General features: G+C 35.9%; 56 protein-coding genes (1 of these 56 running past the window's edge). 26 read left to right on the forward strand and 30 right to left on the reverse strand.

What is annotated here, in order from left to right; translation table 11 throughout:
* Positions 1-105: 105 nt before the first annotated feature.
* From CQ046_RS20945 to CQ046_RS20960, 5 genes are all read right to left on the reverse strand, one after another.
* Complete coding sequence (locus CQ046_RS20945; protein WP_105704135.1) at positions 106-1,707, reverse strand: hypothetical protein; 1,602 nt, start codon at positions 1,705-1,707, stop codon at positions 106-108.
* A 344-nt stretch (positions 1,708-2,051) separates the two neighbouring features.
* Positions 2,052-2,813 carry an IS21-like element helper ATPase IstB gene (gene istB / locus CQ046_RS20950; RefSeq protein ID WP_105704136.1) on the reverse strand — a complete coding sequence of 254 codons (762 nt, stop codon included), beginning with the start codon at positions 2,811-2,813 and terminating at the stop codon, positions 2,052-2,054.
* A 75-nt stretch (positions 2,814-2,888) separates the two neighbouring features.
* Entirely contained in the window at positions 2,889-3,350 is a 462-nt protein-coding gene (locus CQ046_RS23945) for a transposase (RefSeq protein ID WP_228407009.1), read from the reverse strand.
* A 15-nt stretch (positions 3,351-3,365) separates the two neighbouring features.
* Complete coding sequence (gene istA, locus CQ046_RS20955) at positions 3,366-4,439, reverse strand: IS21 family transposase (protein ID WP_228407010.1); 1,074 nt, start codon at positions 4,437-4,439, stop codon at positions 3,366-3,368.
* 127 nt (positions 4,440-4,566) lie between these two features.
* Positions 4,567-4,803 (reverse strand): hypothetical protein, encoded by a 237-nt coding sequence (locus CQ046_RS20960; RefSeq protein WP_228407011.1) that lies wholly within the window; start codon positions 4,801-4,803, stop codon positions 4,567-4,569.
* A gap of 425 nt (positions 4,804-5,228) precedes the next feature.
* Between CQ046_RS20960 and CQ046_RS20965 the strand changes: the two genes are divergently transcribed.
* The 4 genes from CQ046_RS20965 (at position 5,229) to CQ046_RS20980 (ending at position 8,609) form a co-directional block, all read left to right on the forward strand.
* Positions 5,229-6,731, forward strand: coding sequence for a hypothetical protein (locus CQ046_RS20965; protein WP_123906664.1), 1,503 nt, complete (start codon positions 5,229-5,231; stop codon positions 6,729-6,731).
* Between the two features lie 170 nt (positions 6,732-6,901).
* Positions 6,902-7,477 (forward strand): DUF6705 family protein, encoded by a 576-nt coding sequence (locus CQ046_RS20970; RefSeq protein ID WP_123906665.1) that lies wholly within the window; start codon positions 6,902-6,904, stop codon positions 7,475-7,477.
* 125 nt (positions 7,478-7,602) lie between these two features.
* Entirely contained in the window at positions 7,603-8,043 is a 441-nt protein-coding gene (locus CQ046_RS20975; RefSeq protein WP_105704139.1) for a hypothetical protein, read from the forward strand.
* A 107-nt stretch (positions 8,044-8,150) separates the two neighbouring features.
* Complete coding sequence (locus tag CQ046_RS20980) at positions 8,151-8,609, forward strand: hypothetical protein (RefSeq protein ID WP_105704140.1); 459 nt, start codon at positions 8,151-8,153, stop codon at positions 8,607-8,609.
* A 174-nt stretch (positions 8,610-8,783) separates the two neighbouring features.
* On the opposite strand, the gene CQ046_RS20985 is transcribed toward CQ046_RS20980, so the two are convergent.
* On the reverse strand, positions 8,784-9,572 hold the full coding sequence (locus tag CQ046_RS20985) for a PhzF family phenazine biosynthesis protein (protein ID WP_105704141.1): 789 nt from the start codon (positions 9,570-9,572) through the stop codon (positions 8,784-8,786).
* Positions 9,573-9,960: 388 nt separating this feature from the next.
* Between CQ046_RS20985 and CQ046_RS20990 the strand changes: the two genes are divergently transcribed.
* The 5 genes from CQ046_RS20990 to CQ046_RS21005 all read left to right on the forward strand — a co-directional run bounded on the left by CQ046_RS20990 (position 9,961) and on the right by CQ046_RS21005 (position 14,043).
* Entirely contained in the window at positions 9,961-10,983 is a 1,023-nt protein-coding gene (locus CQ046_RS20990) for a terpene synthase family protein (protein WP_105704142.1), read from the forward strand.
* 239 nt (positions 10,984-11,222) lie between these two features.
* A complete protein-coding gene (locus tag CQ046_RS20995) occupies positions 11,223-12,227 on the forward strand; it encodes a terpene synthase family protein (protein WP_105704143.1) in 1,005 nt (334 codons plus the stop codon).
* 25 nt (positions 12,228-12,252) lie between these two features.
* Positions 12,253-12,429, forward strand: coding sequence for a hypothetical protein (locus CQ046_RS23735; protein ID WP_165790569.1), 177 nt, complete (start codon positions 12,253-12,255; stop codon positions 12,427-12,429).
* Positions 12,430-12,582: 153 nt separating this feature from the next.
* Entirely contained in the window at positions 12,583-13,350 is a 768-nt protein-coding gene (locus tag CQ046_RS21000) for a helix-turn-helix transcriptional regulator (protein ID WP_165790570.1), read from the forward strand.
* 33 nt (positions 13,351-13,383) lie between these two features.
* Entirely contained in the window at positions 13,384-14,043 is a 660-nt protein-coding gene (locus tag CQ046_RS21005; RefSeq protein ID WP_105704145.1) for a hypothetical protein, read from the forward strand.
* Between the two features lie 84 nt (positions 14,044-14,127).
* Here the strand turns inward: CQ046_RS21005 and arsB are convergent, their stop codons facing one another.
* The 7 genes from arsB to CQ046_RS21040 form a co-directional block, all read right to left on the reverse strand.
* On the reverse strand, positions 14,128-15,162 hold the full coding sequence (gene arsB / locus CQ046_RS21010; protein ID WP_105704146.1) for an ACR3 family arsenite efflux transporter: 1,035 nt from the start codon (positions 15,160-15,162) through the stop codon (positions 14,128-14,130).
* A 2-nt stretch (positions 15,163-15,164) separates the two neighbouring features.
* A complete protein-coding gene (locus CQ046_RS21015) occupies positions 15,165-15,776 on the reverse strand; it encodes a low molecular weight phosphatase family protein (protein WP_105704147.1) in 612 nt (203 codons plus the stop codon).
* A 19-nt stretch (positions 15,777-15,795) separates the two neighbouring features.
* A complete protein-coding gene (locus tag CQ046_RS21020; RefSeq protein WP_105704148.1) occupies positions 15,796-16,269 on the reverse strand; it encodes a DUF6428 family protein in 474 nt (157 codons plus the stop codon).
* A 65-nt stretch (positions 16,270-16,334) separates the two neighbouring features.
* A complete protein-coding gene (locus CQ046_RS21025) occupies positions 16,335-16,664 on the reverse strand; it encodes an ArsR/SmtB family transcription factor (protein ID WP_047375646.1) in 330 nt (109 codons plus the stop codon).
* Positions 16,665-16,848: 184 nt separating this feature from the next.
* Positions 16,849-17,790, reverse strand: a complete 942-nt coding sequence (locus CQ046_RS21030; protein ID WP_105704149.1) for a 3',5'-cyclic-nucleotide phosphodiesterase — start codon at positions 17,788-17,790, stop codon at positions 16,849-16,851.
* 124 nt (positions 17,791-17,914) lie between these two features.
* Positions 17,915-19,036 carry an agmatine/peptidylarginine deiminase gene (locus CQ046_RS21035; RefSeq protein ID WP_105704150.1) on the reverse strand — a complete coding sequence of 374 codons (1,122 nt, stop codon included), beginning with the start codon at positions 19,034-19,036 and terminating at the stop codon, positions 17,915-17,917.
* Between the two features lie 70 nt (positions 19,037-19,106).
* Complete coding sequence (locus tag CQ046_RS21040; RefSeq protein WP_105704151.1) at positions 19,107-19,931, reverse strand: GyrI-like domain-containing protein; 825 nt, start codon at positions 19,929-19,931, stop codon at positions 19,107-19,109.
* A 160-nt stretch (positions 19,932-20,091) separates the two neighbouring features.
* On the opposite strand from CQ046_RS21040, the gene CQ046_RS21045 reads away from it, so the two are divergent.
* Together CQ046_RS21045 and CQ046_RS21050 are read left to right on the forward strand one after the other, a co-directional pair.
* Positions 20,092-20,307: an FUSC family protein gene (locus CQ046_RS21045; protein ID WP_105704152.1), complete on the forward strand. Its 216-nt coding sequence runs from the start codon at positions 20,092-20,094 to the stop codon at positions 20,305-20,307.
* A 31-nt stretch (positions 20,308-20,338) separates the two neighbouring features.
* On the forward strand, positions 20,339-20,746 hold the full coding sequence (locus CQ046_RS21050) for a YybH family protein (protein WP_105704153.1): 408 nt from the start codon (positions 20,339-20,341) through the stop codon (positions 20,744-20,746).
* A 76-nt stretch (positions 20,747-20,822) separates the two neighbouring features.
* Here CQ046_RS21050 and CQ046_RS21055 read toward each other — a convergent pair whose 3' ends face one another.
* The 6 genes from CQ046_RS21055 to CQ046_RS21080 all read right to left on the reverse strand — a co-directional run bounded on the left by CQ046_RS21055 (position 20,823) and on the right by CQ046_RS21080 (position 28,304).
* Positions 20,823-22,277, reverse strand: a complete 1,455-nt coding sequence (locus CQ046_RS21055; RefSeq protein WP_105704154.1) for a sigma 54-interacting transcriptional regulator — start codon at positions 22,275-22,277, stop codon at positions 20,823-20,825.
* A gap of 67 nt (positions 22,278-22,344) precedes the next feature.
* Positions 22,345-23,484, reverse strand: coding sequence for a vWA domain-containing protein (locus tag CQ046_RS21060; protein WP_105704155.1), 1,140 nt, complete (start codon positions 23,482-23,484; stop codon positions 22,345-22,347).
* 328 nt (positions 23,485-23,812) lie between these two features.
* Complete coding sequence (locus CQ046_RS21065; RefSeq protein WP_105704156.1) at positions 23,813-24,223, reverse strand: DUF2000 domain-containing protein; 411 nt, start codon at positions 24,221-24,223, stop codon at positions 23,813-23,815.
* 3 nt (positions 24,224-24,226) lie between these two features.
* Complete coding sequence (locus CQ046_RS21070) at positions 24,227-25,183, reverse strand: helix-turn-helix domain-containing GNAT family N-acetyltransferase (RefSeq protein ID WP_105704157.1); 957 nt, start codon at positions 25,181-25,183, stop codon at positions 24,227-24,229.
* Positions 25,184-25,331: 148 nt separating this feature from the next.
* On the reverse strand, positions 25,332-27,104 hold the full coding sequence (locus tag CQ046_RS21075) for a flavin monoamine oxidase family protein (protein ID WP_105704158.1): 1,773 nt from the start codon (positions 27,102-27,104) through the stop codon (positions 25,332-25,334).
* A gap of 12 nt (positions 27,105-27,116) precedes the next feature.
* Complete coding sequence (locus CQ046_RS21080) at positions 27,117-28,304, reverse strand: FAD-dependent oxidoreductase (protein WP_105704159.1); 1,188 nt, start codon at positions 28,302-28,304, stop codon at positions 27,117-27,119.
* Between the two features lie 689 nt (positions 28,305-28,993).
* Here CQ046_RS21080 and CQ046_RS21085 point away from each other — a divergent pair.
* The 4 genes from CQ046_RS21085 (at position 28,994) to CQ046_RS21100 (ending at position 33,335) form a co-directional block, all read left to right on the forward strand.
* Positions 28,994-30,727: an ATP-binding protein gene (locus CQ046_RS21085; protein WP_105704160.1), complete on the forward strand. Its 1,734-nt coding sequence runs from the start codon at positions 28,994-28,996 to the stop codon at positions 30,725-30,727.
* On the forward strand, positions 30,705-31,358 hold the full coding sequence (locus CQ046_RS21090) for a response regulator transcription factor (RefSeq protein WP_185126226.1): 654 nt from the start codon (positions 30,705-30,707) through the stop codon (positions 31,356-31,358). The genes CQ046_RS21085 and CQ046_RS21090 overlap by 23 nt, the downstream gene beginning before the upstream one ends.
* Before the next feature lie 473 nt (positions 31,359-31,831).
* The gene (locus CQ046_RS21095; RefSeq protein ID WP_105704161.1) at positions 31,832-32,239 is read left to right on the forward strand and encodes an ACT domain-containing protein; all 408 of its coding nucleotides are present in this window, start codon (positions 31,832-31,834) and stop codon (positions 32,237-32,239) included.
* 148 nt (positions 32,240-32,387) lie between these two features.
* Positions 32,388-33,335, forward strand: coding sequence for an alpha/beta fold hydrolase (locus tag CQ046_RS21100; protein ID WP_105704162.1), 948 nt, complete (start codon positions 32,388-32,390; stop codon positions 33,333-33,335).
* 79 nt (positions 33,336-33,414) lie between these two features.
* Here the strand turns inward: CQ046_RS21100 and CQ046_RS21105 are convergent, their stop codons facing one another.
* Entirely contained in the window at positions 33,415-33,810 is a 396-nt protein-coding gene (locus CQ046_RS21105; protein WP_105704163.1) for a VOC family protein, read from the reverse strand.
* A 97-nt stretch (positions 33,811-33,907) separates the two neighbouring features.
* On the reverse strand, positions 33,908-34,594 hold the full coding sequence (locus CQ046_RS21110) for a Crp/Fnr family transcriptional regulator (protein WP_105704164.1): 687 nt from the start codon (positions 34,592-34,594) through the stop codon (positions 33,908-33,910).
* A gap of 385 nt (positions 34,595-34,979) precedes the next feature.
* Here CQ046_RS21110 and CQ046_RS21115 point away from each other — a divergent pair, with 385 nt between their 5' ends.
* A complete protein-coding gene (locus tag CQ046_RS21115; protein ID WP_105704165.1) occupies positions 34,980-35,705 on the forward strand; it encodes a YoaK family protein in 726 nt (241 codons plus the stop codon).
* 52 nt (positions 35,706-35,757) lie between these two features.
* Here CQ046_RS21115 and CQ046_RS21120 read toward each other — a convergent pair whose 3' ends face one another.
* The 3 genes from CQ046_RS21120 to CQ046_RS21130 all read right to left on the reverse strand — a co-directional run bounded on the left by CQ046_RS21120 (position 35,758) and on the right by CQ046_RS21130 (position 40,164).
* On the reverse strand, positions 35,758-36,573 hold the full coding sequence (locus tag CQ046_RS21120) for a DUF4249 domain-containing protein (protein WP_105704166.1): 816 nt from the start codon (positions 36,571-36,573) through the stop codon (positions 35,758-35,760).
* Between the two features lie 3 nt (positions 36,574-36,576).
* Positions 36,577-38,907, reverse strand: a complete 2,331-nt coding sequence (locus CQ046_RS21125; protein ID WP_105704167.1) for a TonB-dependent receptor — start codon at positions 38,905-38,907, stop codon at positions 36,577-36,579.
* 315 nt (positions 38,908-39,222) lie between these two features.
* Positions 39,223-40,164, reverse strand: a complete 942-nt coding sequence (locus CQ046_RS21130) for a helix-turn-helix transcriptional regulator (protein ID WP_228407012.1) — start codon at positions 40,162-40,164, stop codon at positions 39,223-39,225.
* 240 nt (positions 40,165-40,404) lie between these two features.
* On the opposite strand from CQ046_RS21130, the gene CQ046_RS21135 reads away from it, so the two are divergent.
* The 7 genes from CQ046_RS21135 (at position 40,405) to CQ046_RS21165 (ending at position 48,791) form a co-directional block, all read left to right on the forward strand.
* Complete coding sequence (locus CQ046_RS21135; protein ID WP_105704169.1) at positions 40,405-41,124, forward strand: DUF6796 family protein; 720 nt, start codon at positions 40,405-40,407, stop codon at positions 41,122-41,124.
* 157 nt (positions 41,125-41,281) lie between these two features.
* Positions 41,282-41,884, forward strand: coding sequence for a TlpA family protein disulfide reductase (locus CQ046_RS21140; RefSeq protein WP_105704170.1), 603 nt, complete (start codon positions 41,282-41,284; stop codon positions 41,882-41,884).
* A gap of 37 nt (positions 41,885-41,921) precedes the next feature.
* Positions 41,922-42,485: a Crp/Fnr family transcriptional regulator gene (locus tag CQ046_RS21145; RefSeq protein ID WP_105704171.1), complete on the forward strand. Its 564-nt coding sequence runs from the start codon at positions 41,922-41,924 to the stop codon at positions 42,483-42,485.
* A 95-nt stretch (positions 42,486-42,580) separates the two neighbouring features.
* A complete protein-coding gene (locus tag CQ046_RS21150; protein WP_105704172.1) occupies positions 42,581-42,970 on the forward strand; it encodes a RidA family protein in 390 nt (129 codons plus the stop codon).
* A gap of 583 nt (positions 42,971-43,553) precedes the next feature.
* Positions 43,554-44,174 carry a hypothetical protein gene (locus tag CQ046_RS21155; protein WP_105704173.1) on the forward strand — a complete coding sequence of 207 codons (621 nt, stop codon included), beginning with the start codon at positions 43,554-43,556 and terminating at the stop codon, positions 44,172-44,174.
* A 170-nt stretch (positions 44,175-44,344) separates the two neighbouring features.
* A complete protein-coding gene (locus CQ046_RS21160; protein ID WP_105704174.1) occupies positions 44,345-45,133 on the forward strand; it encodes an SDR family oxidoreductase in 789 nt (262 codons plus the stop codon).
* A gap of 175 nt (positions 45,134-45,308) precedes the next feature.
* Positions 45,309-48,791, forward strand: coding sequence for a DUF2723 domain-containing protein (locus tag CQ046_RS21165; RefSeq protein ID WP_105704175.1), 3,483 nt, complete (start codon positions 45,309-45,311; stop codon positions 48,789-48,791).
* Between the two features lie 274 nt (positions 48,792-49,065).
* Here the strand turns inward: CQ046_RS21165 and CQ046_RS21170 are convergent, their stop codons facing one another.
* The 6 genes from CQ046_RS21170 to CQ046_RS21195 all read right to left on the reverse strand — a co-directional run bounded on the left by CQ046_RS21170 (position 49,066) and on the right by CQ046_RS21195 (position 54,387).
* A complete protein-coding gene (locus tag CQ046_RS21170) occupies positions 49,066-51,309 on the reverse strand; it encodes a nitric-oxide reductase large subunit (RefSeq protein ID WP_105704176.1) in 2,244 nt (747 codons plus the stop codon).
* Positions 51,310-51,322: 13 nt separating this feature from the next.
* Positions 51,323-52,048, reverse strand: a complete 726-nt coding sequence (gene ric, locus CQ046_RS21175) for an iron-sulfur cluster repair di-iron protein (protein ID WP_105704177.1) — start codon at positions 52,046-52,048, stop codon at positions 51,323-51,325.
* A gap of 41 nt (positions 52,049-52,089) precedes the next feature.
* Positions 52,090-52,521, reverse strand: a complete 432-nt coding sequence (locus tag CQ046_RS21180) for a c-type cytochrome (protein ID WP_105704178.1) — start codon at positions 52,519-52,521, stop codon at positions 52,090-52,092.
* An 18-nt stretch (positions 52,522-52,539) separates the two neighbouring features.
* Positions 52,540-52,986 carry a hypothetical protein gene (locus CQ046_RS21185; protein WP_105704179.1) on the reverse strand — a complete coding sequence of 149 codons (447 nt, stop codon included), beginning with the start codon at positions 52,984-52,986 and terminating at the stop codon, positions 52,540-52,542.
* A gap of 54 nt (positions 52,987-53,040) precedes the next feature.
* Positions 53,041-53,472, reverse strand: a complete 432-nt coding sequence (locus tag CQ046_RS21190) for an RrF2 family transcriptional regulator (protein ID WP_105704180.1) — start codon at positions 53,470-53,472, stop codon at positions 53,041-53,043.
* A gap of 102 nt (positions 53,473-53,574) precedes the next feature.
* Positions 53,575-54,387 carry an AraC family transcriptional regulator gene (locus CQ046_RS21195; RefSeq protein ID WP_105704181.1) on the reverse strand — a complete coding sequence of 271 codons (813 nt, stop codon included), beginning with the start codon at positions 54,385-54,387 and terminating at the stop codon, positions 53,575-53,577.
* Between the two features lie 131 nt (positions 54,388-54,518).
* Between CQ046_RS21195 and CQ046_RS21200 the strand changes: the two genes are divergently transcribed.
* The 3 genes in view from CQ046_RS21200 to CQ046_RS21210 are tightly spaced (at most 4 nt apart) and all read left to right on the forward strand, a layout consistent with a single transcriptional unit that may run on beyond the window.
* Positions 54,519-55,841 (forward strand): TolC family protein, encoded by a 1,323-nt coding sequence (locus tag CQ046_RS21200; RefSeq protein WP_105704182.1) that lies wholly within the window; start codon positions 54,519-54,521, stop codon positions 55,839-55,841.
* Between the two features lie 4 nt (positions 55,842-55,845).
* Positions 55,846-56,910: an HlyD family secretion protein gene (locus tag CQ046_RS21205; protein WP_105704183.1), complete on the forward strand. Its 1,065-nt coding sequence runs from the start codon at positions 55,846-55,848 to the stop codon at positions 56,908-56,910.
* Positions 56,903-57,671, forward strand: the 5' portion of a protein-coding gene (locus tag CQ046_RS21210) for a beta-carotene 15,15'-monooxygenase (protein ID WP_105704186.1). It continues 824 nt past the right edge of the window; the window shows 769 of its 1,593 coding nt (coding positions 1-769); it begins with the start codon at positions 56,903-56,905; its stop codon lies beyond the right edge, outside the window. The genes CQ046_RS21205 and CQ046_RS21210 overlap by 8 nt, the downstream gene beginning before the upstream one ends.

Below are 57,671 nucleotides of genomic sequence, written 5' to 3' on the forward strand. Positions count from 1 at the left end.
GCATATGATGGAAATATCATTAAAGCTCTTATTTTTGAAACTTAACAAGCAATTATCTATAATTATTTAACAATACCTTTTTTATAAATCTGTGTATAAATCAAATTATCTAATCCTCCCTTCTTCAATCACCACATAATGCAATTCATATCTCAATTTCTCAATAATCACTGTCATTTGATCAACCTCTTCCTCTTTTAAATTGGTAATATGATGATGAAGAACCATATGGTAATCTAAATAAGGAAAGAATTTAGTCCAGAATTCTTCAAACAGATAATTATATTTTCGCAATTCAGGATTTGCAAACTCGCATAGTTTCCACAAACTGTAATTGGATAAATAGTTTGGCATATAGTAAAGCTTAGCATAAACATATGTCCTGCAAAATGAAAGAAAAAATAGGGTAAAGAAATATGGCAACCCCTGATAAATTTCTCTTCCATCTTCTGCTATTGCAAGGAATTGTTGCGAATACTTCATTGTTGCATCATAGTAATAATCAAGATCTGCATAAGTGGGAGTATGAGGATTTTCCCAATGTGGTTCAGGATAGAAAGGATTAGATTGATAAATCCTGTTTTTGCCCTGAATAATGTCTACAAAGAAGCTTTGATAAAAATGTAGATTCTTCTGAACCCAATACCGATCGTGGCTGATCAGAACAAAATCAAAATTGTTACCTGTGTGACTCTTCAATGATTGCGTTATAGATTTTAATTTATCATTACCAACATTAAGACCAAGCAACAACAAATAGTAGGTTGTATTACTACCGTAAATGGCTTTGTGAAACAGATAGATTTCTTCGACCTCGACAGACTTTACAATTACTTCTACAACAATTTCAAGAACCATATCTTTATCATTTTCCTTAACTGTTTCAATGATTTTTTCCTCTTCAGAATATCCTATTTTTATCATTTTCTTTAGCTGATACAATCGTTTTTCAATCATTCCGGAAAAACTATCCTCAGCGATATTGAACGCTTCGAACATTTCACTTTTAAAAAATAGATCATCTTTCGATGCTTCTCTCGCTTTTCCGATTAAATGAATCAGGTAATATTCGCTTCGGCTTTGAGAAACAAAATGACTCTGTATCTCAGGAATATGTTTGGAGAGGTTTCTTATTCTTTCGTTCAGATTTTCTGAATTGGAACTATTTCCTGTATATAATTCTTCTAAGTATTCCAGATCATACTTAAAAATATTTCCATAAGCTAGCAAGGCACTTACTGATGATTCATCCGTAACAAATCCTCTAACCTGCGTTAATAATAAATCGTGATCGTGAAAAAAGGAATCTTTATACTTCTCGAATTCCTTATTGAATTTTTTGCTTTCTCTTGAAATAAGTAAATGGTTTCCATATCCAGCATTTTGATAAATAATTGCTGATGGTCTACAATACAATTCAACGAAAGGATCTCCGAGAGAGAATTTATTGTGAATTTGTAAAGAGTAAAAAATACATACTTTAACTTTGTATTCTTTAAAAGCTTTTTCAACCCATTTTTTTCGCATTAGCTCCTCAACATCTTTTTTGTGTTCAACAACAATTGTGAGGTGAGCGTACCCTGAATTGTCAGTCTTATTGAAAAACATCTGAATGATAAGATAATGCTGTTTGAAAAGTTGATTGATAGAACTATCTAAAAATTCGTTGCCATTCTGTGTGAACTGAAATTGATTTGAAATTTTCATTTTATTAGATTTTTGAGTTGTGATTTTCGGGATCAAAGTAGAAGTAAATAGCCTCAAGAAACACACGGATTAAGGAGAACCACATCATTAAATCAATATGCTCCTGCAATTCTTTATCTTTCTCAAGTTTCAGAATATTATCGATAGTAAAATCTGGATTTCCAATCTTCTCAAGGAATTTTTGGTAGTATTCTTCGCCAATAACAGAAAGTACACTCAGAAAAAGTTCTTTTAAATAATCATCCTGTAAATTCTGATTAAACTGACCACGTGATTCTGGAATAAATTGACCATAGTAAAATAGGTCAAAAATGTGGTCTAGAAAGTATTGCCAAAATACAAAATTATGGGGTATTAATTTCTTGTTTATTTTCTGTCTTATTTTCCCCTCTCTTTTTTCTCAAAGATTCACCTTTAAGCTCTATTCTTAGAGAGTTATGTACCATTCTGTCAAGGATCGCATCTGCAATGGTCTGCTCTCCTATAACTTCATGCCATGCGCTTACAGGCAGCTGCGAGGCAATAATTGTGGAACGCTTTCCGTGCCTGTCTTCGATGATTTCCATAAAATCTTGACGTTTAAGATTATCCAGAGCTTGTAATCCGAAGTCATCCAGAATAATCAGATCCTGCTTTTCTATACGGTCTATTTCCTTCAGGTATGTTCCGTCTCCTTTGGCCATTTTAAGTTTAGAGAACAGCTTATTGATATTAAAATACATGACTTTATATCCATTCATACAGGCTTTATAACCTATGGCAGAAGCAATAAAACTTTTTCCAACACCTGTGCTTCCTGTTACCAGGATATTCTGTTTCTGCCTTATAAAATCACAGGAAGAGAGTCTGCCTATTGCATTTTTATCAATATTCCTTACAGAACTAGTCGTTATTTCTTCCATGAAAGCTCTGTAGCGGAACTTAGCTGTGGTAATCAATCTTTCTATTTTCCGGTTTTCTTTATCATCGAACTCCGCATCAATAAGATAGGCTATAAGTTCATCATTGGTGTAGGAAGCGCTTCCAGCTTCCAAAGTGGTTGAAAAAGCTCTGTGCATCCCGTAGAACTTCAAAAGTTTCATTTTTTCTAATGTGTCCTGATTCATATTATAATGATTTTAAATTTAGATTTATTGGTTATCTCTTTGGACTTTTATTATGTTTTTTCCGACTATAAATAGTTACTGGTAATACTTTCCGCCCCTGATATTTTTGTGTTTTGGGAGCTTAAGCTCCTCGAAGAAGTGCTCGTCATCCTGAAGGTTATCCAGTCCTTTATCAAGTATACTTTTTATGGGCATAAGACCATATCTTTCATATCCTAAAGCTCTTTTACAGGCATTATCTAATCTTTGATGCCCTACTTTTTTGGCAAGATGAAGGATACCGGCACAGGACTTATAAGACTGCTCAGGATGTTGTTTTTTCTCTAAAACTTTAATGATGTATTCTTCGGTATTCTCTCCTATGCCCTGAGCCCAGCTGATAAAACGATCAGGGTTCCATTCTGTCATATACTGATATGACGAAGGCATATGTTCCTTGAGAGTGGTATATCCATATTTTGAATAGATTCTTTCATGAAAAGCAATCCTACGCTGCCCATAATACACCTCAATTGCGGTTTTACTGTAAATAAGCAATACTTTCTTTCCTATCTAAGCAAAAGGAACACTATAGTAATGTTTATCCTTGCTTAGATATACATGGCTTGTTTTATGAACTGTAGCTTTAGAAAAGCTTTTTAGCTGGTATTCCATAGCAGGAAGAGAAGATAATTCCGGCTGTTCAACTTCTTTGAAAATAGCTCTTCGGGAGCATTTTTCTCTTTTCATCGGAGCATCATTATGAACTTCTAAAAGCTCTCTGATACTTGTATTAAGCTCCTCAAGGCTAAAGAACTGCTGTTTCCTCAATGGAGCAAATATGCGGGTATATACGATACGTACAGCATTTTCCACCAATGCTTTATCCTTTGGATGATAAGTCCGGGTAGGAAGTATTGTTGTACTGTAGTGAAGGGCAAAGTCCTGAAGGCTATCATTAATCTGGGGTTCGTACTTATCACTCTTCTTAACTGCTGATTTAAGATTATCTGGAACAATGGCTGCAGGAACGCCTCCATAATAGTTGAGTGACTTGGTAAGGCTTCCCAGAAAATCTTCTTTACCCTGTGTCCTTGTAGCTTCTACAAAGGTCATACGGCTGGCTCCCAGAATACTGACAAAAACTTCAACCTCTTTTTCTTCTCCTGTTTCTTTATCTATAATATGAAGCTTCTTGCCTGTATAGTCTACAAACATCTTGTCCCCGGCCTTATGGTCCATATGCATTGATGGACTGATCTTACGACTCCATTGCCGATATAAATGGCAGAACTGTGAGTAACAATAGCCGTCAGGGTATTTTTCCTGGTATTCTTCCCAGAGAATATATCGGGTAACGCCTGTCTTTTTTAGCTCTTTGGTAACATAAGGAAAGTAATTTTCCAGTATTTTTTCCTTACCGTCAGGCTCTAAAATGGTAGTCTCAAATAAATCTTCTATCTCTTCAGAACTTAGCTCTGAGAGTTCTTCGTAAGTAAAACGGTGCTCATGGAATAGGCTTATGTATTTCTTGACCGTATTGCGGGATAAGCCCAGCTGCTTACTTATTTTAACCTTACTTAATCCTTGGGTATATAATCGTAATAACTGTTTCAGATGTAACATGTCTATCTTTTTATTTGCCATAACCTGCTTTTTTAGCTAAGTTATTTCTTAGACACATTATTTGAGTTTTTACTATGGTCAGATTCACCAGAATGGGGTGGTCAATTTGAAACAGAATGAACTGCTCACTTTGAACAGATTACTATGGTCAATTTTTCAAGATTCTACAGTCAAGTTGCTTTTTTATACTTCTATGGCTCTCTGCTCTTTTTGTTCTTCCGTTAAGGTCGTTGGGTTGTCGATTCTCGAAGTCCCACTCTTCAGGTTTTATTTTTTCACCTGTAGAATAGATGAAATTCTTATTTTCATTTCCAAAATAAGAACGGAAATAAATTAGTGTTTCCTTTTCGCCGTTGGGTTCTTTAAGTTTGAAGGTAGAATTCATAAGGTGCTAAATTAGGTGCTAATACTTTCATAATTAAACATAAAAACAACTTGTTTTTATTGATACAAATATAGTTAAAATATTGATAAATAGCACATTTATATAAAATTAGGTATGTTAATTTTAATAAGGTTCATTTCCCTCACTCTCCGCAAAAAAAGCCTTGAATCATTTGATTCAAGGCTTTTTTATTGCACATTTTTCTTTATTCCTATTTGGAAACATTCCCCAACCAGAAATATTTTATTTTCCAGATCATACAGGTAAATCCTATTTGTACATATTACTTGTACACACGACAAGTTTTGTCGCCTTGAGAATGTACATTTGTATATCAATAAAAATATGGTTTCCCGTATTAATTGATTTGATGATTTTTATATCTTTATCACCAAGAAAACTAAAACTTAAAATTAACACAAATAATGAAAAACAAATTTATTTCGAGGCTACTTTCCTTGGTAGCCATCATGGTCTTGTTGTATTCCTGTAGGAATGAACTTTCACCAGAGCAAGAGACTTACAGTAACAGCAGTCAATTCAGACCAACATCCAAAACAATTCGTTTAGAACAAAGTAAACACAAATTGGTTCTTACAACTGAATTACAAAAAGCACAAGAGAATCTGACAGAAATCAAAACCAACGCATCGGGCAAATCAGTTGATTATGCAAATGGTGTTTCCATTGACACAGACAATGTAACTTACATTGAAGTTGGACCTAATTTCCACACCTACACATTTAATTTGGTAAGAGAAAATGCACCTGAAAATGCACCTCTAGAAAATTTGGTATTGGCTTCTCTACCTGATGGCAGTTATAAAGAGCTTTTAGTGACTTATAATTTCACTCCGCAGGAAAAACAGGATTTACTTGCAGGAAAAGGAGTGAAAACTAAAGGAAAAGCAGTAGCGATGGAGCTTGCAAAAGGAACCTATGGAGGAGTGGTTTCTAATGGGATGGGAACTGTAGAATCCTGTTCTTATCAAACAGTGGATATGTATTTTTCTTGTTATACAGGAGACCATCATTCAGGTAATGAAAGTGAATGGTGGAAATGCAACTGGGAAAGTGAAGGAGGATATCCAGCCCAGCACATAACTACGGTTGCATTAGTTTGTACAGCAACTACAGCCTTGGGAGATGATGGTTCACCGGGAGGTGGTGAAATGGGACCCACAACAGGTTTAGGAAGTGGTCCAAATGATGGAACTCCGACAATCCCAACTCTTAGTACATTTTTTAAGTATGTAAACAAACTTCCAGCAGATTTGAAAGCTATTATTGATGATACAGCTAATACTGAGTTTTATAACGGCTTAAAAACTTACTATGATGTTAATTTTGGAAGTGATGAAACTAAAAATTTCATAAATTGGGCATTGCAATTTAAAAAAGATAATCCTGATATTACTTGGACACAGTTTCAAAATTGGTTTATTAACCTAGATGGAATGTCAAATTTAGTTTTCAACAATTCAATTAACAGCAGTAATTCTATCGTATTTAATACAAACACTGATTTTAAGACGGCATTGTCAAATAAAAATAATGTATTTACTGAAGAGAGTGTTTTGCAGGAGAATGGCTCTGAAAAAATTGTTTCTGCTAAAGTTAAAAGAACAGGAGTTTGGGGAAGTGGAGAAGAAGTTCGTGTAAAATTAAAGAAAATTAATAATAGGTGGGCTTTTGATAGTGTTACTTCAAGTGAACTTGGACTCACTTTAGGTGTTTGGACTTTTACACAGATTGATTACATTCAAAATACAAACGCAAATGTCCTAACTGTAGAAGTTACAGGATATGAGAATTACAATGTTTTCCTAGAAGGTCTTGGAACAGTTTATAAAGACAAAGTAATGATTCGGATAAAAATTAATACTACAACAGGAAATATTTTTAGTATAGAATTTATAGATTTATAACATTATGGAACAAACAATTAGTGAATTTAGCTTTGGTTTATTTGTATTGCAAATTTTTATACTAGTTTTCATAATATTACTAGGTTATTTTGTATATAAAATTTATAAGAAAATAAAATAATTCTAGGATAAATATGAGAAATAATACCAATGTCCTTAATTATAAAATTATGAGACAATTATTACTATTATTTTTAACAGTTATTACAGTTTTCTGTAAAGCACAGATTTATCCTCTTAATACGAGTCCAAGTGATATTCCTGATAATGCCTACCTAAAAGATACTAATAATGAGCTAGATAAATATGTTGGATTATGGAAGGGGACATGGAATGGTAAAACACTTTTTTTAGAATTGAAAAAAATTAAATCTTATTCTTCTGTTCCTGGAGATACTCATCCATACTATCGCGATGAAATTAGAGGTGAACGAAAAATAATCAACTCGAATGGAGTTGTAGAAATTGATAGAATTTCTAATTTTGGAAATGATGGGGCAGAATTTTGGGGAATGGGGATTAACCTAAAAAATGGTTTACAAAAAACTCTTACTTTCTCACCTAAAAATATGTGTAGGAAAGCAGCGACATTAATTATTACTAATTTTACTCCTACTCAAATGACCTTACACTTTGAATATTTACCTAGTTTTTATGATGACACCTGTCAACACAATGCTTATGTAGAGCAGAATAATGACTTTCCAATGAACTTTCCTAAAGATATTGTGTTGACAAAACAATAACTTATAACTTTAATATCTTAAATAAGAAATGATTGGTTCTACCTTAATCAGGTAAAGCCAATCATTGTTATTTTGAGACTCTAAAAAATATGTTATTTTTTTGTCTTTACAATAAATAAATTAATATGAAAAAATTAACAATAATAATTACAGGATGTTTTCTAGTTTCATGTACGGTTAGTAAAAGCAGTTTTAAAGAAGAGCTAACAATACAAAATTTTAAGGATAGAACTTTACAAAAATGTCTATTGAAAGGTTATGGGAATAAAGATCTTGTTAATAGAATATATGATATAGATAAAACGCTCTATGATCCTGTTGCAACAGCTTTATTTGATGATGAAATAGACTCTTTTTTGACTCCTAAAATAAATAAAATGAAAAAAGACTCATTGGAATCAATCGGTAAGGTTTCTGAAGCGAAAGCAGGGAAAATTGTATTTGGAAATTGCTTGTATGTTTATAAAAGTAAAGAACTGGATAAGTTTGCTACGAAGCATATTAATAAATATAAAAAAGTCAAAGATTTAGACTCGTTAATTCTTTCAAAAAATCCATCTTTTTAATTTATTTAAGATGCATTAGCTGTATTAATGGATGTTATTTAATATATAGATGTTAGGATATTACAATAAATATTTATAAAAAAATAATAACGAAATATTTAAAATTTATGACTAAAATAAAGTTAATTATATCCATCATTTTCTTTTTATTAATTTATTCATGTTCAATCAATGAAAGACCACAATTCAGATATCGAAGTGATAGAAAACAAAAAAACAATGAAAAGGAATTTTATACCAAAAGATTTAGAGATGCTGTCTTTTACAAATGTCTACAACATGGATATGGCGAGGATACTAATTTTAAAATAGGAAAATTAATGGCTGAGAAAGATTTATTTACTCCCTCTGATGAGCCATTTATTATAGAAGATAGAATACAAGATAGCCTAGCAAAGCAAATAATATCAAATCTTCCTCCTGTATATATACTTAATGAAAATGAGAATGGAATAAAGGGTAAAAATTTTATTATTTCTACTTGTTTAAGTTTTAATGAGAGTAAGGAACTTAATAAAATAGCTCATAAGTATTATAAAATGAAGTTAAAAGAAGAAAGAAACTAGAATATTAAACTCATTTTAAGCCACTTGCAAACACTTACATACACCATTCTTCGAATTTAAAACTTGGTAAAATACCGCAAAAACAGCTCTTGAACCATAAATCCCAGAACAGGAAACAAACTTATTTGTGGCTTTTTATTATTATCTCTTTATAAAGAATATCCTGATAACATTTTACTCAATCCAGAAATACCCCATAGAATACGTTTTGGCTTTTCCAGCTACAATTACTCTTTCATTTTTGTTTTCACAATAGAGCTGTCCGCCTCTTTCAGATATCTGACGGGCAAAAAGCTGATCTTTCCCTAATCTTGATGACCAGAACGGGATAAGTGAACAATGGGCAGAACCCGTTACCGGATCTTCAAGAATAGATGATTGTGAGGTAAAATACCTTGAAACAAAATCACAGTCAGTGCCTGCCGCCGTTACAACCACACCACCCGGATCAAGATTGATAAGATCAAATATGGATCTTTCAATTTTGATATTTTGTATATCCTCTTCAGAATCGTAGACCAGAACATAATCTCTCGCTTTGAAGACCTCTTTAGGCTGTATATTAAGCGATCTGGATATGCTGTCCGGAAGGGCAGAGGGTACAGGCATTCTTGACGGAAAATCCATATAATAAAATCCATCTTTCACATCAACCGTTAACTCACCACTTTTCGTTTCAAAAACGATTCTATCACTTTGATAATTTAAGATTGAGATTAAGCAATGAGCTGTGGCAAGGGTAGCATGTCCGCATAAATCCATCTCTATTTCAGGGGTAAACCATCTAAGATGAACACTATTGCCATTGTCTATAAAGAAAGCGGTTTCTGCTACTGCATTTTCACGGGCTATTTTTAACAGAATTTCATCGGGTAACCAATTTTTTAATGGAACAACACACGCCGGATTTCCATGGAAAATAGATTCTGTAAAAGCATCTATTTGATATAATTCTAACTTCATAGGTTGTAAAAAATTTGTAATACATAAAGATACTCCATTTCCGATAAGTAAACGTCTGGTATTTCAGAGAAAATCATTTTTAGAAATAGCTTTGGTTTTTTAACATTGTAAATGGTTGATATTCTGTGTTGTAAATATGAGTTATGTTAAAACGTAACAAGTAATTGTTTGATAATCAGTATATTGAATATTGTTTAGTTATATTGTGTTTTTTATGTAAAATGTAATATAATTAATTGTATATTTAGTATATAATTAATGATTGTATCTTATTGTTAATGAGTTAGGTATATTGTTTTGAATGTGTTTTTCAGCGTTTTGTGAGGCTGGATATATTCAATAAAATAATATATGGGTGAAAAAACTATAACTATTAAAACATACAATCATGAGTAATGAAAAATTTAATCCCCTTGAACTTCTCCAGAATAAGTTCAGGTATCCATTCCCAACTCTAAAAAATCCACATGCTGAACAGCTCCAGGAGATTACTGAAAATCAATGGATTGATGGAGAATATTTGTGGCTCTACGAAAACAATCCTAATGTGCGTAAAAAGTACAAAAAAACGAAGACTGCACATATCGCAGCACAGTGGTTTCCAACTGCTTCTGCTGACCGGTTCAAGCCAATCTGCAGGCTGATGCTATGGACCTTATACAATGATGATTTGTATGAGGAAAGCGACCCAGAAGAGATAGATGGTATACATACCAAGTCTATCGCCATACTGAATGGTGAGATCAGTGCAGCCCAGTCCGGAATACCTCTCGGTTCTATGCTGGCTTCGTTAAGAGAGGAATTGCTTCAGTTTATTCCACAAGAATCAATGCATCGTTTTACACAGATGATCAGCAGATATTTTAGTGGTCTTAAAAAAGAACAGGAATACAAGAAGAATAAGATATTTCCTACAACAGCAGAATGCATTGTCCTAAGGGAAGATTCCATTTGTCTGTATCCTTTCCTGCAGCTCACCGAAGTTGAAACAGGCATCACTCTGCCTCCTGAAATCCATAATCATCCTGTGATCCGCCGCCTGCAGGCACTTGCCTGTCATTTGGTAACTTTTTTCAATGAAGTTCAATCTGTAGTAAAAGATGAAGCAACAGGCAGCATTTACTATAATATTGTGAAGGTGATCCAGAATGAACGCAGGGTCTCATTAGAGGAAGCCTGCCTGGAAGATCTTCGGCTTCATAATGAAGATCTGAAGGAATTTGTAACCCTGCAGGCCTCACTTCCAGACTTTGGTGTATGGCACGAGGCTGTGGTCAATTGGGTACATTATATGAGTATGGTACTGAGCGGTTGGAAAAATATATCTACCAAGCTTGACCGTTACAACAGGACTGAATTTCCTAGTGCTTCCGAATTAAAAGAAACCTTAGGACAGAACCAATTTCAATAAAATATGAATGATTACCGCGGTGTTTGAAAAGACATTAACCTCGTGGTGATTATATATTGAGTACCTGCCAGATGTGCAGAACAGATTGATGGATATACCCATATGTGAATACATGATCTATGAAATACAAAGCGGTATTATAGCAACAATCAATATGCTAAATAAATCACAACTGGATTTTTTTAGCATAAAACAGTTGATATTGATTAAGTACAAATAATTTTAAAATATAAATAAAAATGACACCAGAACAATTTAATAGTGCAGATTATTTACTACGGGGATGTTACCCATGGCCTGATCTTATTAATCCACATGCTGAACAAATGGGAAAAGATATGGATGATTGGATTGATAATGATTATACTTTTTTGACTGAAAAACAACGCAAAATTTATAAAAAAATGGAACTGCATAGGTGTACTGCACGTATGTGGCCACACCTAACCTATGAGCAGGCCATTCCATGCAACCGGTTCATGCTTCAGTATGTTGCTCTCGATGATCAGGTGGAACATTCGTCTCTTGAGGAAATTCAGGAGTTACGAATTCGTTGTACCGATATTCTCAAGGGTGCTCAACCCTTGCCGGAGGAAAATGCACTCTATCATCATATGGCAATGATCCGGGATGAATTTCGTGCTTTTATGCCAGATCTATGGTTTGAGCGGTTTGTTTACTATTTTTATCAATCCTTCAGATATGGAATAGAGCTGGAGTATCCTTACAAAATAGCACACCGCCCGCCGTCACTGAATCTTTATAAAACCATTCGTGAATATTCGGTTCTCATGCGTCCTTATCTGATTTTTGGCGAGATTGAATCAGGTCTTGTCCTGCCGGAACATATCTTTGAGCATATCGTGGTACAAAAAATGATTTCCCATATGACTCTGGTTGTCGCCTGGCAAAATGATCTTCATTCTCTGCCTAAAGAAATGGCTAAAGGAACAGAAGTTTTTAATTTGGTTTTCGTATTACAGCAGGAATATAACCTCTCATTGGAAGATGCTTGTGCAGAGGCTTTGCGTATTCATAATGAAGAACTGGCAAGTTTGATGGGTTTACATAAAGAGTATCGGGAGTTTGGTGAATATCAGGAACACATCGATAAATTTGTTTACTATGCAGGTGTTGGGCTTCAGGGTGTGAACACATTTTATCTGGAAACAAACAGATATAAACATGGAGGAATTGGTTTTGCCTGGCCTGAAGATAATCATACATCAAATAAGAGTCTGTAATTACTATAGCAGTTAAATTTTAAAGATGAAACAACAGGATGTTTCTATTTTACAATACCCATGGCCCTATGAAATAGGGCCTTTTTTCCAATCATTCTATGAAGAACAGAGCGATTGGATTGATACTGATTATCTGTTTTTGTCTGAAGCTGCAAGAACTAAATATAAAAAGCATAGCCTGATGGAAGCAGCATCCTATTGAAGCACCCGATAATTCAACGATTGAAAATGCTTATGTGCCGTATTATGGCCATTCTCTTCTCCACAGAAATTTAATATTTTTATCCGGCAGGTGTGATTCATGTATCTTTATTTAAATATATTTGAATATAAAAACTTATACATCCAAGTTTATATGACCCAACCGCTATTGTTCTTCTCGACCGGATATTTTATCTATCTTGGACACGCCGTTGATACTGTAGTTCATGAGCATCATGCAATCCAGATTGCTATAAGTCTTGAGAACGAAATAGAAGTGATTTCATCTGGCTCTATTATGAAATATAGAGCTGTTATTATCAATTCTGATGAACCTCACGAATGCAGAACCCGCGACAATACTTTTTTACTAATCAATATTGATCCAGAAAGTAAAATAGGAACGAGGCTTAAGAAAGTTTACTTATCTGAGAAAAAAATAGCAGCACTACCGGAATCTGTAGTGGAAGAACTTTTGACGGATATGAAACCCTTATTGATTAATAATACAATTGCTGATCCTATTTTTAATACAGTACTTCAATTTCTTCAGGAACTGGCAGACACAAATGAAAGTGAGAATATGGATGACAGGATTATTAAAATTCTGGAAGTTCTTAAGCAGCCACAAAATGGGAATCTGAAAATTGAAAGCCTGTCGGCTTTGGTTCATTTATCTCCAGGCAGGCTTATTCATTTATTTACAGAGCAGGTAGGTATTCCGGTGAGAAAATATATTCTTTGGGCAAGACTTTTGATTGCGTTGCAATATATCTTCGATGGACGGAATATCACAGAGGCAGCTCTGGAAGCGGGATTTTCAGATGCTCCTCACTTCAACCGGACATTCAGAAGAATGTTTGGTCAGTCTCCTTCAATTTTATTGCAGAATAGCCAAATCATACAAGCGTATGTAAAATAGCTGGTGCATCTTTGCATATATAAATATGATATTATGTATGCTATTAATCACGCTGCCACAGCTTTACTCATTAAAAAAAATAGCCCGAAACTGCCATTGTTTCCACTTTTGATTTCTGTACAACTTGTAGAAGTATTATGGGTGTTTTTTAACTATTTGGGTTGGGAACATTTTTCAATCTCAGGAGGTAGAGTACATCTTGACTTTCTGCCTTATTCACATTCAGTTTTTTCAGGAGTTGCTGCGGCAGTACTTTCGTTTTGTGTGATCAACTGCGGGTATAAAAACAGAAAATTGGCGCTGGCTTTTGCCATTGGAGTTTTATCTCATGTCATGATTGATGTTATTTTTCATGAGAAGGATATTCAGCTGTCACCATTCTCTGCCAAACCGGCTTTTGGATTAGGTATTCTTGATTTTCCCATTCTGAATTTTATCATTGAATTTGTTTATGGACTATTTTGCTGGTGGTATTTTAAAGGAAGCAAGGCTTTGCTTTGGACAATTACTATCTTTAATTTCCTTGATTTACCCATGATGCTGGCACACGGAGATTCATTAAATATATTTGTGCATTATCCTTTTATTCTGCCCACTGTCATCCTGTTCCAGATATTGATCACCTGGTATTTTGTTTATCGTTATGCCCATTCAAAAAATGATAAGAACAGTCCTGTGATTGGTGAAATTTAATCTGAGACTTAATTTTTCTCTTCAAAATTAATAGAATAAAAAAGCATCACCGGAACAGTGATGCTTTTTATTTTGGATCTTAGATTATTTATGATACCATTTCTTCTTCAATAATAAACTTGCTTTTACCAGAAGGATAAGTACCGGAACTTCTACCAAAGGACCGATTACTCCTACAAATGCCTGTGGTGAATGTATACCAAAAACTGAGATCGCAACAGCAATTGCCAGTTCAAAATTATTTCCGGTAGCAGTAAAGGCAATAGATGCATTTTTATCATATGGAATTTTTAATGCTTTATTGATCATGAAACTTACGAAAAACATCAAAACAAAATAGATAATTAAAGGGATTGCTACCTTAGCAACATCCATTGGCAATTCCAGTATTTTGGAGCCTTTTAAGCTAAACATCAATACAATTGTAAATAATAAAGCATACAACGTGACAGGGGATATCTGAGGTATGAATTTTCTATTGTACCATTCCGAACCTTTTGATTTTATAAGGAAATAACGACTGAGAAATCCTGCCAGAAAAGGAATTCCCAGATAGATCAGTACACTTTCTGTAATATCCTTCATAGAGACATTTACCTTAAAACTTGCAAGCCCCAGTTGGTTGGGAAGTACATTAATGAACAGCCACACCATAAAACTATACGTAAACACCTGAAAGATACTGTTCAAAGCAATCAGCAAAGCTGCATATTCTCTGTTACCCTTGGCAAGGTCATTCCAGACGATGACCATAGCAATACATCTGGCCAGCCCAATAAGGATCAAACCAGCCATGTAATCGGGTTCATGCCTTAAAAAGAGTATAGCAAGACCGAACATCAGAAGCGGACCGATGATCCAGTTGAGAAATAAAGAGACACTAATTGCTTTTTTATCTTTAAATACCAATGGCAGAAGAGAATAATCTACCTTTGCCAATGGAGGATACATCATAAGAATAAGCCCGATTGCCAAAGGAATATTCGTTGTTCCAATAGACTGCGAATTGATTAAATCAGGAATAACCGGAAAAAAATATCCCAAGGCAATCCCCATACCCATGGCGAGAAATATCCATAAAGTAAGATAACGGTCAAGAAATTTTAATCTGGGCTGCATGATTAGAGTTTGATGTTAGAAAAGACATAGAACATTTCTTCTGCAATTTGCAAGCTTCTTTCAGCATATACTGATGCCTGTTCCGGAGTATTATCTGAAACTTTAGGATCCTCAAACGTAATAGGAATCCTTTTCTCTGCTCCTGGAATGAACGGACATCCACCATCTGCCTGTGAGCATGTCATGATCGCTGCAAATTCTGATACTGGATTGAACGGACTGTCATATTTTTTTGAAAAGCCCATAACTGGATGGCTGTTGTCGTTATATCTTATTGCATACACAGGATTGGCTGTATCAGTAATACTGAAAACTGTGAAACCCTGTTCCTTCAGGATCTCTGCAACTTTTGGAAATAATGCCGTCGTTTCCGTGCCTCCGGAATAGCAGTAAACTTTCGGAATCGTAAAGAAAGAAGCTGCTGCCTGTGCCCAAACCTGTGCCAGATGACTTCGGCGGGAATTGTGAGTGCAGATAAAATTCAGATTGATTTCTTTGCTATCGTTAACTTTTTGTTGGATAAAGCTGATCAAAGGTTCCAGAATCTCTTTTCTATCGGAATCTATATTTTCCCATTGTAAAGATCGAATCGTGTTTAATAATTCTTGATACATAACTTTTTATTAGGATTAATTAGCAGCAGCCTGATGCCGGATTACACACTGAAGTTGGGTTTACAGATAATTCAGACATATTTTTCTTTTGTTTTTCAGAATGAATCCCACAGGCTTCCTGAGCAAGACAGCCGGTTGTTTTGTTTTTCAGAACGAAGTTTTTCCCGTTAAATTCCAGATCATATTTGCCAATAGTTTCACCCTGATATTCTACTTCAATTTCTGAATCTTCTATTCCCAGTTGTTCTTCAGAAAGTTGAATGATATGAAGCAGTTTTCCCGGTTTCAGACGGTGTTGATAATCATCAGCATTCCATAACTGAAAATTAACTGCTTTTTCATGCCTGATTACCCCTCCGCAATCGATGAAGTTTTTTACAATTTGTCCCACTTCCGTTACATGGAAATGTTCTGGGACAAAGCTTCCGTTTTCTAATTGAAATTCTACATTTTCCAGTGTAGGTAGAATTTCTTTAATTTTTGATAGTCTCATAATAGATTAAAATTTATATAGTGTTATATTGCAATATTACGATATGTTTATTCAAAAAAAATGCCTTAACAGCATTGTTTTATAGTTACATCCTGATTAAAAAACAGGTTGAATTCATTTTGAAATTGCTTCCAGGTACTTTCATTAATACAGTAACATACAGATTTTCCTTCAATAGAACCTTTAATGATCCCGATATTCTTCAGCTCTTTTAAGTGTTGAGAAATGGTAGCCTGAGCCAGTCCAAGTTCTTCAACAAGATCGTTACAGATACATGCTTTTTGATTAATAATGTACTGTAAAATGGCTATTCTTGCCGGATGTCCCAAAACTTTAAGCAGAGAAGCCAGCTTATTTTGTTCTTCAGTATAGATTTCTGTTTTTGTAACACCCATTGTTTTAATTTTATATTGCAATATTACGATGATAAATTAATAAAAACCATTAAAAAGTTTATTAATTTTATTGAGGAAGATTTAAGTTGTTGAATTTTAATTACTTAAAATTTATTCTAATATAAATGAAAATCCCTGAAATAAAAAAGATGAAGCCAATTTTGCTCCATCTTTTTATTTATTGTTATGGTAAACTAATCTTTTTACCTTGCTCGGGGAAGGTATAATTTACTTTTAAAGGGTTGTTTTTCAATAGCTCTTTTTTGATAAGTTCGGGATTATCACCAGTAGGTTTTCTATGAGTAACTACGATGTTGAGCCCTTCAAGACTGCTTTGTCCAGTTTTTTCTTTCAGTTTACTCAATTCCTCAATCAACAGGTTAGGAGTAAGATGTCCGAATAGCAGATGCTCAGGCTGGCTATTAGGGAAAGAAACCTCAATTAATATCGTGTTTAACTGTCTTTTTTTAACAAGCGGAGCTATCGTGTTCCAAAGATGATCCAGACGGTCAGACTTTTCGATGCGGTCTGCACCAGTGTCCCCCAGATACAGTAGGTAATGATCATCTCTTCTTACCAGTGCAGCACTGCTTTTATAAGGGTTTACATGACTCAGTTCATAACCAGTAATAAAAAACGGAGTTTTAGGTGCCGGAATTTCAGTTCCTTCCTGAAGCTCATTATAATGATATTTTCCAAGAATGGGTTTTTGTCCTTGATCGGCAAAATTGATCCAGGTATCTGTGATAAAGTAATGATTTTGCAAGATCTGAATTACAGGAGCTATGGCAAAAATATCTTTCTTGGAATCTGCCGGAGAATTAATGATAAGTCCTGATAAATGATCCAGGTGGCCATGTGATACAAAATATCCTTTTATCTGATCTTTAAGAACTGATTCTGCTGATCCTTCAAGACTTTTCAATTCAATCCCTTTTCGGATTCCTGCATTTACAGTACCGGCATCAAGACAAAGAAATGCATTGTCTTTAGGAGCACCTACCAGATAAGCTGATAAATTGTCTTCCTGCTCACCACCATATATCCCCAGGGGAATTACATCAAAATTTTGTGCCTTACAAACAATATTCAGAAGAACGAATAAAGAAAGTGCTGTTTTTTTCATAATACTTATAATAGAAAACCGTCTCTTACAAAGATGGCAAAGCAAATTTACGCTATTTTTAGTGACTGGCATTCTCTATCAGTAAAGCCTGCTGATTTTCAGCAGGCTTTATTTTTAAGATTATTTATTGAGGCTGTTGCTGAGTTACACAATGCACCATTCCGCCATTGGCAAATAAGTTACGGCAGTCTATTCCAACCACTTGTTTACCAGGGTAGAGTTGTTGGATGATGTTATTGGCTACCGCATCATTCGGGTCATTATAATTAGGAACCAATACACGGTTATTCGCAATATAATAATTGATGTAAGAAGCACGGCCTACATTTTTTCCGTAAGTGGTGATCACATCATTTCTGGTTAAAGGAACTTTTACAAACTGATAGGCAGCTCCGCTTTTGGTGGTTGCATCATACAGTTTATCAATATCACCATTAGGAACCTGCCAGTAATTAAGGTCATCCGGATTCATTGTGATAATGGTAGATGAATTGGCAAATCGGGCAAACCCGTCAATGTGCATGTCTGTGATATCGAAACCTGCTTTTCCATTCAGCCAGATAAATTTCGTTACCCCTAAATTTTTAGTAAATATCGCTTCTGCCTCTTGCTGAGTCATTCCCGGATTTCTGTTGTTATTAAGAATGGAACTTTTACAGGCCATTAACACTCCGTTTCCATCAATTTCCACACTACCGCCTTCATTGATCATCACTGAATTGAGATTGATTTTTGGAATATTGGTATCTGTAGCGATTTTGGATGGAATCACATTACATTTGCTATATTCGGCTTTGTTTCCCCAACCGTTAAATCCCCAATCCTGAATAAATAACTGGCCATTTTGGTCTTTCACATAGATCGGCCCGTTATCTCTTACCCAGAAATCATCGGTCTGGTAAAGTTTGAAATTAATGTTGGTAAGCGGAACTCCTGCACTGTTTAATAATCCCGTAATACGTTTTTTTTCCGCAGCGTCATAAGCAATGATGTGAACTTTTTCATTTTGTACCAGCTCTTTGGTCATTGCTACCCAGGTTGCATCCAGACGGTTTCGGTAGGTTGTTCCATATTGATACTGGTGTGGCCACTGAAGCCAGGTTCCTTCGTGTATTGCAGATTCTTCCGGCATTTTGTAAACAGGAGTTACAGGGTTTGTAGTACCTGGAGGTTCCGGTATATCTGTCTGTGAACACGAAAGTAAAAGAGCAGGGAGTAACGTGAATAAAATTTTCTTTTTTTGCATAATTGATCTATTTTTTAATAAGGCAAAATTAGATCTGCGAAAATTTTTAAAGTTGTCCCAAATTGACAACTTACTTCAAGGGCAATAAAATATACGTCAGCTGTTTTTCCTGATCATCTTCATTCTCCGCATGCCTTTCATATTTTTCTATGATGGGAGTGTGGGAAAATTCCAACCCTGAATTAAAAATCCAGCGTGAATAGATTTTAGTATAGGTTTCATCTATTGTTTCATAGCTTCCCGTGTGAGTAAATCTGGCATATTTGCCTCCAAATATTGTTTTTGAAGGAAGCTTTTTGCTGACAGATTGAACAGAGGCACATGCGTCATATCTACAGTTGATTTCCGTTTTAATCAAAGGTTCATCCGCTATAACTCCAAAATATTCTGTCCCGGAATCCGGAAATTCATTTTCCATGAATTTTTCCCACAGTACTTCAATTTCTTCGTTGTTGTAATAGGTTTTAACACTTTGATAGTATACCTGTAAAGGCTTAATAAATATGATATCCGGTTCCAGCAATATATCAGATGTTACCGGTACAATCTCGTCTTCACAAAGAAGTTTTTCCTTACTTAATCTTGCCGCTTTTGGGGAAATTCCGAAATGTTGTTTAAAAGCTTTGGAAAAGGAAGCAATATTGGCGAAACCTACTTCAATGGCAATGGAGGTAAGGTTTTCCTGGGTGTAAAGAATTCGTTTATAAGCATTTTCTACTTTCAGCCTTTGCTGGAAAGCACCTATTGTTTCTCCACAGCTGTACTTAAAGATGCGTTGAATATTTCGGTAAGAATAATGGGAGATATCTTCCAGTTCTTTTACCGAAACGGGATGATCATAATTTTTTTCCATGAAATTGATAACTCTGTAAATACAATTCAGGGTGTCTTCCATAAGTCTTAAAATTTTTCCAAAATAAATAAGGCAAAATAAAATTACAAATAAAAGAATGTCTTGGCAATATTGTATTTTAGCTTTCGGTAAAAATAGATTTTTAACATCATAAACTTTTACCGTTTTAACCCAAAAATAACCCAAAAACTTATATTAAACCATGGAAAAAGAATTGTCAGAATTAACTGATCAGGAGCTTTTAGAGAAAAAAAGAACCATTGAAGCCAGAAATATTGTCAATGCAATAATTCTGGGAGTATTGGCTGGCATTGCTATTTATAGTACGATAAGTAAAGGCCTGGGTTTAATGACTTTTTTACCTATAATTTTTGCTTTTTTGTTGCCAATAGCTGGAATAAAGACAAGAGAGCACTGAAAAGGGAAATAGACTCCCGAAATCTGAAATAATGGAGGATTTTGACAGAAAAACAGAGGCCGGTGCTGTAGCCTATTTCCGTAACCGTATCAAAAACGGAGACGTGAAAGGTGCATTGAGCTGTTTTCATCCTGAAGCAGTCTACATAGACAGAGATGGGAGAGAGCTGAGAGGCCTTGATCAGATAGCAATGGCAATGAATGCGATCTGCAGATTAAAACTGGATATACAAGGTGAGGCTCCGCATATAACTCTTGTGAATGATCTTGCAATGTGGATGGATCAATGGGAAATGACGGGAATAGCTCCGGATGGACATCCTCTTCATATGACGGGTAATACTTCCTGCATCATGAAAAGAAATGAAGAGGGAGAGTGGTTGTGGCTGATTGATAGTCCTTTTGGTTCTGCCGTCTTAAAAGGGGGTAATATGGTGTAAAACTGATCTTATTTCTTAAAAAAATAAAAACCTCCAGCTGATCTGAAGGTTTTGTCATTATATTATTGTACTGATTTTAGTTACGTAAGAATTGACCAATACCCGGTGATTCAAAAGTAAAGGTATTCTGATTTTCAGATTTGTCAATTTTGTTACTGATCGTTAATGCCCATAAAACTAGTTCCTTACAGAAATTTTGATCTTCTGTACTCAATTCAGATGCATTTTCTTCAATTACAGTTGTGAGGGGTGCTATCTTATCAAGTTTAGCATAGAATTCTTCATCCGTATCATTGTAATTAAGCTCCAGATGATTTTTGTTAAACCATCTGATGAGGTCGGTATAAGGGGTTTTGATTCCTTCTTTTTCCAGTTTGGAAATACGCGGGAAAATGCTTTCAAATTGGGCCATTACCGCTTTGTCAATTAAAATTTTGGCTACATAATCTGCTCCTTCCTGTTCTCCTTCATACACCAGTTCAATTTTCCCAGTGATAGAAGGAATGATGGACATAAAGTCAAGCAGGCGGAGGGTTGTTTTTTCAGTGTCGGACTCAATCAATCGTAATTTTGCTGCTGCCACTAAGTTTTCCATAGCACTGATGGTAAGGCGGGCACTTACACCGCTTTTTGCATCTACATATTCACTGACACGGGCTGCAAAGGCTACTTCTTCCAAAAGATCTTTCGCCAGATCAGGAATCTGTATCTGTGCTTTATCTTCAGCAGAAATCATAGCCTCCTGTTCTGTAATCTGTCTTGCAAGGGCAATTGTTTTTGGATAATGGGTGAAAATCTGCGACCCGATTCTGTCTTTCAGCGGGGTTACAATACTTCCTCTGTTGGTATAATCTTCCGGATTGGCGGTGAATACAAACTGAATATCCAGCGGCATTCTCAGCTGAAATCCACGGATCTGAATATCTCCTTCCTGCAAAATATTGAACAGGGAAACCTGAATTCTTGCCTGCAGATCCGGTAATTCATTGAGAACAAAAATAGAACGGTTGGCACGGGGAATCATTCCGTAATGTAAAACCCGTTCATCAGAATAGGGTAGTTTTAAGGTTGCCGCTTTAATAGGATCTATATCTCCAATTAAGTCAGCGACATTTACATCCGGAGTAGCCAGTTTTTCATAGAAACGATGAGAGCGGTGTACCCACGAAATAGGAGTTTCATCGCCTAATTCTTCAAGAAGATCTTTCGCAAATTTTGAAATAGGGAGAAATGGGCTGTCGTTAATCTCGGAACCTTTTACAATAGGCATATATTCGTCAAGCAGATTCACCATACTTCTTGCAATTCTGGTTTTTGCCTGACCACGCAAGCCCAGCAGATTGATATGATGACCTGCAAGAATCGCTTTTTTCAATTGAGGGACAACGGTGTCTTCATAGCCCCAAAGTCCTTCAAATACAGGTTCTTTAGCTTTAATTCTAGCGATTAAGTTCGCCTGGATTTCCTCATTAATCGTTTTATGAGTGTAACCGGAGTTTTTTAATTCTTTGAATGTAATATCGTTTTTCATTTTCTTGTAATACTAATTATCTGGTAAGATTTTTATTTTGAATGCTTTAAAGTCAACAATCTGACTTTTATATTCTTCTTATTCTGTTTTTCTCGTAATCTTCAAAAATCATTTGTCCTAAACCTGAAAGTCCCGTTAGGAAAGCTTTCCCTTTGTTCTGAGCTGTAAATTCTTCAATAAACTGACGCAAGTAAGGATCTTGAGCAATCATAAATGTGGTAATTGGGATTTTCAGTTTTCTGGCCTGTGCTGCTCTGTTGAGACATTGGTTAACAATTTTCTCATCCAATCCGAAACTGTTCATATAGAACTCTCCGCTGGGTAACTGAATACAGCTCGGTTTTCCGTCTGTAATCATAAAAATCTGTTTGTTGGTATTTCTTTTTCTACGGAGGATATCCATTGCGAGTTCCAGGCCTGCTACTGTATTGGTATGATAAGGCCCAACTTTTAAATAGGGAAGGTCTTTGATCTTGATGGGCCATGCTTCGTTTCCAAAAACAATAATGTCAATGGAATCTTTGGGATATTTTCGTTTAATCAATTCCACGAGAGCCATAGCCACTTTTTTGGCCGGGGTAATACGGTCTTCACCGTATAGGATCATGGAGTGGCTGATGTCAATCATCAGAACGGTACTCATTTGTGCCTTGTGTTTGGTTTCCTCTACAATGAGGTCTTCCTCTGTCAGGCGCAGGTCTGAAATTCCGTTATTGATCTGTGCATTTTTCAAGCTTTCTGTTATGTTGACGGCTGCAAGATCATCTCCGTATTGAAAAGAGCGGTTTTCTCCATCTCTTTCATCTCCGATTCCCGTTTTGTTGGTACGGTGGTTTCCTGCTCCGTTTTTCTTCAGTTTACCAAAAATCTGATCTAAGGCATATTCACGAAGAGCAGCTTCCAGTTTGGGAGTCAATATATTTTTACCTTTTCCACTTCCTGTATTGCCTTCTTCGGAATCTTCCTCTCTGATATAACCTCTTTTTTTCAAATCTTCTTCAAGATCCTGAAGGGTATATTCATCACTGAAGATATCATATTCCTTATCCAGCATATCAAGCCACTCAAAGGCTTCCTCAAGATCTCCTGAGGTGTGGGTAAGCAAATCTTTGAAAACATCAAAGATCCGGTCAAAATGTGATAATTCTTCCGGCACATGCTTACTGAATATAAATCCTTTCTGAGGATTAAAATTTTTATCTGTCATAAGATGATAAGCTGTTTTGCTGTTATTGGTTTTTGAATATTTCAGATAACCTAATAAATTATCTGGTGAATTCTTTATTTCGTTTCAATCTGAAAAGTTAGGAAAATATAGTTTCAGGATTCCATTAGAAAAATAGAAAATACTAATGATGGTGATATGGAATTAGTATATAACAGCCCATATTTTGACAGAGTTTAGAAGAATGGATATTAGTTCTTATAGTAAGAAATAGTAAGAAATGCACAAATAAAAAGATTTGTGCATTTGTGATTGTAACTATTTTGAAATAAGCTTTTATACGGAATAGGTCTTCGGAATTTCCTATGACTTACTCATGGAATTTTAATCTGTCTAAGGCTTTATCTACCTTTTTATTGTCACCGTACACGATGATCCCTATCAGGTCCAGATTATCTGCAGTATGTTTTCCTATTTCAAGAACATTTTCTTCCCCGGATCGGGTATCAAAAAGCTGTTGAGTATAGATTCCGATTGCTAGCTCACGGTCTCTTGAGCGTTGAAATGCTCTTTGAAGCTTTTCCGTATTATCTGCTTTATAGATAAGGGTGGGGTGCTTTATAAATGGTAAGAATTCTTTCTGATCCGCGGTAACGAATTTTTCACCATGAGTTTCAGGGAATTTAATGGCAATGCTTCCGGCTAAAAAAGAAATAACATTAAGTTTTTGCCATGGCAACAGATCATCTTTTATAACGATGGCTACTTTTTTATCGTACATATTTTAATTTTTTACATTTAATTCCATTTGAATATTACAGCGCTGATAAGGTGTAGAACGTCCAGTTACTTTCTGGAATCCCAGTTTGTAATACAGATTAATGGCCGGTTTCAGTAAGGTGTTGCTCTCAAGATATATTTTTGATGCACCGGATTCCTTGGCTTTGCTGATGATAGCCTGTCCCAACAACCAACCTATATTTTTGCCCTGTGCTTTGGGAGAAACAGCCATTTTTGCCAGTTCAAAATCATATTCCGGATCATCCATCTTGATAAGAGCGCAGACACCAAGTGGTTCTTCATTGTATAGGGCTACAAGGATCTTTCCACCTTTATTTAAAATATATTCTTCAGGATTATCCAATGCTTTATAATCGGCATCTTCCATTTCAAAATAAGTAGAGATCCATTCTTGATTGAGTGCTTTGAATGCTGATTGGTATTTTGGTTCATAATCAACTATTTTTACATTCTTACTTTCACGGGTTTTTTTCTGATCTTTTACTCTTGCGAGCAAAGACTTTTTTTCAAACAGATGTTCCCATTCTGCAAGTGCCTCCCAAAGATTGTGTGTAGCTTCGCTGATCATTTCTTCAATGGCATGGTCAAGATCTGTACATTGGATTTTTATTTTGGCAGAAAGTTCTTTTCCTTTTTCAGTAAGTCCTGCAATATTTCTTCTTTTATCTTCTGATTTTTGATTATCCTTTACCAGGCCTGCTGTGGTCATTTCTTTGATAATCTTTGTCACCGATGGCTGAGAATGTCCTATTTCTTCAGCAATTTCAGTGATGGTTTTTGAACCTTCTTCGGAAAGAACAAAGAACACGGGAAACCATTTTGGTGAAAAATTAACATCATACAGCTCATAGATTTTTGCTGCTTCTTCTGTAATATTAGAAGCCATAAAACGTAATCTGCTGCCTAGAGCAATCTTTCCTGTTTTTTCAAATAATTCCATAATGTATAATTAATTATATAACTAGTTATGCAAATGTAATAAATTAATTAATAACACAATGGATCTCTTAGATAAAATTAAAATAATAAAAGCTCCGGAACAATCCGGAGCTTTACCTGTATACATCATCTTCTCTACTGATACTTGGCTACCACCCTAAATAATATTCAGGATCTAACCAGTATGGCCAGTCTAATTTAAAATGGGTCTGAAGCATTTTTTCAGCTTCACAGAAAGCTCCTTCCACCCAGCCCTGCTGATCAGAATACGCTTCCCCGATAATATGAATCTGCTCATCCATCAATGGCTTTCTCATATAAGGCATTACATCTTTTACGGAGAACCCTGCTTTCCAAGCATGATATCCTGCACCGTAAGGATCATCTGTCCAATCTCTGAAGTAAGTTACATAAGGCTCAGGAATATCTACACCATGTAATTCTTTCAGCTGATTCATCAATTCATTGACCATAAACTGAGTGGCCTGAACGTCATCAAACTTATGTAATTCTTCCAGAGATGCAGATCGGGCAGCTCTCACTTTAAACAGAACTTTATCATCAGAAAGCGCTTTCCAGAAGGTTTCCGTTTCCATATCACCATAACTTCCCAATAACATTGAGTTTTTGGTCTCATTATCTGTACCGAAATAATAACACTGTCTCATCGGTAAATCTGTAATAGAATGCCCGGAATCAATTCCCATATCTCTCCACCAAGGACCTTCGAAGCCCATCAGGATTTTAAACGCAGGCTCCATAATGATAGAACGGATATTTTTGTTCAGTTCTTGGTTTCTGTTGGCGTCAAAAAAGAAGTTATTCTGATCCAGAAGTTCAAGAGACTTTCTTGGCATACCCAATACGATTGAATTGGCGTACACTTTCCATGTGGTGTTGCTCTGAATATTCAGGAAAGTAAGCTCATATTTGTGAGTCGCGATTAAATGATGATCTTTAGTGAAAGTAATCAATTTGTTTTCAGACCAGATACGCGCTCCATCATATGCCATATAGGTGTTGGCAACTGCATAAGCAATGCTGTCATACCCCTCTTCAATAGTTTTGTAGGTAGTATCAGCAGAAAAATCTCCTACCATATAAGGAAATGCCTCTGCAGAATTCCAGTTGATTGTATTGGAATAATATCCTCCGGCATTTGCTAAGAACTCATATCCTTCCTGAGAAACCTGGTCTTTAATCAGGTTCCAGAAACCGATATCATTTACTAAACGCTTATCATAAGGAGAACCAGGGAAGTTGTAAATCATTCTCGGCTTTATAGCATCCCAATCTCTGCTGGTCAGTTTGAATGTATAATCATAGCCGTTAGGATCTGCAATAATAAGATCTTTATACGTTGCAGCCACCCATGGATCTGACATGAGTACATTATAAATGATTTTATTGAATAACTGATCAGAGCTGAACCCTTCATCATTTTCATTCAGGAAATAACGGGTAATCAGTTTATTGCCCTGTTTTTGCTCTTCTGTCCATGAATTTTGTTTGAAACGTTCTTTTCTGATGTACATGAATAGTTTGTCTGGCTCACCCATCGGGAATTCAACAGGGGTCATTTTATCCTTTAATACAGGTGTTCTTTTGTTCAGATCTTTTTCTTTTAACGGATAACCTTCTATCAAAGTGGTTACGATTTCCTGAGAAGTCAGATAACGCATTCCTCCAAGCTCACCCCAGAAATTCATTCCGGGCATGATTACGGATTCCAGTCTTCCGCCTAATCTGTCGCTCATATCAAAGATCTGAACTTCGTGACCTTTATATTTATTATCTGCTACCAAACGGAAAGCAGTGTATAATCCAGAGGTTCCGGCACCAATGATGGCTACTTCAGTTTTCAGATCTGGCTGCATTCCCGGATACAGCTGGGTATCTTTGTTTACGTTTTCTTGATTCATGGTTTTATAATTTTAAAGTGCTAAGAAATATTTATATCCTAATCGGAAAGGAGTGATATCGAAATCAGTATGGCCGTCCAATGCCAGGTCAGACATGATTTTACCTAAAAATGGAGTGAATTTGGCAGCCCATCCTGTAGCATACACCACAATATTTTTATGGTTGGGGACATAAGAGGGTGCAAAATCAATCAGCAGTTCTTTATTGGGGATTGTGCTCAGTGCGATAAGGCATGTTGAGGTATATTCCGGAATAATACTGAGTCCGGTCATATGTTTTTCTATCCATTCGGAGGTGTAAACCAGTTCCTGAGGGTTTGGAATCAATGTTCTGTCGCTTGGCTCTTCCAAAGGTTTGATAACAAAATCAGGTGCCACACGGATGTATTCCGGATGATCCCATTCCACGGAAGGGAAACCATAAAACTGGTTGCCATTTTCTCCTGTTGCATTCTGGAATACAAACCAGGTTGGATATTGTATCTTAGGATCGGTCTTTTTAAAATAAGCAGAAGACATATTCCAGTAAGTGGCTTCTATTTTAAAATCAAGCAGATTAATAACACTATTGATGTAAGGTCCCGGAATAATGGCCAATTTTTTTGCGATATAAATTCCATTGGGAGTGGTAAGCTCAAAAAGTTCACCTTTTTGTTTGATTTCCAATACCGGAGAATCTTCTCTGAGCTCAACGGTTTCTTCCTTTTTACAAAGATCTAAAAGTGTTTCAATCGTTGCTTTGAAATTAATGCTGGCACCATCAGGTTGAAACAGACCTGTATAATTATCCGGAAGGTTTTTGAAATGATATTGTTCTTCAATTTCCTTTGAATTCAAAGTGGTATAAGGAACGCCTAAGGCTTTTAAAGCTTTTTCTGCTTCAGCAATATTTCCTTCGGTAGAATGTACTTCAGGATCTCCAAACCAGAGTGTTCCCACTTTATCAAGCAATTGGGTATCTGTCTTTTTTTGCAGTTCATCCCAATAAGGTTGCGCGTCCAAAGCCATTTGTACCATATACTCATCTGGATAGGGAATCCGGAATTGACGTGATACCCCTGCAGAGCTGCCCAGCTGATTGACAAAGGTATATTGTTCCAGTACCAGTGTTTTAGCCTGGCGCTGACCAAGGTGATAAGCCGTTGCCAGACCTATTGCTCCTCCGCCAATGACGATTACGTCGTAGTTTTCTGTAATCATAGGTTATTTGTTTTTATTTTTATAATCGTATTGAAGAGATACAGAAAAAGTAAAGACAGCAAAATGAAGTAACGTACCTTCATTTCTGATCTTTAATAATCTCTGATCTTTACCATCCATACGATAGATTGAGTATAGAGATGAATCTGCCGGTACATGTGAATATCCTTGTCTAACATTGGATATTGTCACTATTAATAAGCATTTCAAAGTAACAAAGAAGAGGGTATATGTTCTTAGAGTGTAAATAACCAATTGTGGTATTGAGTAGAAATACGGAATGGTAATAAAACCATATGTGGCAGGGAGTTTCTTTCTTTAAAGAGATTGGAAAAAATAGATGGCTGTTTATGATTCAGACATTATTTTGCGGGGTATCATTTAATATTTATAATAAAATAGACAGAAGAGTAATATTTTACTGAGCATCAAGTTTTTGCAATTGATTTAAAAAAATGAGTTTACATGAATAAAACTTTATGTTTACAGAGCGTTTTTATATAAAATAAAATTGTTTTTTGTGGGTTTTATCAAATATTCATTATTACAAGAAGACAAAAATTACTTTAACTTTGCCAAATAGATGATATACAGCTATTGCATAATTATTGAAAATAATGGTATATTGTTGAGAATTAATATCAAACTCACTTATGGGGTATAAGAATTAATTTAACTGATAAACAAATATGAAAAATAAATTCTTAAATTTTAAATTGAGAAAAGTTGTTCATTATTCAATGATCCTTTGTATTTTATTGATACAGGTTATCATTGCCATATTTTTTTATAACGAATTTGTCAACGGGAAAAAGCTGAAATTTATTAAAGATCAGTTGGAGGAAAGCCGTGCACTGGGAGGATTGACGGACAATTCCCGGAAAGATTTTATGGCGGCGCAGGATCATTTGCAAAAATATATGGCTACACAAGATAATAATGATCTGCAGCTTTATTTTCAATCATTAAGAAAGCTTAAAACCAATTTTGATAAGATTGGGGAGTATGAAAACACAAGTCCCAAACTAAAAAAAAGTCTGGAAGCTTATCGTCAGGATACTCAGAAGACTGTAAAACTGGAAACACTGATAGATTCTGTATACAAGAATTCCCTGAACGGACCTTCGAATATTGAGGATAAGCCATTTGAACCCGCAAAGTATAAAAATGATTTTGAAGATTTTAAGATTCAGACCCGTACATATGCTGATACTGTTAAAAAGAAAGGCTTTTTTGGGCGTTTAAAAGATGCTGTAAAAGGAAAAGTGGATGTACAGAAGGAAAGTACGGTGATTACAATGACCAACAATAAAACCATAGATATTTCTCAGGTAAAGTCTAAGATGGACAACACCATAAAATCTATGGATAAACACTATGTTGCTGAAGTAAAGAGAATGCAGCAGATTGCTGCTCAAAGTCAAAAGAAGAATTTACAGTTTTACAGTAATTTCAGTAAGTTATTGGTTTACAGTAATAGTTTGATTGAGGTATATGAAAATGCAATAAAAGACTTTAAAAAAGAGCTTGAAAAAGAATATAGCGAACAGAGTTCCAATAATAACAGAATTAGGACCAATTTGGTCTTGGGACTCATGATACTGATGTTTATTGTATCCATTCTGATCATGTATTTTACAAGAATGGCATTTGTTTATGAGCAAAAACTGAATGCAGCTAATAAAGAGATTAAAAAGAATCTTAATTTCAAAAACAGAATTTTGGGAATGTTGAGCCATGATTTGAGGTCTCCATTGAAAATCATCAATATATTTATCGATAAGATTCAAAGAACAACAAAAGATGAAACAATAAAAGACTATCTGAAATCCATAAAGTTTACAAACAGTACTTTGCTCCTTCAGTCTAATCAGATTCTGGAATACACCAAAAATGAGAATGCTGAAAAAGAACTTATAAAATCAAATTTTAATCTTAAAGAAGAGATCAGTTCAATTGTAAAAGTAATTACTCCTTATCTGGAAACAAGAAATAACAGATTTGTAGTTACAGACAGAATTCCGGAGAATGTAGATGTTTTTTCGGATAATATCAGAATCAACCAGATTTTTATGAACATTATTGGGAATGCCAATAAATTTACAGAAAACGGGCAGATAGATCTTGTGATGAATACAGAAGTAGTGGGAGAAAATATAATTTCCCTGATTACAACAGTAGGAGATACAGGAGTGGGAATATCAGAATCAGATCTTGGTAAAATTTTTGATCCCTATTATCAAGGGGTGGTTTCTGATGAGGTAGATAACCTGGGAGCAGGGCTTGGGCTTAATCTTGTAAAAGAAATTGTAGAACTTTTTGATGGTAATATATCAGTGGAAAGTAAATTGCATAAAGGAACTAAAGTGACATTCAGGATCAATTTAAATAGTAATAATAATGGAAATATCAATTCAAAATAAAGAAATTATATTCCTGTTGGCAGACGATCACAGCATCGTACGCCAGGGAATGGAGATTGTTATCAGTGATATTGTCCCTGAGGCTACCGTGTATCATACTTCATCCTTACATCAGGTATTGGAGCTGGTAGAATCAAAAAAGGTAGAGATGGTGATCATTGATGCTCATTTCCCGGACGGAAACAGTCTGCATATTTTACCTGATATGAAAAAGATAAATCCTGATGTTAAAATTTTAGTTTTTACAGGACTTGAAGAAGAACTGCATGGACTTAAATTTGTGAAAGCAGGTGCCAATGGCTATCTGAGCAAGCTGAGTGAAGAAGAAGAGGTGAGGGAAGCTATTACAGCTTTTATAGAGAAAGGAGAATATTTTTCTGAGCGTTTGAGGAATCTTATGGTGCAGTTGGTTCACAATCCGAATCTGATAAGCCCTCTTATGGGTTTAACCAAGCGAGAACTAGAAATAGCAGAGCTATATGCTGATGGATACGGAAACCTAGAAATTTCAAATGCTCTGAATATAAAACAAAATACAGTAAGCACAATCAAAAAAAATATCTTTGAAAAATTGAAGATAGAAAATATGGTTGAGCTTATTGAGCTTGTCAAAACACACCATAAACTATAGAAATTCTTAGAGGATTCTACACTTCTTATCATCAAAATATTTTTTATAGATAAATATCGATATTAGAATCGAGATGTATCGATGGGGTTTATAGAAGATTTTATTCCGGAATATTGTTCCTTTGTACTGTGAAATTTAAGTAATGAAAAAGCCAATGAGAAATAATGGTTTTCGATTTTAAAAATTTCATATAAACACAAATAATGATTATAGCTATTCAAATAATAAACGATAGTTATAAGAATGCAAATGATGGGAAAAAAACAATTGATGAAAAATTAGAAGTGTATGAATAACCCTTAAACAGGGCTTCTTAAAACCAAATTTTTTTAAAAAAACACAAACACATATAGTGAGGTTCAGTTGATAGGTTACAAGTACAACAAAAAGGAGGCAGTCTGCCTCCTTTTTTGTTTTTTATCATTTGATAAACAGATGCTGCCATCTATATCTTAGTTTTGCAACAAAAAAAGATGTCAGGAGAAAAAGATTTAAATATTTTGCTTCAGAATATGGAACCGGTACTAAATGCCGGAGAATATGTATTCTGTACCATTGAAAACCTGGGTGGAATACCGGATATAGAAAAGATTCTTTTTTTCTTTCGGGAAACTGAAGCGGTTACCATTGTTTTAGAAAAGACTATTGCTGATAAATGGTCCTTGGAATATAGTTATATTTCTTCCTGGATCACCCTGAATATTCACTCTTCTCTTGAAGCTGTAGGGCTTACCGCTGCTTTTGCCAATGCATTGAAAAAAGAAAATATCAGCTGTAATGTAGTGGCAGCTTATTTTCATGATCATATTTTTATAGCGAAAAAAGATGCTGAAAAGGCAATGGAAGCTCTTCACGCATTGAGATTAGCTCAGGATCTTTAAGAACTGATTTTTAAAATTTTTGCTTTTTATTTTCACCTTGAAAAATGTCTGATTGGGCTGCTAAAATGTCTTGTTGATATAGCTTTTAAGTGTATTGTCTGTTTTTGTATTTTATGTTTGCACCATAATCTTACAAAAATAAACAACAATGAAAACAATCAGAAAAATCTCAGCCGTTAGCTTATTATGCTTAACTTTTTTTACAGTAGTGACAATGTCCTGCTCTGAAGAAAATGAGCCTCCCACGATACAGAAGGTACAAAATAACAGCCACCAAACTGCCAAAACCCAATTCATAACTGTTAAAGGAAATACAATAGCATACCGTGTTTTAGGAAAAGAAGATGGAATTCCATTAGTACTTTTTCCGGGGCTGGGTGGCTCAATGGATGATTGGGATCCTGCGGTGACAGATGGATTGGCCGAAAAATATAAGGTCATTATCTTCGACAATAAAGGAGTAGCTTCTTCAAAAGGTACAACACCCAATACGGTTCAGGCAATGGCTGATGATGCTGTTGATTTTATCAAAGCACTGAATTTGAGTAAAGTTAATATCATGGGATTTTCTATGGGAGGCTTTATTGCTCAAAGAATCGTGCTAACGAATCCAGCATTGATTAATAAAGTAATATTAACGGGAACGGGTCCTCAAGGGGCAATCGGATTGTCTAACCTTCCTACTATTGTTGCAGGAACAGCAGGATTAAGCCCTGAGGCCTCCTTTCTGAAATTTGGCTTTACAGAATCTGCCCAAAGTGTTGCAGAGGGAAAAGCTTCTTATGCAAGAGTTCAGCTCCGTACAACAGATAGAGACCTTCCGTTAAGTGATGTTGCTTCCAATTCGCAATTTACAGCGGTATTGAGCTGGGCTCAACCTAATGCTGATGCGCTTACCGAAATACACAAGATCAAAAATCCGGTACTGATTGTGCATGGTGAGAATGATCTTCCTGTATCTGTTCAGAATGCTAAAAATATGGCTCAGAATTTAGACGATGCAGAGCTGGTGATTTTTCCGGATTCGGGGCATGCCTCTTTTTATCAGTATCATAATGCATTTGTTGGAAAAGCCATTGAATTTCTTGGAAAATAAATGAAAACGATATCGATACATTCATAAAAAAACTCGCTGTAATTTTCAGCGAGTTTTTTGTTTTTATGGATGAATAGATTTAGCTGAATTTCTTTACAGCTTCCACACTTACGGGAGTAAAAAAGTTGATCATATTGCCATCCGGATCACAGAAAAGAAGTGATCTGTTTCCCCAGGGCATTGTTGTAGGTTCCTGGATGATTTCTGATGTCATACTTTTAATTCTTTCATATTCTTCATCTACATTTTTAACCAAAAACTCAATGATTGTAGATTTTGTTCCTGCGAAATCTGTAAGGCCTTCCGAAAACATCTGCATTGTTCGGGTGCTTCCAATAGCGATGGTGATAGAATCTGTAGAGAGCTCTGCAAAGTCTTCAGTGTACCATCTTGCGGTTATCCCTATAGTCTGTTCATAAAATTCTACGGCTGTCTTGATGTCTTTGCTGATAATTCTTAATGAGGTAAGTTTCATGTTGTTTTATATTTAAACAATTACATGACAAAAGTAGGGTAGTGTTATGACAACAGCTTGTCAGTAGGAAAAAGAGCTTTTAATTTCAATTGTTTCATTAATAAAAGTTGGCAATATGAATCAACCGCTTAAAGTCGGTGATTTGTATTTTCCGTCCTTCAGATCTGATCAGTTTTTCCTGCTTAAAATCATTGATGATGCGGGCTAAAGTTTCTCTGGCTGTTCCTACCATATTGGCAAGATCCACACGGGAAAGAGAAATAAATACTTCGTTATCAGGTGCATCATTTGACTTATACTTATCATGAAGAATCAGTAAACTGAGAGCTGCTCTTTCCCGGACTGTACGATGGGATAAAACGGCAATAAGGTTGGCCATTACACTGAATTCATGACTCAGAGATTTCAGCAATAACCTTGAAAGTACCGATGACTGGCTTAGGATATCCAGAAAACTGTCTTTTGAAATAAATGAGATGACAGAATTTTCAAGTGTTGAGGTGGTATCTCCATAAGATTCATTACTCAGAATGGCAGAATACCCAAAAAATTCACCGGAACTGTAAATGTAAATAATCTGCTCTCTTCCGTCATTATCAACCTTGTATTTCTTTATTCTGCCTTCATTAAGATAGTAAACGCCATTAGGTTTTGTTCCGTCAGTAAAGATGGGCTCATTTTTACGATAGTTCTTTGTTTTCATAGCTCCTGTAAGCAGATTCTTATCATATTCAGGCAGTTCATCAAAAAGATACTGATTATTAAAAATAAATTTTGAGATCATAATTTTTCTATACAGGCTATTGAATTTACGTTCAGTTTTTAACTTAAATCACATTTTAAGCGGATCTATATCACAAGCTTTTTTTTCTGAACGAATTACTTTTACAAAAATAATAAAATTGGTGCTGAAATAAGAAACAATAGATTTCTGAGGGCTTTGTGAAAGCTGTTTTCATTTCATGAGAAGACCATTGTTTATTATGAAACACCGGGATTTTACGTTGAAAAAATGATATAGTAAATTTATAAAGAACACTGGGTAAATATTTAAGCGGACATGTTTTTCACGGCTTTATGCTGACATTTCTAATTTATTTTTTTACTTATTTATTTTATCCAGCTGTTCTTTTTAAGTCCTAAAAATAGAGCCCTTATAGAAAATTAAAATGTTCAGACACAGAGGGAAAAACAGAACCTACTTTCACAATCTTAAACTTGCATCAGCACTTTCGTTTGTTGCAGGAATAGTGAATATTGTAGGGGTATTGTCTGTTAGAGTTCTTACAACCAATATAACGGGGCATTTTGCTTTCTTTTCTGAAGAGATTCTTCTCGATCATTACAGTGAAGCTTTTACTTATTTTATCTTTATTATATGTTTTCTGGGAGGAGCATTCTGTTCAAGTTTTATGGTTGAATTTTCATCAGGACATAAAATGTTCCGGCCACATCTTATTCCTTTGGTTACCGAAATTCTGATATTAAGTTTTGTGGGAATAGCAGATGATAAGATATTGAAAATCTCAATATCTCCTTATACAATTGCCGGACTTTTGCTTTTTGCAATGGGGGTTCAGAATTCATTGGTAACAAGAGTATCACAATCTGTAGTGAGAACTACTCATCTTACAGGATTATTTACTGATTTAGGAATAGAGCTTTCAAAACTTTTCTTTAAAGAAAGGGAAAATGAAAAAAGACAGCTTAAAAAGAATATTGCCTTGAAACTGGTGATTATTACCTGTTTTTTTTCAGGATGTATTCTGGGGGGCTTTAGCTACAGCATGATTCGTTTAAAAGTACTGATTGCGACTGCAGGAATACTTTTTTTTGTGATCAGGTATGATAAGCTTCTGTACAGGTATTATGCTTTAAAAAGAAAATTAAGATAAGGCAGAGAATAAAAAAGGATATTCCAACTAACGGAATATCCTTTTTTTTAATTTATGGAGTAACAGGCTGGATTACAAAAGTTTGTGTATCTGTGGTATGGGCAGAAAAATAACCTAAAGCTCCATTACTGATATTACTTGGCGGATTGGCTGGAGTAGCGCTTCCTCCATTACCTCCTGAAATCTGAAGTAAAGAACTGTAATAGGTGAAAATATTATTGTCAATACACTGCATTTCTACATGAATTTTATCTCCTACTATCACCTCATGATCTCTTCCTTTATTATCATCATTAGGAAGTATAAGAGGTTGTTGATTGGCCAATCCATTATTCACATTATCTGAAAAAGTATTCATATATTTTTTAGTAAGATCATTGATCGTAAAACTAAAAAGATATCGGTTTCCTAATGGCATAGGATCTGTGAAAAGGGGTAGAAGCGTATATGTATTTTTATCGCCAAACTTAAAAGAACTCTGCTCTAACCCATCAAAATTAACTACATCCGGCATTTTGCTTTGGGCATTATACTGCTTCCCGTCAGCCTGTACTTTTAAGGTATAGATTCTGCCTGGTTGTCCTGTAAATGTAGTGGTTTGATATATCCCATTTCCGGTATACTGAAGGGTTTCGGTTTGCCCTGTATCATCACTTAAAATTACCTGAGCTCCTGTTACAGCCGGATATTGATTGGGTTCAGAAAAACCGACTGATTTTGTGATTTTTACAGTATAAGGTCCTGGTTTATTCGTTACATTTCCTTCGATAACAATGTTTCCGCTCTGATTGTTCAGATCCAGCTCAATCTCTTTTTCACAAGAAGTTAATGCAAAGAGGGAGAATATGATATAAAAAGTATTTTTCATGATTTAGAATTTGAAATTATAAGTGATATTGGGTACCCAGCGGAACAAAGAGGTCTGCATGGCTCGTGTTGTGCCGGGACGGTCAGGATTATCTTCAAAGTTTATGGTATAGGCATTTTCTCTACCATAAAGGTTATAAATACCAAACGTCCATGATCCTCGGAATCGCTTATTGGAACTTGGTTCGTAAGTTGCACTCAGATCCATTCTGTGATAGGCCGGCATTCTGTCTGCATTTCTGTTGCTGTATTGGAATATGGTTTGTCCGTTAAGTTCATATTTTCCGGTAGGGAAGGTAACAGCATTTCCTGTACTGTATACAAACAATCCTGAAAAACTCCATTTAGGATTAAGCTGATAGGTGGCCACAATGGAAAGATCGTGAGTTTTGTCCATTCTGGCATTATACCACTCATTATTATTAATTCCATTGATTTTTCTTTCTGTTTTAGAAAGGGTATAGGAAATCCATCCTGTTAGTTTTCCGCTTTTCTTTTTGGCAATAAGTTCCAGACCGTAAGCTCTTCCTTTTCCAAATAACAATTCACTTTCTACATCCGCTCCTGTATCAAATCCAATCTGAGCTCCGTTTTTGAAGTCGATCTGATTCTTCATGTCCTTATAGTAAATCTCAGCATTCAATTCATAATTGTTATTATTGAAGTTTCGGCTGTATCCAAGACTGATCTGATCTGCAATTTCCGGTTTTACCGTATAACTGCTTCCAATCCACTGATCTGTAGGGTTTCCACTGTTGCTGTTGCTTAAAAGGTGAAGATTCTGGGTGTTACGGGAATATCCTCCTTTCACACTACTGACTTCATTGATACGATAATTAGCACTAATACGGGGCTCTAGATTTGTATATGTTTTCCCGAATTTTCCTTTTTCCAAGAATTTACTGTCGGTAAGAATTCCATTCTCATATGTATTAAAGGTATCTCCTCCCAGTACACTGAACATAGAAAGTCTTAGTCCGTAATTAATTGTCAGCTTTTCTGTTGCTTTATAATCATCATTGATGTAAACCGCGTTTTCCCATGAATATCTTGGATTTCTTGGAAAACTGCTCACGGTTGTACCAGAAGCACTGCTTGGGGTAAGCGTGTGATAAATAGATTGAAGACCAAAGCGTACAGAATGCTTGTTTCCTGCAAACCAGGTAAAATCCTGTTTAAGATTCCAGTCACGTATTTTTGAATTCAAATCAAATACAGTGTCATCATTTTTCAGACTGATTTTATAGTCATAATTACTGTAAATGAAAGATGTATTGGAGAATAGTTTGCTGCTGATAATGCTGTTCCATCTCAGCGTTGCTGTTGTATTTCCCCAGTCTGTATTGAAAGTATCTCCTAATCCCAAAACATCTTTTCCGAAATATCCGGAAAGGTAAATACGGTTGTTTTCATTGATCTGATAATTGGCTTTCAGATTCAGATCGTAAAAATATAATTTGTTGTCTTTGTAATCTTTATTGGTTTTAAGGAACAAATCGGCATAAGTTCTTCTTCCTGAAACAATGAATGAGGATTTCTCTTTCTGAATAGGTCCTTCCACACTTAGTCGGCTGCTGATAAGACCGATTCCTCCATTGATGTTATAATCTTTGTTATTCCCGTCTTTCATTTTGACATCCAGAACGGAAGAAAGCCGGCCTCCATATTGAGCGGGGCTGTTTCCTTTAATGATGCTGGCATCTTTCAGGGCATCACTGTTGAACGTGCTGAAAAAGCCAAGAAGGTGAGAGGCATTATAAACAGGAGCTTCATCCAGTAGTATCAGGTTTTGATCGGTAGCGCCACCTCTTACACTGAATCCGCTGCTTCCTTCACCATTACTTTTGATACCCGGTAAAAGCTGTATGGTTTTCATAACATCTTTTTCCCCAAAAAGAACAGGAAGTTTTTCTATATTTTTAATGCTCAGTGTTTCTGCCCCCATCTGAGCTGAAGTTAAGTTTTTGTCCTTTTTAATGCCGGTAATCACGACCTCGTCAATTGATTTAGTGGCTGCTTCTGCGGGAAGAAGAGGAAGATCGAGTTTTATATTCTGATCAACTTTGATCTGTTGTTCAAAATCTTTATATCCAGGATTGGAAATAATAATGGTGTAATTTCCCTCCGGTAATGAAAGAGAATAAAATCCATATTCATTGGCAACAACATTAATAGTGGGATCTTCACTTACTTTGACTGATACTCCGATTAATAGTTCTCCGTTTTTTTTGTCTTTCACGGTTCCACTTACAGAATAGGTTTGCTGGGCCATTGCCAGGGTGCTGAAACAGAGCGCGGCGGTGGCAGCGGTAATTTTTAAAAAGGATGTTTGCATTAGTTTATTTTAAAGTAGTAGATCTCTTGTATATGAATTAATATTTTGATGTTGTATGATTAGTTAGATGAATAGGGGATTTGTTACACGTAACAATTTAATTATGAAATAAATCTATTGAAAAAATAGGTTTTGGGAAACGGTAAAAGCAAGGATAAAATAAGACTGTTACATAAAAAATAATATTATGCATGGTATATTGATTTATTTACTATTTTTTTTGATGATTCTATTAAAAAACAAATTATTAACGGTTATTAGTTGATTTTTATTATTGTCAGTAAAAAAATAGACAAATGATCGTCCCACACGACATTATCTGTTTCTAAACTTGCTGGGCAGTATATTGAATTTTCGTTTAAATGCAGATGAAAAATGTCTCGGATTTTTATAGCCAATACTGTCGGAAATTTCGCTAATATTCAGATTACTGTCCAGAAGCATTCTTTTTGCCTGTTCCATTTTGAGATCATTCCAGAAACCAAAAACAGTAGTTCCGAAAAGTTCTTTAAAGCCTTTCTTTAAAGTGAATTCGTTGGTTCCTACCAGATGGGCAAGATCATTCAGAGAGCTGTCCGTATTTAGATTATTCACAATATAATCTCTTACGGCGTACATTTTTTCTATGTCTTTTTTCTGAAGAGAAGAAGGTAAGATTCCATTATCAAAAAACTGTTCGAGCTGCAACAAAAGCAGTTCATTTACTTTAGCCTCAAGATAAATCCGTTTGAAAGTTCCTTTTTTGTTACAATATATAATGTCATTCAGAATATGATACATTTCCTGAGTGATGCGGTGATGCTCAGTTTGAAGGAGGGATGAATTTTGTTTTTCAATTGAATTTTTGAACACTTCAAACAATCCGCAATGTTCTGGCAAAAAATTTTTAAAAAATTCAGGGGCCAGGTTGATTTCAAACAAATACATTTCCGGACCTTCAAATTCCATTCTGCCTTCCATGTGATGGGCATAGATAATGTTATGCTGGTAGCTGTCAAACTCTACGGTTTTTTGAAAATTTCCTGAAATTGCTTTACTCTTTCCTTTTAATGTAAAATGCATTTCTACGGAGTCAAAATCACTTTCAAGGTAAAACTGTAGCTGGTTGGCCAATGAGATGTTTCCAAAACTTATATGAACATTGGCAAAACTTATTTCGTGATAAAAGCCGCTGCCATAAGGAGGAAAAAGCTGAGTAATGCATTCCTGAATACCTCCGTTATTAAAGAAATAAGGAGCAGGATAATTCTTCTCCATCAGTATATTTCTCAAGTTTTCATCATATAGCCGTAGTGTCACCTTGTTTTCTTTCGTTAGAATTTCCTTTTTACGGATTTTTTATTCCGTTTTACATACCCTCTCTATTTAAGATTTACGATAGTTTTGCACAAAGATAATTATTATTTAGAATTATTCTTAATAATAAAATTAGCTTGATCAATCCTTTATTATGAGAATGAATGAGGTACACTTATTAAAATTAATTATTTAAAAATTATGAAATATTCAGGTAAAATAAGCTGGTCGTTTGCAGCAGCAATAGTAGTGTCAGTATGCTGGATCATTGGTGATATTTATGTTGCCGGATTTGATCCGAATCCTTCAGATTATCCATTATTTTCAAAAATGTATGCTGATCAGGTGAATGTAGAATTTGCAACTTTAATGCTGGAGGGGTCCACTTCAAGATTGATGTTTGGTGCATTGATAGGAGCTCTTACAGGCCCTTTGCTGCTTCCCGCTACGTGGCTGGTCTATCAGTTTTTTAAAGATACCCAAAAATGGTATGCAGTCTTTGTGTATTGGGTTTTACTGGCTGGTGCTGTTTTATCACCTTTAGGTCATGCCGGGTTCTTTTATGTAGGAGAGATTTATAAAGCGGTTTACCATACAGATTCTGCTTCTCATCCTTATCTTCTGGAGACGGGAAGAGGTTTTATGAAAATGCTGAACATCGCATGGGGATCAGCTATTGGCGTACTGGCAGTCGGATGGATTTCTTTTGCAGTCTGCATCCTTTTGAATCAAACCCTGCTGCCGAGATGGATGGCTTTGCTGACTCCATTTGTACTGACATTCTTTATTTTTCCTATAAAAGGTCTTTTACCACTTCCTTTCTCAGGATGGGTAGGAGGTGCCGTATTCAATATTGCCTATCTGACATTTTTCAGTTCACTGTTGTTTATTTTCAGAAAGAAACTTTTGAATAAGATTTAGCTTTTGAAAAATTTTACCATGATAATCACTTGAAATACATGCAGAGTGAAGTCTTTAAATCTTAGAGTTTAAAGACTTTTTTACTTTTAAAACTAAGGTTTTTAGAATCCGGATCAGAATATTAATCTTATATTGCCTAAGAATTAAGCGGAAGAATATGGGAAATCTGAAAACATGGCTAAAGAAAAATACCTCTACAGCAATACTGACCGTGTTGTTTATTGTTATTCTGGTGAACAAAGATGCAAAGGCATGGCTGATGAGACAGGTTGCTTCCACGGGAATTCTCAATTCCAGTATTTCGGAATCAAAAGAAATACAAAATACCACTACCAAAGCTTCCTATGCTGGATTTAGTCTGAAAAGAGAGGACGGAACTGGTATTGATTCCTCGACTTTACAGAATAAGGTTGTTTTCCTCAACTTCTGGGCATCCTGGTGTCCTCCGTGCCGTGCAGAGTTTCCGTCTGTTCAGAAGATGTATGATCATTACAAAAACAATCCTGATATGGTATTTCTTACCGTCAACCTTGATGATAATGCTGCTTTAGGAAAATCTTATTTAAAAGAAAAAGGCTTTACTGTCCCTTTCCTGATTCCGGCAGGTAATATTCCTGATGTACTTTATAATGGTTCTTTGCCCACAACGGTCGTATTGGATAAAAAGGGAGAAATCCGTTTACATCATAAAGGGCTGGCGGATTATAGCAAAGATTCTTTTTACAAACAGATTGATGAACTTCTTAAACAAAAACTTTAGCTGCTGAACAGTATTTTTGTATCATAAAAAATAGAGTATGCTGCATCTGCTAAGAGCCCATATCGAAAAAATAATTCCGATTAACGATGATGAATTCGAATTTATATCATCCTGTTTTACCTATAAAAAATATAAAAAACACCAGTTTTTAATACAGGAAGGAGAAGCAGTTCCCTACAATTATTTTGTATTGAAAGGCCTCCTGAAATTGGTGTATACAGATGAAACAGGGAAACAACATATTATCGGGTTTGCTATGGAAGACTGGTGGGAGACAGATTTTCCTGCTTACTATCAGCAAAATACAGCAACAATGTCTCTGGAATGTGTGGAAGATACGGAAGTATTATGCCTTAAACTGGATGATTACAGAAAACTTTGTGCTCAACTTCCAAAGCTGGAACATTTCTTCCTTGAAAAAGCATATATGGGATTTATTACAGCACAACAACGCACCGTTTCAATGATGACAACCGGAATTAAAGAACGGTATGATCAGCTTTTGAAAAAATACCCTTCTTTGGTTCAGCGTGTTCCAAAATCTCTTTTGGCTGCTTATTTAGGCGTATCCAGAGAAACGTTAAGCCGCCTTCCCCTGTAAAATGTGATCATATTCACATCATAATTGTGATCCGGATCACAGGAATTTATTGCCTCTGTTCTGCAATTTTGCATGGTAATAACAAAATCAATACAATGGAAAAAAGAACGGTTAATCCATGGAAATGGCAGAATGAGAGAAGCTATTTTCAGGCTGTAGAAGTAAAAAATGTTGAAAGTACCTTATATTGTTCAGGGCAGGCGGCTATTGATACTGATGGAACATCCAGTAATAAGGATATGAAATCTCAGCTGGAACAGGCTATTGCCAACCTGGAGGAGGTCATCAACTCTGCAGGATATGAATGTGGGGGGATTGTCAGACTCAATGTTTATACAACTTCTTCAGAAGAACTTTGGCCCTATTTCCCAATTCTTCAGAAGTGGATTGCTGAACATAAGATTCAACAGGCATTAACGATGTTGGAAGTAAAAGGTTTATTTGAAACACTAAAGGTTGAGCTTGAAGCTACTGTGGTGAAGTAATTCATAAGCAAAAATTAAAAACAGCCCTTCAATCACTTATTGAAGGGCTGTTTCTTTATTGAGTTGACTTATAAACATTCTGTTTTATTTATAATAAAGGGTTTTGTTCTGCTCTGAAGAACCAAATTTTTATATAAATATGGTAATGTCGAATGTTTTAAATATTTAATAAATAGTGAATTATTTTAAATATAATTCACTATTTTATGTATGTTTGTGTGTGTTTTTTTAAAAATAAATTATTATTTTTTTTATTTAAACCGTTCACTTGTTTGTGAAATTCACTATATTTGATTTAGTGACAGCGATTATATTAATTGAATTTTTAATGAAATAATCACTTTCATATTTCAGAAAAGTATTTAAATATTAACTAAAAAAGAAATTTATTATGAAACGTAAACTCGTCTATCTTTTACTTCTTTTGACAAGTAATTTTATTTTTTTGAGTGCATAGGTAGGTATTAATACAACAAATCCACAAGGCGTATTTAATATTGATGGTGCAAAGGATAACCCCACTACCGGAATCCCATCTGTAGCACAACAAGCCAATGACGTAGCAGTTACCGTTGGTGGAAATATGGGAATAGGAACCACAGTTCCGACGAATAAGCTCCACATCAATGGGACAGATCCATTACGTCTGCAGGGGGTAGGGTCTGGAAACAGTGCAACAGATCCTCTGCTGGTCATTGATGCTAACGGCGTTGTAAAAAACATTGGTACTTTAGGTGCGTTATCCATTCCTAGCCCAGCAGTTTTCCGTTTGGAAGCTGCACAGACCAACTTTTTGCAGGCACAGGGATCTGGAGGATCTCAGGTAGTACCTATGACTATTATAAAAAATTCTATTCCAGGGCTTACCTATAATGCGGGGACAAGTACCATAACTTTTCCGGCAGGTACTTATCAGATCACATTTGTTTATGAAGCAACACATAATGCTACAGGATGTACAATCAGTTCTTATTTTGTAGATTTTCCCCTGAATGCCGGAACTTCAAGAATCCACAATACAGGAGCCCATTCAGAGGGAGCCCTTTCCAATCATGGAGGAACAATTACCTATGCCACTACAGTTCCAGCCAACAGAAACTGGACGATCGCATTGGGAAGAGGACAGTCAGGTAACTGTTCAGGCGCAGGAATGAATCTTTCTGCAACCTCTACCCAGGTACTGGTTTTCCGAATCGGAGATTAATCTTTTTAATGTTCCCCAAAAAATAATTATCAAAGGAAGATTCTAATAACACAAATACTAAAGCACTGGCTTATGCTGGTGCTTTATTGTATTAAATAAGTTGTTTCCGGATTTTTTTAAAAGTAAAGCTTTTCATACATTTATTAGATCAATTCATAATCATTATTAAGATGAATATTCAGCTTTTTTCAAAAAATGCCTTAGTAGGAGGAGCTACACAGGGAATCGGAGCCGGAATTGCCATAGAACTGGCAAAATGCGGAGCTAATGTTACTGTTATGGCCCGTAATGAAACAAAACTTAAAAATTTTGTTTCATTACTGCCGATTATCAATTCTGATCAGAAACATGAGTATCTGGTAGCTGATTTTTCGGATTTTGAAAATTATAGAAAAACTATTGCTCAATATTTTAATACCCATTCAGTAGATATTTTGGTAAACAATACCAATGGTCCTGAACCGGGCTTAGCCGTTGATAAAAAAACAGATGATTATCAGAAAGCATTTGATCTTCTTTTTAAAACTGTTTGTGAAACAACATTGTTGGCATTACCCCATATGATCAAACAGAGAAACGGACGTATCATCAACGTATCATCTTTATCGGTAAAAGAACCGATCGGAAATCTGGCATTGTCCAATTCTATCCGCTCGGCAGTGATTGCATGGGCAAAAACACTTTCCAATGAGATTGCAGAACATAATGTTACAGTCAACAATGTTTTAACAGGATATTTTGACACGGAACGAATTCAAAAACTGGTAGCTCATGAGTCTCAGCAAAGTGGTGCTCCGGAAGAAGAAATAAAAAAGGCTAGGGAAAATAAAATTCCGATGAAAAGATTTGGACAACCTGAGGAATACGGACATCTGGTAGCTTTCCTTGCTTCAGAATATGCAAATTACCTTACAGGAACTAGTATTCCTTTGGATGGAGGGTTGAATAATACATACTAAAATTCTACTATTTAAGAAAGCAGTAGGTATTTTTAAACCACAAAAACCACAAAAGTTTTATTTTAAACATTTTAGAACGTTTAAAATGATTTGAAAGTAGTTTTATCTGAAATTTTAAACTTTCATGTAATAAACCCTTTTCCCCAATTGTTATATACATATTGGAAAATATTATATGAAAAACTGGTCTTTTAAAAAGTGGAACACCATACTGGGATGGTTCCTTTTCGCTATTGCACTTATTACTTATCTTTCAACGATAGAACATTCTCTGAGCTTTTGGGACTGTGGAGAATATATATCTTCCGCGGCTAAATTGGAAGTTACCCATGCTCCGGGAGCTGCTTTGTTTCAGATTGTGGGAGCTGTCGCGAGTATTTTTGCGTTAGGAAATGCTGAAAATTATTCCATTGTGATCAATGCCATGTCTGCGTTTTTCAGTGCTTTTACCATTTTGTTTCTATTCTGGACGATTACTCATTTTTTAAGAAGGCTTTTACATAAAGATGTTGAAGAGATTACGAAACATCAGCAAATCTCGATTCTTTTTGCAGGCGTAATCGGTGCTTTATGCTTTACATTCTCAGATACATTTTGGTTTTCGGCGGTAGAAGGAGAGGTGTATGCAATGGCTTCTATGTTTGTTGCTTTGCTGGTGTGGCTTATCACCAAATGGGAGAACGAATCCAAAGCAGCTGACAGAGAGCGATGGATTATTCTTATTTTCTTCATCATCGGGCTTTCTGTAGGCGTACATATGATGTGTATGCTGGCTATTCCGGCGATATGTCTGGTTTATTATGCCAGAAATTATACTTTTTCCTGGAAAAGCTTTATGATTGCGAATTTGATTACGCTGGGAATTCTTGCCTTCGTATTTAAAATTATTTTTCCTTTGATTATGACGATGTTTGGAAAGCTTGAAATTTTCTTTGTGAATGGGCTGGGACTTCCTTTTCATTCAGGGACAGTTGTGGCGTTTGTTCTTATGACAGTAATCAGCTACCTCCTGATTAAATATGCCCGAAAAACTAAAAGAAAGGTATATCAGACTGTAGTTTTATCCCTTGTTTATATGATTATTGGCTTCTCTTGCTGGCTGGTGATCCCCATCAGAGCAAATGCCAATCCTCCAATGAACCTTAATGATCCGGATACAGCCATCGGAATGAGAGATTATTATAACAGAGCACAATATGGCGACTGGCCTACCATTTACGGACAGAACTACACCGCATTTCTCGACAGTAACGGATTGGAAAAAGATGAAGAAGGAAATTACAAAAAAGACATCACTGGAGATATTTACGAAAAAGACGAAAAAACAGGTACTTACAGAAAAGCCGGTGAAAGGTTCAATTATGTATTTAATAAATCTCACATCAGCTTTATGCCGAGAATGTTCAATGAAGATAAAGAAGTGATAGCCAACTATATTTCTTTATACGGAGCTCCTGATTTTACCTTTAATTATGATAACGAAGAAGCGGCAAACAATCCGGAAGCAAAAAGGATTTTCGAAGAATTGAGAGCAAAATATGAAGGAGATTCCATCACTGCGGAAGATTATCTGAAGGTAAAGCCTTATGATATTATTAAGGTTAAACGTCCTTCTTTGGCTCAGAATATGGATTATTTTATCTCCTTTCAAACCGGATATTATTTCGTAAGATACCTAATGTGGAACTTTGTAGGGAGACAAAATGATCTTCAGGGACATTTGGAAAATACCAATGGTAACTGGATCTCAGGATTTTCTTTTATTGATAATGCGCTATTGGGAGATCAGAATCATATGCCTGCCAAATTTAAAAATGAAAGTACGGTAAAGTTTTTCTTTTTGCCATTGATTTTAGGTCTGATTGGTTTCTTTTTCCAGCTCAACAGAGATTTTGGAAGATTTTATGCCATGCTTTCACTGTTTATTCTGACAAGTTTGGGAATTGTTTTCTACACAGGAGTAAAACCATTTGAAGTGAGGGAAAGAGATTATGCCATGGTAGGTTCATTCTATGCCTTTGCTATTTGGATAGGATTGGGAGCGGGAGCTGTACTTTGGCTGATTCAGGCTAAGGTTAAATCCAATGCAGCTAATAGTATTCTTGGGATCATATTATTAGGAATTCCTTTTATGATGGGGTTTCAGAATTATACTTCGCACGACAGAAGCAAAAAGACGGCAGCCCGTGATTACGCCTATTCGTTCTTACGTTCGCTGCCTAAAAATGATATCATGTTCATTTATGGCGATAATGATACCTTTCCGGTATGGGCTATTCAGGAGACGGAAAGATTCAGGGATGATGTGAAAGCGGTCAATTTTACACTTTTAGGTACTCCCTGGAATATTGATCAGGTAAAAAGAAAAACCTACAATGCCATAGGAATTCCAAGTGAATTGACTCATGAAGAATATAGAGAAGGAGCGAATGATGCAGTATATCTGATGACAAAACAGGATTGGGAAAAGATTTTCCAGATGTTGAAAGAGCAGGGAGCACCGGACACTGCTTTTCAGGAGTTCAGAAAATACCTGACTCAGGATTCACTCACTTTAAAAGAGGCTATGAAATTCCTGAAATTAAAATCATCCGAAAAAGATGAGCTGCTGAAGATGTACGTTGGGGAACAATATGAAAGATATAATATCCTTCCGGTGAGTAAATTTATTCTTCCTGTAAATAAAGAAAATGCTGTAAAATCTGGAATTATTAATAGAACTGATCTTCCAAACACTTTGGATCAGATTATGATTAATTATGAAGCCAGTTTACTTTACAAAAGCAATCTGATGCTGCTGGATATGCTGGCCAATTTCGATTGGAAACGCCCCATCAATTTCTCTTCAGGCGGAATGTATGACAGCGAAAACATTTTTTATCTGGATGAGTATCTTCAGTTTGATGGTTTCAGTTACAGGCTGGTTCCTATTCATACTCCTCAAAAACCGGATGGAGAAAAGGGAAGAGTAGATGCCAATTCTCTTTATCAGGTAGTAAAAAACTTCAGATGGGGAAATTTTAAAGACCTGAGTAATTATTATGATGAAACGGCTACGTCTAATATTCTTGGCTACAGAACGTCGGTTAGCAGAGCTGTGTCTGCACTTGTGGCAAGCGGACAGAAAGCTAAGGCATTAGAATTACTGGATCTTGCCGCCAAAGAAATTCCTGTGGAAAAATATAATGATCCGCGATCACTAAGTGCCATAGTTACCGGATACATTTCAACCGGACAGGAGCAAAAAGGTCTTCAACTGGCAGAGAAGCTCAAGAAAGAGATATTTGAAGAATATGATTATTACCAAAACCTTGCTCCTTCATTTAAAGCAATGGCCAAAAGACAGATGAAATCAAAACCGATGGAATATGCACTTGTTGTTTCAGCGGTTACGGATGGCTATAAAACTTTGGGAGAGAACGAAAAGGCACGAGTTTATCTAATAAAATCAATGGAACCGATTGATAAGAAATTCAATATATTTATAAAAGGACTTCAAAAGATGGGCAAAGAAAAGGCCGGGAAAGAAGCTGAAAATGTCCGCCAGATTGCTCCTTTTTATCAGTATTTATTCAATGTGATGGAGCCTTTTGATTCCACCTATTCCAGAAAAAAAGAACTTGAAATTACCAATGCATTAATGAAAGTAACGCAGTAAATCTTAAATAAAAGCCTTTAAATTCAATATTTAAAGGCTTTTTTAATGTAAATGGAATTTTATTTTATAAACGCAAAGAATTAAATGCTTGATTCTATATATTGAGGGAGCAAAGAGTTTTGATCAATTTCATTGATCATTCTTAAGCGACTGTATTACTATAAAGCTTCATCCGCGACAAAGCCGCTCATCTTCGCTCTCTTAAAATTATAAGAATTGCAGATGAAACTTTGCATTTAATAAAATAGGTTTGATCAGATTTGAATCATTCATCCTAACGCTTTTCCTTCAACGACCAGCCAAATTTCAATCCAATAATAAAAATAACCAAAAGCAATTCACCGGCAGCCAATAAAATATCTCCCGGCACCCGCATCCATCTTAGAAAATGCATAATATCCGTTTGCATAAATTCTGCAGAACGTGCATACCAGTAACCTTCTTTTATAGAGGCTGCAGATTGCATGATCCCAATAGGAAGAAGGCTGATGGTAACCATCACCAGCAATCCGATATTGATCAACCAGAAAGCCCATCCTATTAATTTATCATTCCACTGACGGTCAGGATAAAGTCCGCGCAAAACAAACATCATTAATCCGATTCCCAGAATTCCATACACTCCGAATAAAGCTGCATGACCATGTACAGCAGTGGTATTCAGTCCCTGAATATAGTACAAGGCAATAGGAGGATTGATGGCAAATCCGAAGATCCCTGCACCAAGGAAATTCCAGAAACACATGGCAATGAAACAGTAGATGGGCCATTTGTAAGCCTGTATCCATAGGGTTGATTTACTCAGTTGATAATTTTGGTAGGCTTCATAACCTATCAAAACAAGCGGAACAATTTCAAGGGCACTGAAAGTTGCTCCCAATGCCAGCACAGCGGTTGGCGTAGCACTGAAATACAAATGGTGGAATGTCCCCAAAATCCCTCCGCCAAGAAAGATAATGGTAGAAAATAAAACGGCATTGGTGGCAGATTTTAGTCTTAATAATCCGAGTCTTGTAAATAAAAATGCAGCCACTACAGTTGCGAACACTTCAAAAAAACCTTCTACCCAAAGGTGAACCACCCACCATCTCCAATATTCGGCAATGGCCATATGAGTTTGTCTTCCGTACATCAATCCTGCACCATAAAATAGGGCAATCGCTACAGATGAAAGCGTAAATAAGATTAATAGATGACGGTCTCCATCTTTACGTCTTAAAGCCGGAAGTAGTGCTCTGACCATTAAAATTAACCAAAGAATAAGCCCGATGAGTAGTAAAATCTGCCATACTCTTCCCAGTTCTACATATTCATAGCCCTGATGTCCCCAAAGGAAATTATCTACGAGACCAAGCTTTTGCATTACACCAAGCCATTGTCCTGTTAAAGACCCCAGTACAACAATCAGTAAGGCACCGAATAATATGTTAACACCCAATTTCTGATATTTCGGTTCATGTCCTGAAACAGCGGGAGCAATATAAAGTCCAGTTGCCAGCCAAGAGGTAGCTATCCAGAATATCGCAAGCTGCACATGCCAGCTTCTGGAAACCGACTGCGGTAAAAACTGATCCAGAGGAATACCATAAAATCCGTTTCCTTCCACGCCATAATGTGCTGTCACTACGCCGGCAAGCATTTGAACAAGAATCAGTAAGGCAACCACCCAAATATATTTTAAAGTGGCTTTCATAGACGGGGTTGGCTTCATATTTCGGAGTGGATCTTCATGTGGAAGAGCCTCGCTGATCTCTTCCTCTTTGTTCCTTGCATGGTAAAATACCAAAAGCCCCACACTCCCCAATAAAAGTAAAATACTGAATCCTGACCATAAATGTAGTGAAGGGGGTGGAACATTTCCCACCGATTCATCATGCGGCCAGTTATTGGTATAAGTCACATCATCTCCCGGTCTTTCCGTGATACACACCCATGTGCTCCATGCAAAGAAAGCATTCATTTTAGCCATTCTTTCAGTATCTTTGATGGTATTCTCCGGAATAGCGTACTGATCACGGAGCGTTGTCATAGAAGCATCATTCATGAATAATTTTGAATAATATTGTGAAAGCTGTTTCTGCACTTCAGTCCGTTCAGGAGAGAAGATAATTTCATTTTTACTTTCGTTAAAAGTATTGGTACGAAGTTCTTTTTTCAGTAATACCTGATATTTAGCCTGTTCATCATCCGGAAGGTCTTTATAAACCTTTCCATCTTTTTTGGCCAGTTCATCAAGCAGCAGAACAGATTCGCGGTGAAGGTAATCAGCAGTCCAGTCCGGAGCAATATAGGCACCATGTCCCCAGATACTTCCTACCGTTTGCCCGCCAATTGACTGCCAGACATTCTGTCCGTCTTTAATATCCTGTGCGGTAGCAATCACGGTTCCTTCTGTACTTACGACTTTGTCCGGAATTGGCGGTATTTTTCTGTAAATTTCAGTTCCATAGAAGATCAATACAGCAAACGAAGCAACCATTACTACAGCAAGCCATATCCAAAGTTTTTTAGGTGTCATTCTGTATTAATTTTTAAGATTCAACGGCAAATTCTTTCTCCAGTCGGATCGCTTTTGGGAAAAGGATGTTATTCTCAAGGTGGATATGTTTGTGCAGATCGTTTTCGAAATCCTGAAGCATGGCAAAAGCTACTTTATAGGTGTTGCAGGCATCTGCAGGTGGAACATATTCATTGGTGATTTCTGCAATTTTTCTGAAACGGTCACCTTCTACAGTATGATCATGTTCCATCATATGAACTGGATTTTCTACTGTCCCGAAATGCGGCTGAGGAAGGGCATTGCCTGATATTTGAGCTTTCACCATACTTTTTACAAATGGGAACAGGATCAGTTCTTCTTTCTTCATATGAGCGGCCAGATCGTGTGCCGATTCATTAAATAAGGAATTGATTTCAAACAGCTCAGGATGCCTGCCGCCGTGAACTTTGCATAGCTTATCAAGGAATGTCTGTAAAACGGGCGTTTTTTCTTCTACATAACGATGGTGGGTTTTCTCAATGTAATCTGTCAGAAGGTCGAGAGGCCAGCTATTAAAGTCTATTGAGGAACCTTCATTTTTTGGAAGGGCTTCCAGTTCTTCATAAATTTTTTCGGGAGCAAGTTTCTTATTGCTGCATGCTTCTTCAATGGTTCTTCCACCCTTACAGCAGAAATCAATACCATGTCTTTTAAAAATTGCGGCTGTTCTGAAATCTTCAGCCACCATATTTCCTATAAAGTCTGTTTTTGTATTCATAATATAATACTTTTTTGTCTTTTATTATTTTAAATTTTTTTTTATTCCTTTTTAAGGGATAGAATATATTTTACCATCTGCTTGGCATTCTCTTTACTCAAGCCTTTATGAGGAGTCATGGGAATTTCGCCCCAGTTGCCTTTACCGCCGTCAATGATTTTTTGTGCCAGCATATCAAGATCTGCGTCCGTATATTTTGCAGCAACTTCATGGTAAGAAGGACCTATTAATTTTGAATCTATTTTATGACAGGTAAGGCAGTCGGTTCCTTCTATTAATTTCAATCCTTCATGTTTTGATGCATCTGTGGAAGCAGGAACTTCCGCTGCCGTTTCTACTGGCTGTGGCTCAATATTTTGTTGTGCAGAATAAGGTTCCGGCTGTGGAATGGGTGTCGTTTCTGTTTTGGAACAAGAAAATAGTATTGCAGTTAAAGTTAATGCTGTTATGGTATTTAGAATGAGTGTTTTCATAATGAATCGTGTTTTTTATTAATCTGTATTTTTTTTGAATTGTAAAATGATTGCTGTTGTGAGCATTAATGTTTTTGCGATTTCTGCATAAATAAAATAGTCGTGCAATGGAGTAGGAGATACTACTTTTCCTATCGAAAGTAAATCGACACGGGTATCCAGTACAGGCAGCAGCCAGAATTGCTCTAAAACAAGTAATGAAAATAAAACAGTTAAAATGATAAAATCAATTTTTGTATAATGTTTCCAACTGATGAGCATCAGAATCAGTATTGCAATAAGAAATCCCCATTGTATTTTTGAAGAGAGTCCAAACATGAGCTTTCCCAGTCCTAGCGCTGTTGGAAGAGTAATCCCCGGAACCTGAAACTTCAATGGGGTTTCCAGAAAACTGATGGTCATCAACATTCCGGTCATTAGACAGAATAGTATCAGAACAAGAGGATTTTTAAGATATATTTTCATTGTGTTATATTTAATATTAAAAGATCTTTTTGTCTTTTATTAATTTAAATTTTTTTAAGCTCTCAAATGAGTAAGCTGTAAGTCCAGATTATCGACAAACATTTGAATTTTTGAGGTTTCAAGCATTATTCTAAGATCCTGTCGGATACTTTTGAATTGATCATGAAGCGGGCATGGATGTATTTCTGAACACTGATCAAGCCCAAGTCCACAACCGGTAAAAAGCTTATCCCCGTCAATTTCTTTGACAATATCAGCAATGGAAGTATTCAGATTTTTCTGATCCATATAAAAACCTCCGTTTGGACCTTTGGCGGATTGCACAAATCCTTTTCTGCTCAGTTCCTGTAAAATTTTAGCAATAAAATGTTCTGGTGAATGGATGCTTTTTGAAATGTCCTTAATCCCGACCCTGCTGTCATTTTTAGACTGCTGGGCGATATAGATCAAAGCTCTTAAAGCATATTCACAGGTTTTTGAAAACATTTTACTGAGTTTTATGGGACAAATATAGAAAGATATTTTTAATAAAAGATAAATTAGTCTTTTATTTTTTTCTAAATCTGACGAAGATCATTTCTAAGTTCTCTATCCCAACATGTTTTGGGTCGCTTTATTACTCTTTCTCAGATCAGACGGTCTCGATTGGGTAAATTCATGAAAGGTATCACTGAATGCACTAATAGAGCTATAGCCTACATCATCGGCAATTTCATTGATGGGTTTGTCTGTATTTAAAAGCAATTCAATGGCTTTAATGATTCTTAAGGTTTTCAGATATTGGAGAAAAGAAATGTCCATATCTGCTTTGAAAAGTCGTGACAGAGAGCGTTCACTCAGCCCAAACTTGCTGCTGACACTGGCTAAGGTTAGTTTTTCCCCGATATTCCATTCCAGATAAGATACAATTTTCATCATCTGTTTGTTGTGGGTAGCTGGGAGAATAATAGGTAATGGTTGGTTATGGGTTTTAGGGAGAATTTTTTTTAACGCCACTAAAAATTCAAAATTTTCATCTTTTGCAGTGACATGTTTTTCATCCCAGATTTCTGTATACTTGATCATCTGGATCAGAAGTTCTGATGCAGGATAAATTCCCAGCCGGCTATAGAAAGGATCTGCGGAATCATCATGAGCATAAAAATAAAGAGATCGCAGGACGGTTGCAGTATATCCAATCTCTAAAATATGCTCCATACCCTGCGGAATCCAGAAAAAATGTCTGGCCGGGACTACATACGTTCTGTTATTGATTGTAATATACGCAATACCACCTTCTACATAACTCAGCTGTCCTTTGGTATGTTTGTGAAAAGGAATCAGCTTCTCCGATTTTTCGTGCATCACAAATACACTTTTGTCGTCTTTATCAATATCCGGAAGTGCAGCAATGAGTCCCATAAAAAATTTGAAATACCAATGAAAATGCAAATATAATCATTTGGCCGGAATCATGTAAAAGTTGACTATTTTAGATAAATAAAATTTAATAATTGCCAATAAATTTGCAGTGCAATAATTCAAAAATTCAAATGAAAACTTATGTCGCCGGATTGCTGATGGTTGGAATTTCCTACACCCTATCTGCTCAAACCGGCACTCCAACAAAGGATACCATACGACTCTCCCTAAAAGACGCATGGCAAAAAGCGGAGGAAAACAGCCGCCATATCAGAATCAATGCCATTAATGTAGACATTGCCGAAGCCGAAGTAAAAGATGCGAAAAGAGAACGCCTTCCGGAAATTGAAGTGAAAGGTTCAGTAGAAAAAGCTTCAAATATTCCCATCTATGAAAATGGAATTTTTTCTAAACCCACACAGCATGAAGTGATCCATACGCTTTACCGGGCCGGAGCAGATTTTTACCTGAACATTTATAACGGAAACAAACTGAACCTTAAGATTAAGGAAAACCAAACGCTTCAGAAAATTAAGGATATTCAGAAAGAGCAGTCGATTTCTGATATTCATTACAAAACAGCAGCTCTTTATCTTGAACTTCAGAAAACTTTAATTTTCAGAGATCTGATAAAACAGGATATAGAAGATCAAAAAACACAACTCAAAGAAATACAGTCTCTTTATAAAAACGGTGTAGTTTTAAAAAGTGATGTGTTAAGAATTGATCTGGAACTTTCAAAACGGAAAATGACACTCGTTACCATAGAAAATGATATTCTGATTGCTACCCAAAAGCTGAATATTATTTTGGGTATTCCCGATTACCAAATGGTAATGCCCGAAGCACCCATTAATCAGTGGAATGAGAATACAACCTACAACGAGTATCTGAAACTGGCATTGGACCATTCTTTCAACTATCATGTTTCAGAACAGCAGACAGAACTGAGTAAACTGAAAGTGAAGCAGGTAAAAGCCAATGTACGTCCTAAAATTGGGATGTATGGCGAATTTTATTATGCCAATCCGCAGATTTTCCTTTATCCTTATAATCCTTATTGGTATTCATTGGGAATTGTGGGAATTAAGGCTTCATTTTCCATTTCTTCCCTTTATCATAATACGAATAAAGTAAAAGCAGCTCAGTTGGAGTTTGAAAAAGAAGAAGAGGTACATAAGGATACGGAAGATCAGGTAAGACAGCAGGTTAAAGAAGCGTATTTGCGCTATCAGGAAGCCCTTGAACAGATAAAGGTTGCAGAGGCGAATGTCATTCAGGCTAAAGAAAATACACGTATCATTAAGAATACCTATTTCAGTCAGACTTCACTTATTACAGAATTGCTGGATGCGGATATACAGCTGCTTCAGACAAAATTTGAACTGGAAGCTGCGAAAATTATGGCCCAAAACAATTACTATTTATTACAGAACATTACAGGCATTTTATAATACAATGAAAAAAAAATATACTCCCACTGATAGATTAATCACTAAGATTACAGGATGGATCTCAGTTCTAATCGTAGCTGCACTTGCTGTCTGGGGCGGTTTTACCCTCAAAAATTATTATACTTATGAGCAGACCAATGATGCACAGGTTCAGGAATATGTGAATCCTATTATTTCAAGAGCGGGAGGGTTTATCGTAGCCGTAAAGTTTGAAGAAAATCAGGAGGTTAAAAAAGGAGATACCCTTTTAATCATTGATAACCGTGAATATATTCTTCAGGAAAAACAGACTCAGGCAGCTATTCAGAAAGCCCGTGCTCAACTAAGAGTACTGGAAAGTACAACAGGTACTACTGAAAAAGAAGCCGCCGCAGCAATGGCTCAGGTGGATGCAAGTAAAGCAAAAGTCTGGAAACAGCAGTTGGATTATAACAGATATAAAAAGCTGTATGATGAAGAATCCGCCACCAAGCAGCGTCTTGAAGATGTGAAAGCAATGCTGGATGTGAATGAAAGTGATTATAAATCGTCACAGGATAATTATGCCGCTTCTGTATCCAAAATCAAAGACATTCAGGCTGAAAAAACGGTTGTCTTAGCTGAAATTGCAAGACTGGAAGCATTGCTGGACCGTCACAAGCTGGATGTGAGTTATACCGCTGTCACAGCAGCCTATGATGGAAGAATGGGACGCAGAACCGTTGAGGTAGGGCAGATGATTGATGCTGGAGAAACACTTGCATTTATTGTCAATAATGAAACCGATAAATGGGTGGTGGCCAATTATAAAGAAACGCAGATCAAGGATATGCATATTGGAGACCATGTGAAAATCGTAGCAGATTCTTATCCGGACAGAGAGTTTAAGGGAACTATTATTTCGCTTTCTCCGGCAACGGGATCAAGTTTCTCACTGCTGCCTCCGGATAATTCTACCGGAAATTACGTGAAAATTGTACAGCGTATTCCTGTGAGAATTAAAGTAGACGGAATAAGAAAAGATATTGATATTCTGAAAGTAGGGATGAACGTGAATGTATATGCCGATAAAAAGCATTCCAATGGTTAAAAGACAAATGCCCTATTTTAAAAAATGGGCACCGGAATGGCTGGTGAAGATTATTCTTTTTTCAATGACGCTTCCGGGAATTATTATATTTTTTCTTCCCCTGGCGAATGTGAATGCAGCTGCGGGATATTATGGATGTGAACCGGCAGATATTCAGTTTTCTGTAGCATTGTTTTATGCCGGATATGTAGGTTTTTACAGTCTGGAAAGAAGGTTTTTCAGCTTTCTGGCCGCCAAAGAATACTTTCTTCTTTTCACCACATTGCAGATTCTGGCTTGTCTCATTTGTTATTTCACCCGCGAAGTTTACATTCTGTTTCCGGTTCGTTTTATGCAGGGAATGTTATTTGCAGGGAATGTCAACCTTTCGCTTACCCTTATTTTTACAAGGTTGAGCAGTGAAAGAGGAAGGGAGATCAGTTTTTCTGTGTTTTTTGGAATTCTGATCTGTGCCTTGCCGTTCAATAATCTGATTACCGCAGATCTCATAGATTCCTATAATTTTAATATTGTTTATAAAACTGCTATATTCTCGTACCTGCCGGGACTTATTTTCCTGACTTTTGCGATGAGTAATTACAGAACACACGCGAGATTTCATTTATATAAACTCGACTGGCAGAGTTTTGGACTGTTCAGTGCCATATTGGTTCTGATAGGGTATATTAGCATTTTTGGTCAGGAATATTATTGGTTGGAAGATAACAGGATTTTAGGAAGTGTAATCGGAATTATTGTTTTAACTGGTATATCCATATTCC

The sequence above is a fragment of the Chryseobacterium sp. MYb7 genome, assembly GCF_002979455.1.
GTDB lineage: Bacteria > Bacteroidota > Bacteroidia > Flavobacteriales > Weeksellaceae > Chryseobacterium.

Excerpts from the sequence above, each read along its gene's own strand:
- CQ046_RS20945 (WP_105704135.1), bottom strand. The coding sequence starts at position 1,707 with ATGAAAATTTCAAATCAATTTCAGTTCACACAGAATGGCAACGAATTT.
- istB (WP_105704136.1), bottom strand. The coding sequence starts at position 2,813 with ATGAATCAGGACACATTAGAAAAAATGAAACTTTTGAAGTTCTACGGG.
- istA (WP_228407010.1), bottom strand. The coding sequence starts at position 4,439 with ATGGCAAATAAAAAGATAGACATGTTACATCTGAAACAGTTATTACGA.
- CQ046_RS20960 (WP_228407011.1), bottom strand. The coding sequence starts at position 4,803 with ATGAATTCTACCTTCAAACTTAAAGAACCCAACGGCGAAAAGGAAACA.
- CQ046_RS20965 (WP_123906664.1), top strand. The coding sequence starts at position 5,229 with ATGAAAAACAAATTTATTTCGAGGCTACTTTCCTTGGTAGCCATCATG.
- CQ046_RS20970 (WP_123906665.1), top strand. The coding sequence starts at position 6,902 with ATGAGACAATTATTACTATTATTTTTAACAGTTATTACAGTTTTCTGT.
- CQ046_RS20975 (WP_105704139.1), top strand. The coding sequence starts at position 7,603 with ATGAAAAAATTAACAATAATAATTACAGGATGTTTTCTAGTTTCATGT.
- CQ046_RS20980 (WP_105704140.1), top strand. The coding sequence starts at position 8,151 with ATGACTAAAATAAAGTTAATTATATCCATCATTTTCTTTTTATTAATT.
- CQ046_RS20985 (WP_105704141.1), bottom strand. The coding sequence starts at position 9,572 with ATGAAGTTAGAATTATATCAAATAGATGCTTTTACAGAATCTATTTTC.
- CQ046_RS20990 (WP_105704142.1), top strand. The coding sequence starts at position 9,961 with ATGAGTAATGAAAAATTTAATCCCCTTGAACTTCTCCAGAATAAGTTC.
- CQ046_RS20995 (WP_105704143.1), top strand. The coding sequence starts at position 11,223 with ATGACACCAGAACAATTTAATAGTGCAGATTATTTACTACGGGGATGT.
- CQ046_RS23735 (WP_165790569.1), top strand. The coding sequence starts at position 12,253 with ATGAAACAACAGGATGTTTCTATTTTACAATACCCATGGCCCTATGAA.
- CQ046_RS21000 (WP_165790570.1), top strand. The coding sequence starts at position 12,583 with ATGACCCAACCGCTATTGTTCTTCTCGACCGGATATTTTATCTATCTT.
- CQ046_RS21005 (WP_105704145.1), top strand. The coding sequence starts at position 13,384 with ATGTATGCTATTAATCACGCTGCCACAGCTTTACTCATTAAAAAAAAT.
- arsB (WP_105704146.1), bottom strand. The coding sequence starts at position 15,162 with ATGCAGCCCAGATTAAAATTTCTTGACCGTTATCTTACTTTATGGATA.
- CQ046_RS21015 (WP_105704147.1), bottom strand. The coding sequence starts at position 15,776 with ATGTATCAAGAATTATTAAACACGATTCGATCTTTACAATGGGAAAAT.
- CQ046_RS21020 (WP_105704148.1), bottom strand. The coding sequence starts at position 16,269 with ATGAGACTATCAAAAATTAAAGAAATTCTACCTACACTGGAAAATGTA.
- CQ046_RS21025 (WP_047375646.1), bottom strand. The coding sequence starts at position 16,664 with ATGGGTGTTACAAAAACAGAAATCTATACTGAAGAACAAAATAAGCTG.
- CQ046_RS21030 (WP_105704149.1), bottom strand. The coding sequence starts at position 17,790 with ATGAAAAAAACAGCACTTTCTTTATTCGTTCTTCTGAATATTGTTTGT.
- CQ046_RS21035 (WP_105704150.1), bottom strand. The coding sequence starts at position 19,036 with ATGCAAAAAAAGAAAATTTTATTCACGTTACTCCCTGCTCTTTTACTT.
- CQ046_RS21040 (WP_105704151.1), bottom strand. The coding sequence starts at position 19,931 with ATGGAAGACACCCTGAATTGTATTTACAGAGTTATCAATTTCATGGAA.
- CQ046_RS21045 (WP_105704152.1), top strand. The coding sequence starts at position 20,092 with ATGGAAAAAGAATTGTCAGAATTAACTGATCAGGAGCTTTTAGAGAAA.
- CQ046_RS21050 (WP_105704153.1), top strand. The coding sequence starts at position 20,339 with ATGGAGGATTTTGACAGAAAAACAGAGGCCGGTGCTGTAGCCTATTTC.
- CQ046_RS21055 (WP_105704154.1), bottom strand. The coding sequence starts at position 22,277 with ATGAAAAACGATATTACATTCAAAGAATTAAAAAACTCCGGTTACACT.
- CQ046_RS21060 (WP_105704155.1), bottom strand. The coding sequence starts at position 23,484 with ATGACAGATAAAAATTTTAATCCTCAGAAAGGATTTATATTCAGTAAG.
- CQ046_RS21065 (WP_105704156.1), bottom strand. The coding sequence starts at position 24,223 with ATGTACGATAAAAAAGTAGCCATCGTTATAAAAGATGATCTGTTGCCA.
- CQ046_RS21070 (WP_105704157.1), bottom strand. The coding sequence starts at position 25,183 with ATGGAATTATTTGAAAAAACAGGAAAGATTGCTCTAGGCAGCAGATTA.
- CQ046_RS21075 (WP_105704158.1), bottom strand. The coding sequence starts at position 27,104 with ATGAATCAAGAAAACGTAAACAAAGATACCCAGCTGTATCCGGGAATG.
- CQ046_RS21080 (WP_105704159.1), bottom strand. The coding sequence starts at position 28,304 with ATGATTACAGAAAACTACGACGTAATCGTCATTGGCGGAGGAGCAATA.
- CQ046_RS21085 (WP_105704160.1), top strand. The coding sequence starts at position 28,994 with ATGAAAAATAAATTCTTAAATTTTAAATTGAGAAAAGTTGTTCATTAT.
- CQ046_RS21090 (WP_185126226.1), top strand. The coding sequence starts at position 30,705 with ATGGAAATATCAATTCAAAATAAAGAAATTATATTCCTGTTGGCAGAC.
- CQ046_RS21095 (WP_105704161.1), top strand. The coding sequence starts at position 31,832 with ATGTCAGGAGAAAAAGATTTAAATATTTTGCTTCAGAATATGGAACCG.
- CQ046_RS21100 (WP_105704162.1), top strand. The coding sequence starts at position 32,388 with ATGAAAACAATCAGAAAAATCTCAGCCGTTAGCTTATTATGCTTAACT.
- CQ046_RS21105 (WP_105704163.1), bottom strand. The coding sequence starts at position 33,810 with ATGAAACTTACCTCATTAAGAATTATCAGCAAAGACATCAAGACAGCC.
- CQ046_RS21110 (WP_105704164.1), bottom strand. The coding sequence starts at position 34,594 with ATGATCTCAAAATTTATTTTTAATAATCAGTATCTTTTTGATGAACTG.
- CQ046_RS21115 (WP_105704165.1), top strand. The coding sequence starts at position 34,980 with ATGTTCAGACACAGAGGGAAAAACAGAACCTACTTTCACAATCTTAAA.
- CQ046_RS21120 (WP_105704166.1), bottom strand. The coding sequence starts at position 36,573 with ATGAAAAATACTTTTTATATCATATTCTCCCTCTTTGCATTAACTTCT.
- CQ046_RS21125 (WP_105704167.1), bottom strand. The coding sequence starts at position 38,907 with ATGCAAACATCCTTTTTAAAAATTACCGCTGCCACCGCCGCGCTCTGT.
- CQ046_RS21130 (WP_228407012.1), bottom strand. The coding sequence starts at position 40,164 with ATGGAGAAGAATTATCCTGCTCCTTATTTCTTTAATAACGGAGGTATT.
- CQ046_RS21135 (WP_105704169.1), top strand. The coding sequence starts at position 40,405 with ATGAAATATTCAGGTAAAATAAGCTGGTCGTTTGCAGCAGCAATAGTA.
- CQ046_RS21140 (WP_105704170.1), top strand. The coding sequence starts at position 41,282 with ATGGGAAATCTGAAAACATGGCTAAAGAAAAATACCTCTACAGCAATA.
- CQ046_RS21145 (WP_105704171.1), top strand. The coding sequence starts at position 41,922 with ATGCTGCATCTGCTAAGAGCCCATATCGAAAAAATAATTCCGATTAAC.
- CQ046_RS21150 (WP_105704172.1), top strand. The coding sequence starts at position 42,581 with ATGGAAAAAAGAACGGTTAATCCATGGAAATGGCAGAATGAGAGAAGC.
- CQ046_RS21155 (WP_105704173.1), top strand. The coding sequence starts at position 43,554 with ATGGGAATAGGAACCACAGTTCCGACGAATAAGCTCCACATCAATGGG.
- CQ046_RS21160 (WP_105704174.1), top strand. The coding sequence starts at position 44,345 with ATGAATATTCAGCTTTTTTCAAAAAATGCCTTAGTAGGAGGAGCTACA.
- CQ046_RS21165 (WP_105704175.1), top strand. The coding sequence starts at position 45,309 with ATGAAAAACTGGTCTTTTAAAAAGTGGAACACCATACTGGGATGGTTC.
- CQ046_RS21170 (WP_105704176.1), bottom strand. The coding sequence starts at position 51,309 with ATGACACCTAAAAAACTTTGGATATGGCTTGCTGTAGTAATGGTTGCT.
- ric (WP_105704177.1), bottom strand. The coding sequence starts at position 52,048 with ATGAATACAAAAACAGACTTTATAGGAAATATGGTGGCTGAAGATTTC.
- CQ046_RS21180 (WP_105704178.1), bottom strand. The coding sequence starts at position 52,521 with ATGAAAACACTCATTCTAAATACCATAACAGCATTAACTTTAACTGCA.
- CQ046_RS21185 (WP_105704179.1), bottom strand. The coding sequence starts at position 52,986 with ATGAAAATATATCTTAAAAATCCTCTTGTTCTGATACTATTCTGTCTA.
- CQ046_RS21190 (WP_105704180.1), bottom strand. The coding sequence starts at position 53,472 with ATGTTTTCAAAAACCTGTGAATATGCTTTAAGAGCTTTGATCTATATC.
- CQ046_RS21195 (WP_105704181.1), bottom strand. The coding sequence starts at position 54,387 with ATGGGACTCATTGCTGCACTTCCGGATATTGATAAAGACGACAAAAGT.
- CQ046_RS21200 (WP_105704182.1), top strand. The coding sequence starts at position 54,519 with ATGAAAACTTATGTCGCCGGATTGCTGATGGTTGGAATTTCCTACACC.
- CQ046_RS21205 (WP_105704183.1), top strand. The coding sequence starts at position 55,846 with ATGAAAAAAAAATATACTCCCACTGATAGATTAATCACTAAGATTACA.